This window comes from Pandoraea sp. PE-S2R-1 (genome assembly GCF_002179865.1).
Classification (GTDB): domain Bacteria; phylum Pseudomonadota; class Gammaproteobacteria; order Burkholderiales; family Burkholderiaceae; genus Pandoraea.
The window spans coordinates 1-57,671 of sequence record NZ_NGUR01000007.1 but is presented as its reverse complement, the minus strand read 5'-3'; the positions used below and the strand labels follow the sequence as shown (position 1 = coordinate 57,671).

The window sequence follows — 57,671 nt, the reverse complement described above, 5'->3', positions numbered from 1 at the left end:
GGTCTTGAAAATCTTCTTGATGTCAGCGAGCACCTTGCGGCCCAGCGCGCCGAACTCCGGGCCGCGATGGTCGATGGTGGGATAGCTCATGGCGCGCAGAATGCGATCCGGCACCGGACTCGGTCCGGGAATTTGCAGGAAGTGGCGACCCGAGGGATGGAAATCGAGCTTCAACATGAACGACTCTCTCCTTTTGAATTTTGCATGCAAAATACTTTAGCAGAGCCGAAAATTCTCGCAAGGGGTGAGAAACACTTTTAATACAGGTGTTTACCCGGGCGGGACGGGACCGGGATTCAGTACGGTACAATCGCCGCCATGAAGGTTTGATGATTTTGAATGCAAAAGATGGAAGACTTGCCGACGATTACCGGAACCGAGATCCCACGCGTGGAACGCCTGCGTTTGCACGACACCGTGGTCGAACACCTGCGCAAGCTCATCATCGAAGGCGTGCTCGCGCCGGGGGTGAAGCTCAACGAGCGTGAGCTATGCGAGACGCTGGGTATTTCGCGCACCCCGTTGCGCGAGGCGTTCAAGGTGCTCGCCGCCGAGGGGCTGATCGACATCGCGCCGAATCGCGGGGCGAGCGTGGCACGCATGACGGAAAAGGAGATCTGGGAGACGTTCGAGCTGATGAGTGCGCTCGAAGGGTTTTCCGGTGAGTTGGCCGCCGAGCGGATGACTGCCGTCGAACTGGCCGAGATCAAGGCGCTGCATTACGCCATGCTGGCGTGTCGCGCGCAGCACGATCTGCCGGGGTATTACGCGCGTAATCAGGAGATTCACGACCGGATCAATGAAGCTGCGCGCAACGGGGCGTTGCGCCAGACGTACATTTCGATCAATCGCCGCTTGATGGCGCTGCGCTTTCGCTCGAACTTCCGCACCGACAAGTGGGACCGGGCCATCGACGAGCACGAACAGACGATTGCTGCGCTCGAAGCGAAAGACGGCAAGCGGCTATCGGAGATTTTGCGCAAGCACCTGCTCGCCAAGCGCGATGCGGTGTTGCAGATTCATGCGGAGCCGGTCGGGGACGTGCGCAACGACTAAGTGGATTAACTCGATTCAGTCGATTCAGTCGATCAAGCGCACACCTTCCCCGGCCGACGCCGGGCGCCTCACAGCCGGCGCTCGGCGGCCTCCCGCGCACGGCGTGCGAGCACCGCGGGCGATTCCAGCACTTCACCGGCCAGGCGCGCGACCAGCGCCGCCACACTACGGCCGTACTGCTTGCCTGCGATGACATCCGCCGGATCGAGCGCGTAAGCCGCATCGGCTTCCACCCCTTGGCCAGTCACGCTCACGAAGTCTTTGAGACGGCGGGCATGCAGCCCTTCGTCCGGCGTGTCCGGGTCTTCCGGGTCGGCCCACACCATGCCGTGCTTGGCGGCGAGTGCGGCGAAATAATCGAGCGTGTTGCGCTTGTCGTCGCCCGGACGGTAGCTGAACGAAAACCCGCCTGCCACCTTGTTTCGCCAGCTGCGCGCGCGCCACATATCCATCGTGGCATCGGCAAAAGCCTTGAGCGGCGCGGCGATCCCGCCTTGCAGCGCCGGAGCACCGAAGATAATGGCGTCGGCATTCGCCAGACGCGCCAGCATCATTTCGTCGTGCCACTGACCGTCGATCAATTGATGCGGTTCGATACTGAGTAACTGTGCGTGTGCACCGGCGTCGTTGACGCCTTGGGCAACCGAATGGGCAATCATGGCGGTTGCGCCGCCTTGCGAGTAGTAAACGATTGCGATATTGGACATGGCGTAGTGCTTCCTAACTCAGGATGTCCGCCCCATGGCACCGCCCGGATCGCGCTTCCCTTCGCTTCCGTTGGCTGTCTGGACATCAGTCAAGGCCAGATGATGCCAGCGATAACCCTTAGGGGATAGCCCGCATTCGTGAACATGACTGTTCCGTAAACGATAACAATCGGACGGCCACGCCACGCTGTCCGGGTCATTACATTGTTCTGACAGAAAAATGGCGCGAAGCTGACAGCGTTCGCGCCTGAGGTTTGCCGCACTCGCCCGATAACCGGGCCGCCGACATGGGTTTTGCGTCGGGCTTCAGCGCTCGACGTCAGCGTCGGGCCGGTGCGCCCAACCGCATCGACAACTGGTCGGCCAGCTCGCGCATTTGCCGGCCAATACGTTCGCCCGTGACCGCGTCGATTTCGTTGGTCAGAAAACTCACCGCCAGCCCCGCGACCGCGTGCTCGCCCGACGCGTCGAAGACCGGCGCGCCAAAGCAGATCATCCCCTCCCGCATCTGACCGTTGTCGATGGAATAACCATCGCGGCGCACCTGCGCCATTTCTTCGGACAACGCCGGATACGTCGCCACGCTCGCCTTGGTCAGCGGTGCCGGCCACGCACCGGCCAGCAGATCGGCGACTTCGTGCGAGGGCAGCGTTGAAAGCATGGCCTTGCCGGTGGCGGTATAGGGGGCGGGCAAGCGCATGCCGATACGGAACGTCACACCCAACGGACGGTTGCCGTTGTGACAGGCGAGATAGATCACCTCGGCGCCATCGAGCACCGACAGCGTGACGGTCTCCTGCGCAAACGCCCGCGAATCCTCCCACACCGCGCGGAACTCCTCGGTGATGTTCGTCTGCGACAGGAACGCGTTCGCCCATCCCATCACGTACGAGCCCATCGTCATGCCGCCATTGGCGTGGCGTTTGACCAGCCGCAGCTTGACCAGCGTGTCGCACAACCCGTGCAGCGTGCTCTTGGGTACACCCGTCTCGCGCGCCAGATCGGCCAGCCCCACGGGCTCGCTCGACGCGGCGATCACGTCGAGGATATTCACCGCGCGCACGACCGCCGGGGCCGTGGTCTTGAGCGGCTCTGCCTCGGGAGCCGCGTTGGCATGGGCGGCGAGATTCGTGTTGGCGGGGACGTCGAGTTTGCGCTTGGGCATGTATCGGAAATCGGCTTCAGGGAAGTAGGTAACTGAAAAACGGCGTGAAACAACGGCTCGCCCGGTGGCGTGCCGCCAGCATGGTACGGGGAAGTCATTCTCATTCCGCCCTAGGAAAACCACCTAGTTGCACCGATACCGTTCAATACGTAGAATTCAATTCAATACATAGAATACCGTTCAATAGATGGAACGGCAAGCTACGGAGCCGAGTGAGCGGAGACCTCGGTGCCAACGTGGCGCGTCATGCCATCAACGACTTCTGCCGGCGTCCCCGGCCCACCACCATGCAACTCAAAGACACCACCCTCTTCAAGCAACTCGCCTGGGTCGACGGTCAGTGGATCGCTGCCGACAGCGGCAAGACGTTCGACGTGCTCGACCCCGCCACGGGCGAAGTGCTGGCCCGCGTGCCGGAACTCGGCGCGGAAGAAACCACGCGTGCCGTGGCTGCCGCCGAAGCCGCCCAGAAGCCGTGGGCCGCCCGCACCGGCAAGGAGCGCGCCGCCGTGCTGCGCCGCTGGTTCGACCTGATGATCGCCAACACCGACGATCTGGCGTATCTGATGACCCGCGAACAGGGCAAGCCTCTGGCCGAATCGCGCGGCGAAATCGCCTACGCGGCCAGCTTCATCGAGTGGTTTGCCGAAGAAGCCAAGCGCATTGACGGCGACGTGCTGGCCACCCCGGCGGCTGACAAGCGTCTGGTCACGATCAAGCAACCGGTCGGCGTGTGCGCCGCCATCACGCCGTGGAATTTCCCGGCCGCGATGATCACGCGCAAGGTGGCGCCCGCCCTCGCCGCCGGCTGCGCCATCGTGGTGAAGCCGTCGGAACTCACCCCGCTGTCCGCATTCGCACTTGCCGAGCTGGCCCATCGTGCCGGCATCCCCGCAGGCGTATTCCAAGTGGTGACGGGCGACGCACGTGCCGTGGGTGGCGTGCTGACCGCGCACCCGACTGTGCGCAAGCTGTCGTTCACCGGCTCGACCGGCGTGGGCCGTCTGCTCATGGCGCAATGCGCACCGACGATCAAGCGTCTGTCGCTGGAACTGGGCGGCAATGCCCCGTTCATCGTGTTCGACGATGCCGATCTCGACGCTGCCGTCGAAGGCGCGATCGCCGCGAAGTATCGCAACGGCGGCCAGACGTGCGTGTGCGCGAACCGTTTCTATATTCAGGACGGCGTGTACGACGCCTTCGCCGAGAAGTTTGCGAAGCGCGTCGCCGAAATGAAGGTCGGCAACGGTCTGGAAGACGGCGTGGTCATCGGCCCGCTGATCGAAGGCAAGGCCGTGGAAAAGGTTGTGACGCTGGTGGAAGACGCCAAGGCACGAGGCGGCCGAGTACTTGTCGGCGGCGAAGCACATTCGCTGGGCGGCACGTACTACACGCCGACGATCATCGCCGACGCCACCTCGCAAATGCGTGTGGCGCGCGAAGAAATCTTCGGCCCGGTGGCCCCGCTGTTCCGCTTCACGCGCGACATCGACGCCGTGGCCCTCGCCAACGACACCGAATTCGGTCTGGCTGCCTATCTGTATACGCGCGACATCGCCCGCGCATGGCGCACGGCCGAAGCCCTCGAGTACGGCATGGTCGGCCTGAACACCGGGCTGATCTCCAACGAAGTCGCCCCGTTCGGCGGCATCAAGCAATCCGGGGTGGGCCGTGAAGGCTCGCACTACGGCATCGAGGAATACCTCGAACTGAAGTATCTGTGCCTGCAAGTGTGATGCCCGGTACGAACAGGCACCCACTAACGGCACTAGACCGATAACACGACACAAGTCGCAATACCACCAAAGGAAACCAGTATGAAGCGCGTGACCCAGCGCGGCATGAAGCCGCTCGCCCTCGCTATCGCGACCTTCGCGGCCGCCGCCGGCATTGCCTCGGTTGCCGCTACGGCACAAGCCCAGACGCCGGCCGTGAAGCCGATCAAGATCGGCATCGTCACGTTCATGTCGGGCGCCGCTGCCGGCCCGTTCGGCGTGCCCGCCAAGAACGCTGCCGAAGTGACGGCCGCAGAACTCAACGCCGGCAAGGTGCCCGCACCGTACGCCGCCAAGGGCTTCGGTGGTGCACCGATCGAGCTCGTCTACATCGACGAAGCCGGTAGCACCAGCAAGCAAGTAAGCGAGTACCGCAACCTGCTGAATCAAGGTGTGGACTATGTGGTCGGCTACACGTCCTCGGGCAACTGTCTGGCGATTGCGCCGGTGGCCGAAGAAATGAAGAAGGTCACGCTGTTCTTCGATTGCGGCACGCCGCGCGTGTTTGAAGACGCGAGCTTCAAGTACGTCTTCCGTCCGGTCGCGACCGCGACGATGGATAACGTGGGCGCCGCCCGCTATGTCGCCGAGCGCAAGCCCGATCTGCAAACGTACGCCGGCATCAACCAGAACTACGCCTGGGGTCAGGACGCGTGGGCCGACTTCGAAGGCACGCTGAAGTCGCTCAAGCCGAACGCCAAGTCGGTCAGCTCGCAAATGCCGCAACTGGGCGCGGGTCAATACAACGCCGGCATCTCGAGCCTGCTCGCCGCCCACCCGGACGTGCTGCACTCCAGCTTCTGGGGAGGCGATCTGGAAGGCCTCGTGGTGCAGGCCGGTCCGCGCGATCTGTTCAAGAAGTCGCTGACGGTGCTGACCGCCGGTGAGACGGCCACGCACGGCAAGACGCGTCTGCCCGACGGCGTGATCATCGGTGCACGTGGCATGTACGGCATGTTCGCACCGGACAACGCGCTGAACCGCTGGCTGCGCACGGCCTACAGCGCCAAGTTCAACGACACGCCGAGCTACCCGTCGTACAAGATGAACCAGAGCATTCTCGCGCTCAAGGCCGCTTACGAGAAGGCACAGGCCGCTAACGGCGGCAAGCAGCCGACGCCGGAGCAGGTCATCGCCTCGTTCGAACACCTCGCCTTCGAAGCCCCGGCCGGCAAGATCGGTCTGACGCTGGGCAAGGGTCACCAGGCCGCGCAAGGCACCGCGTTCGGCATCGTGAAGAACGTGAACGGCAAGGTCACCGTGACGGACGTGAAGCAGTACTCGATCGCAGAAGTCACGCCGCCGGAAGGTGTGAAGTCGGCCGACTGGATCAAGGGCGGTCTGAAGCACTAAGGCCATCGCGCCTTCGCCGCTTCAACGTAACAAAGCAAGCTTGAGTCGTACCCGCAGGGCGGGCGCCGTGTATCACGCGCTGCCCGCTCTGCGTTCCAAGGAGAATGCGAGATGTCGCAGATCTACGCCGTCCTGGTGGACGGGGTGATGTACGCCGCGTGGCTGTTCCTGGTTGCTCTGGGACTGACCCTCGTCTACGGCGTGCTGAAAATCTTGAATATGGCGCACGGCAGCCTCTACGCGCTCGGCGCGTACGCTGGCGTGACATTGATCGGCCCGTGGGTTGCCCAGGGCGGCAACCTCTACGTGAGCTACCTGTTGCTCGTGCTGGCGGCGATGGTCGCGGGCGGGGCCATCGGTTTCATCATGGAGCGCGGCGTGCTCAAGCGCTTCTACGGGCAAGACCCGGTGGTGCTGCTGCTCGTCACTTATGCGCTCTTCCTGATCATGGAAGACGCGATCAAGCTCGTGTGGGGCGTCGACCCGTACACCGTCTCCGAGCCGTACAGCTTCCTCGGCAACTTCGACGTGGGTGACCTCTCGTACCCGAACTACAACTTCCTGATCGTGGGCGTCGCGCTGATCGCAGGCGTGGGCCTCACGACGTTCCTGAAGTTCACCCGCAGCGGCCGCTTGCTGCGCGCGGTGATTCACGATCGCGAAGTGAGTCAGGCGATGGGCATTCGCGTGAGCCGCTACTTCGTGATCACGTTCATGGCAGGTGCCGTGCTCGCCGCCATCGGTGGCGCACTCACGGCACCGACGGTCTCGGTCGCGCCCGGCATGGGCGTTGAAATCGTGGTGCTGACGTTTGCCGTGGTGGTTATCGGCGGGCTCGGCTCGCTGCCCGGCGCCGCGTTCGGCGCGCTGCTCGTGGGGCTGGTGCGCGCGAGTGCCGTGCATTACTGGCCGCAAGGCGAGCTGTTCTCGATCTACATCGTCATGGCGCTGGTGCTCGCTGTGCGTCCCAAAGGCATCTTCGCTCCGATGGAGGCTCGCAAGATATGAGTTCCGCAATCTGTTCTCACCTGCGCGCGCCCGGCACGTGGCTCGCGGTGATCGGCTTCGTCGTCATCGGCGCGGCGGGTCTGGCGCTGCCGCAGTGGCAGTTTCTCGTCTCCGTCGCGTTGTCGAAAGGCATCGTGGCGCTGGGTCTCGCGCTGTTGCTGCGCACGGGTCTCGCCTCGTTCGGTCAGGCGTTGTTCTTCGCGGTCGGCGCTTACTGCGTCGGTCTCGGCATGAACTTCTACGGGCTGACGGAGTTGTTCGCGCTGCTCGCGCTGTCGATGATCGTGTCGGCAGTGCTCGCGTTCGTGCTCGGCTTCCTGCTCGCGCGTTATCGCGACATCTTCTTCGCCATGCTGACGCTGGCGCTGTCGATGATCTGTTACGGCCTGTTGCTCAACAACGTTGAGCTTGGCGGCAGCGACGGCTTCAACGTGAACGCCCCGACGCTGGGCAGCAGCGCAACGCCGTGGCAACTCACGGGCACCAACCTGTTCGCCGTGGGCTTTATCGCGGCAATCCTTTGCGTGATGGTGGTGGCGCTGTACATGCGCTCGACACCGGGGCGTCTCGGTCCGGCGATCAAGGATAACGAAATCCGTGTGGAGTATCTGGGCACCTCGGCACGCCGGAACATTCATCTGACGTACATCATCGCCGGCGCGCTCGCCGGGCTGGGCGGCGCGTTGCAGGCGTTCAACATCGGCCACATCGACCCGGACATGGCGTTCTGGACGACGTCGGGCGAGTTCGTCTTCATCGCCGTGCTCTCCGGCACGCGCTTCGCGTTCTCGCCGTTCATCGGTGCCCTGCTGCTCGAAGTGGCACGCGCGATGGCCTATCGCTATGCACCGAACACATGGCAAATCGTGATGGGCGCGATCATGCTGGCGATCATCGCGTTCCTGCCGGGCGGGCTCACGAGCCTTGGGCTGGGCCGTCGCAAGACAGCGGCCGCACACCCGGTCACGCAAACGAAGACGGCGCGCGCCTCGGGCGACGCGACGGCATGAGGGCTGGCGAGATGGCATCGAATCACATCATTGAGGCTACGGGCCTGTACAAGACCTTCGGCAGCGTGACACCTGCCCGGGACATCACGGTCAATATCGACGCGCAAAGCGTGGTCGGGCTGATTGGCACGAATGGGGCAGGCAAGACCACGTTCGTGAACATGCTCACGGGCTACATCAAACCGGATCGCGGCGAGATCGTGTTTCGCGGCAAGCGCATCACGGGGCTGGCGCCGCGCAAGATCACGCGTCTGGGCATTGCCCGCTCGTTCCAGATTCCGCAACTGTTCGGCTCGCAGACGGCACGCGAGAACATCGAGATTGCACTGGCAATTTCGGGGCTGTCTGCCGATCTGGCGAACGAAAGTCTGGCGCGCTTGGGCGTGCTGGAATTTGCGGACATGATTTCGGGCACGCTGCCCGAGGGCGTTCGCAAGCTGCTGGACATTGCGCTGGCGATGGTCTGCAAGCCGGAAGTGCTGCTGCTCGACGAACCGACGTCCGGCGTGGCCGCGGAAGAAAAGTTCGACGTGATGAACCGCGTGCTGGACGCCGCGCGCCTGCTCGGCATCACGGTGCTGTTCGTGGAGCACGATATGGAAATCGTGCGCCGCTACAGCGACCGCGTGCTGGCCTTTTGCGACGGCCGCATTCTGGCCGACGGCACCCCCGACGTGGTGCTGGCCGACGCGCAGGTGCGCGAGTTGATCATCGGCGAGACGGTGGCCGCAGTGCCTGCGACCGACGGCTCGGCCACTACCACGGGCGAGGTGGCCCATGCTTGAAGTCAAGAATTTGAATGTGCGCTTCGGCGCGACAGACATTCTGCGCGGGGTGCAGTTCTCGGTGCCCAAGGGCGCCATCGTGGGTCTGATCGGCCGTAACGGCGCGGGCAAGACGACGACGCTGCGTGCAATCATGGGGCTGGTGAAACCGGCCTCGGGCACGCTGACGTTCGACGATGTGGATCTGGTGCGCGCACCGTCGCATCAGCGCACGTCGCTCGGCATCGGCTACGCGCCGGAAGACCGCCGCCTGATTCCGGACATGACCGTGGAAGAGAATCTCTGCGTGCCCGCGTGGGCCCTGAAGGCGAAGGACGTGCAGACGCGTCTCGACGCGGTCTACCGCATCATTCCCGAAGCCCGTGAATGGGCGCCGCGCCGTGCCTTGCAATTGTCGGGAGGCCAGCAGAAACTGGTGGCCGTCGGACGCGCATTGATGACGAGTTCGCGCCTGCTGATGCTCGACGAGCCGTTCGAGGGCGTGGCCCCGGCGCTCTCGAAGCGCATTGCGGAAGTGATCGGTCAAATGCGCGGTGCAGGCCTCGCCGTGATTCTGTCGGGCGCCGACCTGCAACACGCGGGCGCGGTGCTGGATAACGTCTACCGTATCGATCGCGGCCAGATGGTCGCGGCGTCTGTCTAGTTTTGTCGCGTGCGGCACGCCGATGCGTTGATGCATTGATGTGTGCCGCGCGCAGTCACCAAGAGGAAAACGATGATGAATCCGTTTCGTTTCCAGACGGTCCCCACCGTCATTGTGGAATTTGGTGCAGCCCGCCGTCTCGGCGCGCTGCTGCGTGAACAGTTTCCGTCGGGCAAGCGCCTGTGCGTAGTGACCGACGGCTTTCTGCACAAGAGCGGTCTGCTGAACCCGGCACTGGCCGATCTGACGAAGCATGACTGGCAAGTGTCGGTGATCGACGACGTGATCGCCGATCCGCCCGAACATGTCGTGCTCGAAGCGGCCGAACGTGCGCGCGCAGGCGACGCGGAAATCGTGCTCGGGTTGGGCGGTGGTTCATCGATGGACGTGGCGAAGCTGCTCGCCGTGCTGCTGCCGGGCACGCAGTCGCTCAAGGACATGTATGGCGTGAAGAAGGTGACGGGTACGCGCCTGCCGCTGGTGCAGATGCCGACGACCGCCGGCACGGGCTCGGAAGTCACCGCCGTCTCGATCGTGACGACCGGCGAGACGACGAAGATGGGCGTGGTCGCACCGCAACTCTTCGCCGATCTGGCCATTCTCGACGCGGAACTCACGCTCGGCCTGCCGCGCGCGGCGACCGCCGCCACCGGCATCGACGCGATGGTGCACGCCATCGAAGCCTATACGTCAGCCCATCTGAAGAACCCCGTTTCGGACATGCTGGCCGTCAAGGCCCTCGAACTGCTCTCGCGTAACCTGCTGCCCGCCTGCGACGACGGCAACAACCGCGACGCACGCGAAGCCATGCTCGTGGGCGCCATGTTCGCCGGTCAGTCGTTTGCCAACTCGCCCGTTGCCGCCGTGCACGCGCTGGCTTACCCGATCGGTGGCATCTTCCACGTGGCGCACGGGCTCTCGAATGCACTGGTGCTCTCGCACGTCATGCGCTTCAACGCCTGCGCCGCCAGCAAGCTGTATGCGGAACTCGCCGACGTGATCCTGCGCGACAACGCCACCGGCAGCGATGAAGCCAAGACCGATGCGCTGATCCGCCACATCGAATCGATGATCGTGGCGACCGCCATTCCGCGCACGCTGCGTGAAGTCGGTGTGAAGCAGGACGACATCGCGCGGATGGCCAGCGACGCGATGCTTCAGACCCGCCTGTTGGTCAACAACCCGCGTGAAGTCAAAGAAGCGGACGCGTTTGCCATCTATAGCGCTGCGTTCTGATTCCGCTTCCCTTGCGCCCGTCCTCCGGGACGGGCCGCAGCGCATGCCCCGCGCCCTGATGCGCCCCTCCCCGTTTTTCTCCCCGATTTCCTCTCGTTTTACAATGTGCGCTCCCGAACGCCTGTCGCGTTCCCCCGGAGGCACTCGCCATGAAGAAGCCCCAGCCGGAGACTCCCCCCGCGCCCCTTGATGCTGCCGCACTCATCGACGCGCGCATCGCAGAACTCGGTGACTGGCGCGGCGACATGCTCGCCCACGTCCGCGCCATCATCACGAAGGCCAATCCCGGCATCACCGAGGAGTGGAAATGGCGCGTGCCTGTCTGGTCGCTCGACGGCATTCTCTGTACCGGCGAATCCTATAAGGCCGCAGTCAAGCTGACCTTCGCCAAAGGTGCCTCGCTGCCCGACCCTGCCAAACTCTTCAACGCCAGCCTCGACGGGAACACCCGCCGGGCCATTGATCTCCATGAAGGCGACACGGTGAACGAGAAAGCGCTCACCGCCCTCATCCGTGCCGCTATCGCTGCCAATCAACCCTGATACCGATTTTGCCCATGCTGCAAGCCCTCAACCCTCGCGATGAGATCGTCACGCTCGACGCTCGCCCCGTTCTGGTCTGGAACGCCCCCGCGAACACGCTATCCCGTGAAGCCGACGTCGGCGACCTGCTGAGCGCCGCATGGGAGAACGATGTGGACTGGGTCGCCCTGCACACCCACGTGCTGCACGACGACTTCTTCCGGCTCGAAACCGGCCTCGCGGGTGCCATTCTGCAAAAGCTCGTGAACTACCGGGTCAAGCTGACCATCATCGGCAATATCGACGCTTGGCTGGCGCGCAGCGAAGCATTTCGTGCTTTTGTCCGGGAAACGAATCGGGGCACGACTGCATCATTTGTTGCAACGCTTGATGAGTTTTTACCGAATCCCGAAGCATGAATTTCGGCAATTATTGAACAAACGGACCAGTGATTAACAAAAACTCGAAAAATAAATTTCCAATTAAAAATTAATTGGTTACGAACAAATACGCGTTAATTTTTAATTTTCCAGTTTCAAAAAATCGTAACCAGATTACTTCGCACCTCAAAAAAAGCGACGAAATGCCGCCCGCCAAGGGCTTCGGTGTCCGTCGCACTTCAACTGCCATGACTCAGCAAACGCTGACATTTTGTCGAAACAAGAACCATTCAATCAATGTGTAACGATTTTAGAAAGACCTCTTGAAGCGCAAGAGATTGTCTCGGAACCCGGACAAATAACGCATTGACTCTCCGGAACCCGGTGATATCCTTCATCACATCGACGTACGAAATAAACCGGACTACCAAAAATAATGGCGACCGGAATTTAAGTTGAAACATCCGGTGCAGACAATGCGCCCCGTCAGAAAATAGATTGTCCGGGATTGCGGGAACCCCACGGTTACGCCCTTCGTTACCAAGTCCGACGTGAATGCACACCTCAGGGCCGACGCGGCCAAGACCGCGCTGGAGGCGTGTACGCGATCGAATCAGGGCGCCGCACGCCAGACCGTCATCCGCAACATGATCGGAAGTCCCCGCCCCTGGAGGCGTCATGTCTGCCTTGATGCATCTGCTCGAAACGATTCACGACGATCGCGTCGACATCGACGACGCGCAAAAGCTGTTTCAACGGATCGTCAACTTCTCAAGCCGCATCGGCTTCGAATATTGCTGCTATGGCTTTCGCAGTCACCGCTCGGCCACGCAAGCGGAGGTTCGTGTGTTCGACACCTACCCGACCGGCTGGATGTCGCACTATTGCAACCGAGGCTTTCTCGATGTCGATCCGACGGTGCTGGTCGGTACGCAGAGTGACAAGTTGATGCTGTGGCGCGACCCGGCGATGCCGCGCGCGGACGCGTTCTGGCGGGAAGCCGCCGACTTCGGTCTGAATCACGGTGTGGGGCGTTCGAGCTGGGGACCACATGGTGAATTCGGTCTGCTGAGCTTCGGGCGAACGCATGACGCGCTATCCCCTTCCGAGTTGCAATCGCTCAACGTTGGCATGGGCGTGCTGGCGAATTACACGCACGAGTCGATGAGCCGGCTGCTCCGGCCGCAACATCCGCCCTTCGACATGGACTCGCTCTCGGCACGCGAGCGCGAAGTGTTGCTCTGGACCGCAGAAGGCAAGACCGCCGACGAAATCGGCGACATCCTCGGCATCTCGGCACGCACGGTCAACTTCCATATCCGCAACTGTCTGGACAAGACCGGCTGTCGCAACAAGGTTCAGAGCGCTATCCGTCTGGTGATGTGGCGCTGATTCTCGCCTGAAGGTACGGCCGGCAAGGTGTCGGCGCCGGCTGGAATTTCAGTGGATGCGTCGGTTAATGCATCGGCGCCGGTGGCGCGCATCAACCCAAGCGCCGCCAGTGCCACCGCATCGATGTCGATGCGATAAGCCGCTACCCAGCGCCCGTCGATGCGATACGCCACACCCAACTTGTGGGTCGGCACACCAAGGCGCACGAACAGTCGCGCCAGGCTCACGTACGTCACGCCAACGAGCCGGTGCGCACCCAGCGCACGCGCGGTAAAGATGGCAGCCCGCAGCAACTCCCGTGCCCCTTGCGCCGATTGCTCCAACGCGACTTTCGAGCGAGGCGTCCACACGTCGGCAGCTTCCAGCGCAAATCGCGACAACTCCCACACAGCGTCCGGAAACGTGGTTTCGGGGTCGAGGCTCAAGGCCTCATCGAGCTGGCGTATTTTCGGGTACTCGAAGACGACGGCAGCCGGCATGTCGTCGACGAGATGCCGGAAGTGATCGCCAAGCAGAAAGTGACGGGTGGCAGGCAGCAAGCGTGCGCAACCGACGATCGCGTCACCGTCGCCGCGCAGGGTCACGTACACCGTATCGTCGTGGTCGTACTCGTCAGATTCTTCACCGATTGTCGCGCGGGCAGCCACTGGCGATGCCGGAACACACCACCCCAGCTTCTGAACGAAGACCCGATGCCGGAAGCGGGCGATCTCCGCGCGCGTCGACGGCATCATCTGTGCGCCCCTCAAAACATCTACCCGCATCGCATACCTCCGTCGACAGGCTGGATGAAACAAGGGTATCGGCACCAAAAATGGGCGGAAACTGTCAACGTTGACAGGTGCCGCCTTCCATTTTTCAGACCCACGTGCTTTCAAGTATCGGTCAATATTCCGAATTCCACCAATGCAGATTCGTACTGCGTGCCCCGGGCGCAATGAAGATGGCACCGGGCAACAACGCACCGTCCTGTTGCCCGGGGTCGTATGTGAAGATGGCCCCCGGCGCCGCCGAGAGGGTGACCGACACAATCGGCATGAACCGGCCGGTGACGGCCATGTAATCCTGTTGAACGTACTCGGTCCCCGGCAAGTTCTCCGCGCCCGTGTAGAAAAGCGATTCCAGCGGGATCTGGGTAGGAATGTCCTGCGGCCACGCGGCGAGAATGACTTCGTTGTGCTTGTCGACGAACGATTTACGCAGGTCGACCAGTACGCCGAACTGTGCGACCGACGGCGCCAGACCGCACCCGTTGCCGTTCGCCCATGTCGCCAGATACTGGGCCGCCGTGGAAATCCCCAACGCATCGCACAGACGCGCATCGCCTTCGGTAGAGCAACTGTCGGGACGCTGCGCAGTCACGGCATTCACCGGGAACGAGCAGCGCCATATCACCGGATGCTGTGCGGGCGCCGACAGCTCTCGCATGATGATGCCGACCCCGCCCGTGGTCAGGGTCATGTTCATGTCCACGCGCGCATACGAGAACGAAACGCCATTCCGAGACACGGAGTTGGGGCTCGGATTCCACGCATGGAACGCGGTGCCGAAACCGGTATTCCGGATCAGTACCCCCGAGCATTCATAACCGGGCAAATTCCCCGGGCACGTGATCCGGGTATCGAGATAGCGCGCCTCGAGCTGCTTCGCGACGGCGTATCCCCAGTCGAGTTGATCGCGCTCGTCGAAGCCGAACGCGGTCGCAGCACCGTCGCCGATCGACGCCTTCAGAATGGGCACCCATTGCCCGGTGCCGTCGAAATACTGTTTCTGATAGCGCAGTGCCTCTGCCAATTGACCGCCCGCAGCGACGTCGTAATAAATGGCCTGCACTGCGAGGCTTGCGGGGGCGCTTGCGTTCCAGAGACTGACGCCCGCTGCACTGGCGTTCGCCGGACACGGGGTACAGGGCGGCAACGGGCTCTGAACCGGTGGACAGCCGCAAACCAGCGCGTAGGGTTTGCCATCCCCCGCAGCCGTCGGTCTGTCCGCCAGCACAAAACCCACAGAATCCGGCGGATTGACGCGCGGCAGGTCCTGCCTCGCATAGCTCAACTCGGCATAGCCCGCAGCGACATCATCGGCACTCAGGCGCCAGAAATTGCCCCCCGCGCCATCGCGTGGCGCGGTGCGCAACAACACTCCGGAGCACTCGTAGACGGGGCTGTTGACGAAGCATTTCGATGGGGTGTTCCGGTATCGCTGGTTGATCAGATGCGCCACGTCCGCACCATTGAGCGCAAGCGCCGGGAGTGCCAGCAGCGCAAGCCATGCGGTGACGAGCCCGCCAAGCGTCATCATCAATACGCGACGGCTGAACATGAACCACCTCTCGATTTCGCATCACGGCGCGATGCCGATCACCTGCAAAAAGTCCGCTTCGTTGCGCCCCGTCGCATTGCCCTGCTCCGAGCCGCCGTTCAGATCGTAGGCATAGGCCGTTCCCGCACCGATCTGTGTGCCGGTCCAGAACAGGTAGCTCAACCACCCCATGTAGCCGGCCACCGGCCCCGTACTCGGGTAATAGCCCCGCCAGAATGCTTTCATGTCGTCGAGCGACACCATGTCCAGCCCGGCCGTCGTGCACGCCACCTTCGCGCCCGCAAAGTTTGCCGATGCGCTCACGAAGAACACTTGCCGGATGCCCACGACAGTCAGCGAATGACTGCGTGTCTGGCCAAGACTGTCAGTCGCTGAAATCGTCGCACTGCCATTGCCCGTCGCGACGACAACCCCCGCGTTGTTGACTTGCGCCACGTCCGCGTCGCTCGTCTGATAGGTGTACGGGCCTGTGCCGAACTTGCCCTCGCGCGTGTAGGTCGCGAAGGCCGGCACGACCAATGGCGGCTTCTCTGCAACGAGGTAGCCCTTGCCGGTCGCATCGACGGAGACGGCTGCCTCGAAGGCCTCGCCGATGAAGAGCGTGAGCGCGTCCGATGCGACGGGCGCCCCGCCGCCGCGCTTGACGGTGTACGACAGCAACGCAGATTGGTCGCGGTTCTGGTCGACGTGCGCGCGTGGCACGTCGAAAACGTAGTCCTGTTGGGGGGTGCCGCCAACGGTCACCGTCTCGACAAACGCCGCCGGGACACCGCTCGCGTTGGTCCACGTGAGCGTGATCACGTCGCCCTCGGCGATGCCCTGATAGGGTTTGACAACCACCGCCACGCTCGGTCCGATCACCGCGTCGGGATCGATCGAGCCGCCTTCGGCCAACGGCACGTCGACCACCGGCAACTCGCCGACCGGTTCGAGAATACGCACCGTCGAATCGTTGGACTCGAACGGCTCACCCGACGCCGGGATGATCTGCGTGCGAATCGACACGGCCTGCCCTGAGAAACGCATCAATACGTCGCGGGCAATGGTGAACGTCACGGGCTGCCCCACCTCGGCGTCGGACGAAATCGACTTCGCGTCTTCCCACTCGCCGTCGTTGATGCTGATGAACACCACGTCGTAACGCGCCATGCCACCGTAGGGCGCGACGCTGGCCTTCGCCCCCCCTGCCGGTACGTCTTCCAGATTCAATACGCCGTTGACGACGCCCTCGATCTCCGGCGGCGCAACGAGCCCGGGCTCAGGGGACGCGTCGCCCACGGCAAGCGTGAGTGCGTCGGAGGACTCGGTGCCGCCCGCCACACTCACGACGGTATAGGACACCGCAACTGTCTTGCCGTCGTTGGCCGCGATGTACTGGGCCGACACGTAGAAGCGAATGACGCGCGGCAGGTTTGACCCCGTGACCTGAATGCTGTCGCTGGTCGACCCTGCCCCGGTCTCGCCTTCCCAGTGCATCGTGACGGTGTCGCCGACGGCCTTGCCTTGGTATAACGGCACGACGACGGTGGCCGACGGCGAATCGGGGTCGAGTGAGCCGCCGTCGGCCTCTTCGACCGAGGGTGCTTCGAGCGACGCGGCGCTGTTGCGCTTGCCGCTGGTGTCTTTGTCCAGATACATGGTCATGCTCCGGTAATGTCCGGCAATGCCCGGGCGCAGACGCCCCCGGGCCGTGATTCACCTCATCGCATCTGAAGTGCCAGCGCCGTCAGCGCGCGGCCGCGCACGGCAGACGTCGCCTCATACGTCAGGCCCGAATCCAGAATCGGCTTGACCGCCGTGCTGTCGCCACCCGCTGCGGCAACACCCCATGTCACGACACCACCGTCCTCCAGTACCGCGGCGAAGGCTTCTGTGTTGCTGTAAATGGCGCGCACGTTAACCAACTGCGGTGCCACGGTCGCGGTACTGCCCCCTATCGCCGGCATTCCCCACGCCACCACCGTGCCGTCGGAACACAAGGCTGCGAAAGCACCCCAATTGCTGGCGACATGCACGATGTTGTTGAGCACGGCCACCGCCTGCGGCACGGTGCCACCTTGAGCGGAATTGCCCCACGCGACCACGGCGCCATTGGCACGCCGGGCGCAAAAGGCACTCTGCGTCGCGACGACTTCCTCGACGTCGCTGAGCGCCGCAATGTCTGCGGGTACCGTGCCACCAAAGTCGGCGTGCCCCCACGCCAGCACCTCATGTTTATCGGTGCGAACCGCGAAGGCATGTATCGTGGCACTGGCGAGCTCCATGATGTCCGAGCGCGCAGCAATGACTGCCGGCACCCCATTGTCGTAAGGTCCGCCACCCCATGCGACGACGTGCTTGTTGGCGCGCAAGGCCATGAACCCGCCGAGGTTGCCGCGCACATCCACGATGTCGGCGAGTGCGCCAATCTCAGGCGGCAGGGTGCCACCGGATGCGGCGATGCCCCACGAGACGACCGCGCCGTTTGCCAGCATCGCCGCAAAAGCGAGACCGGCGGCGTGCAACGAGACGATGTTCGTCAAAGCCTCGATCTCCGCGGGAATCGTGACTCCCGTATCTCCTCTGCCCCACGCCATCACCTGCCGTACTCGATGTACTCGGGATCGAGATGATCGCCATCGGCCTCATCGACCGACGGCGCCGTCAGCCCGGCATCGTCACGCACGCCGATGTACAACGACAGGATGTCGGATTCGAGGTTGTCGCCCCCCGCAGCACGTTCGACCACGTAGTCGACATCGACCTCGGTATCGAGCGCGGGCAAGATCTTGTTCTTGGGAATCCGGATCGTGACGTCCTGCCCCACGAAGTTGGTCGTGACGTCGAAATCGACCGTCACCTCGTTCGGGCCGCCAACGTCGAAGCGCAGCAGGAGGTAGTCACCGACAGCCATGCCGGCATACGCCTTGACGATGAAACTCGCGCCCTGCACGGTCAGATCGTCGGGATTGAGTGCGCCATTTACCGCTTGCTCACACACGGGCGCATCGACGTCGGCGAGCAGGCCGGACGACGAAACTGCGGCGCTGCGGCCGGACATTTTGGGTCCCGAGCGTTGGATGGCCGTGGCCGGCCGCTCGAGGGTTGCATCTAGCTTGGACATAAGAATCTCCACACCGGTGACCCGATACTTTTACAGCGGCGTTTTCGACGTAACATGGGTCAACACCGCCTTCCCCCGGACCCTTCGACATGGCCAAGTACCTCATCGGCGATGCCGCCCGCTTCGACAGCGACACCCTTGCACTGGAGAGCCTGCAAGCCCCCGACGTGCCGCTCTCGTTGGGCGCCGCCGCGGCCAGATGCCTGCTGGTGCTGCTCGAAGCCGATGGCGACATCGTCACCAAGAAGACACTACTCACGCAGGCGTGGGAGCAATACGGGGCGGTCGTCTCCGCCAACAACCTCAGTCAGGCTATCGTCCAGATCCGGCGGGCGCTGGAACAAGCCAGCGTCGATCCGGCCGCGCTCGTCACTGTCCCCCGCATCGGCTATCGCCTGACGCAGGTTGTCAGGGTCAGTCCGTTCGTGGACGCCAACACCGCACCCAGCGTCGTTCCTGCCTCTCCGGTGCTGCCGATGCCGCACTTTGGCCGGGAAAATGCCCAAAGTGACGCAGATGAGAAAGAAATTTCATCAGCGGCAGAAGCACAGGAATCGAACGTAGCGGCCGGTATTCCGGCGACATCGCCGCCGGTGTCATTGTCAGTTCGCGCTGTTTCTCGGTTCACCGTCCGGCCCCTGATGGCCACCGGCATCTGGGCGGGCATCGCACTCATCAGCACGCTCGCGGCGTTTCAGGTGATCCCGCCGCTGCGCGGCGACCTGCGCACGAACGCGCAGCCCGCCGTCTGGGTCCCCGTCGCGGGCGACGATACGCACCGCTACTTCATCACGCCCGACCGGGCACGAGACACTGCCTTCATTGCCGATCGCATCGCCACACTCAAGCGCGAGCCACCGGTCTCAGTCAGCGATCTCCAAACCCGGCTCGTCTACATCAACGACACCGCACACGGCGACACGTCGAGCTACATCCTCTGCCGTTACGCCATCGAAGAACACGCGCCCGAATGCGTGTCCTATCTGATCGTCAACCAGCAAGCGAGCCGCGCCTCCCCATGAAGTCAATGATTCGTCCGCGTTATCTCGTTCTGGGCATCGCCCTTGCCGCCTTGCTGCCATGGGGTGCGGTCTGGCTATCGGCACGACCGGAGCGCATCGAATGGCAGTGTCTGGCCGATATCGAATTCGCCACCCACTCGGGCAAACGGCTGGTGCGGTCTTGGGGCCGGGCCGATGCCGAATACCGTGCTAACGGCACGGGCTTCACCCGCTTCTCGGGCTTTCTGCGCGCGAGCCCCGATACGGGCAAGCCCGACGACGCACCACTCACGCGCGTGCACCGGGCCATGGAGTTCGACTACCGGTCGGTCGGCAGCATCTTGCGCGTGAGCACCACGCACACCACGCGGTTGATCAACGACGCGTCCGACGACGAGATGGTGTATCGCTACCTGCTGCCGGGCTTTCGCCCGGGAAACACCGATTATTTTCAGGCGATGCGCGTGGGTGAAGGCATGGCGGTCGCCGTTGCCGATCAACCTCGCGTGTACTGCGCACGGCCATAAAAAAACCCCGCGTGACAGAAGTCACACGGGGCAAGGAAGCGGCACCGACCTTTCGGGGATCGGCCCCACCCCCGCTTCGTCACGAAAGAAGTCTTGGGGACTGCACTCCGCGTCAGAAGGTGTAGCGCACGCCGACGTTCACACCCCACGGCTTGTCCAGACGTGAGCCGATCGAGTACGACGTATCCAGATAGGCTTGCAGGTTGTGCTGCATCTGCGCCGCCAGACCAACGGCAACTTCACCGCGTGTGCCCGACAGATCGTTGTTGAACTCGATGTCGTTGATGCGGACCTTGTTGTTCTTCACGAACTCCTGCACCACGGCAGCGCGCACATACGGCTGGAAATTGCCCTTCGACGTCTCGAAGGTTTTGCCGAGCGTCACGCCCAACGTCCCTTGTACCGAGGCGTTGCGATCGGACTTGCCGGTCATGCCGTTATCGAGCGTGAATTCAGCGCTGCCCGCCGTCATTGCCGAAATCTGGGAATACGGCTCGACGAACCAGCCATTGGCGAGCGCAATCTTGCGGCCGAATTCTGCCGAGACGCCGAGACCATTGGTGTTGAAGTCGCCCTTACTCCGCCCGCCGTCGCGCATGCGCACGTCGAGCTCGGACTGATAGTGGTTGTACTTCAATACGGTGTCGAGGTAGTAGCCACGCGTGCCGAGCCACGTGGCATACACGCCCGCGGTGTAGCTCTCGATCGAACCGGTCGAGCCCCCGTTGAACTTCAGGTTGTTGCTGCTGGTACCGGCCATGGCCCCCACCAACAGCGTGCCGTTGTCGTCGCGTGAGATCACACGATCGGCACCGGCGATCACGCCCCACTGGTCTTGCGAATATCCCTGACCGACGCTCGGACTCGCATTATGGCGATTACCGAACGTACGCGCCCAAACACCGCCTTCCTTGGTTTCGGCCATGCGCACTTCGCCTAGACGGGTACGCAGCGTGGCGGCCTCTCCCGCCCACACCGTCGGTACGGCGCTGAAAATGCCGACGACCGAATCGGTCCCCGCCGACGGCCCGCCGTCGCGCACGAGATGCCAGTAAGTCTTTCCGTCGATCACTTCCTTTTGCAGACTGTACGAGTACGCGCCGAAATCGACCGTGTCGCCAACCACGGAAAATCCGGCGCTGCCGCCGTCGTCCTGCACGAGTTGATGACGTTCCACCTTCGCCTCGGTGCCGGTGTTCTTCACGGCGAGGCTGAAGTCGCCGGTCGAATCGCCGCCCGTCAGATGCAGTTGGTCGCTCACGGCATCGGTAAGATTGACCTGCATGCGGAACATGCCCATGCCGGAGAGCGAGCCGATTTCCAGCGTGTGGTACTGCCCTTCGGCCGCCGTGCCGTGAATATCGACGATACCGCCCTGCATGGCGATGTTTGCCGTCTGGCTGTTCTCGATCAGGCGCCATTCGCCGCCATCGTTGAGATGGAGGCGGTCAGCGCCTTCGATGCGTCCGGTAACGACGGCATGGTTCGACAACGTAAGGTCGGAGTCGACGTAGTCCTTGAACTTGATGTCGCCTTCGAGACGGCTGTTATCGACCGTAATGTCCACGCTAAGCGGATCATCGACCACTTGATCGAAACCCACTTCAATCAGCGTGCCGTTGCCCGCCTTGATGGTCGTGCCGTTCACGATGGCGAGCGAGACGTTGAATTCATCCGGTGTGGAACCTCGCTCGCGATAGATGCTGATGGCCGCGCCATCCTCCGACTCAAGCGTCGCCCCGGAGAGGATGACCTCCGAGCCAGCATTTGTCGGATTGACTTCCGTCGAGATAACTACCGCGTGATCGGCACCGACGAGGCGCGCGCCGTAGGCGCGAAACGCACTGTCGGTCACCTGTACGGCGTAATTGAACCGGCCCGTGCCACGCTCGGCAATCACCTCGCCGCCCCACATCTCGAGGAGAGCGTCGCCGGTCAGGAGCACCCCACGGCCGACCGCTTTCAGGCTCACGTTCTCCAGACTGGCGATCGCCGGTGACAGCGACGGATCTCGTGTCGAGCGCCCTACGGAAAGCGCGATGTCGCCAGTATTGATGACGGTCGAATCGGTCAGCGATAAACGGCTGCCGTCGACAACGCTGAGAAGACCACGGGAGATGTCGGCGTTGGCATGGCCGGAAATATTCAGATTCGAAGCTTCAACGGTGCCACCATCCAGCACCCGCAAATACGCCAGTGAGGTCGCGCGGTCCGTCGCGCCGATCAGCCGGGCTCGGCCGTCACCGGTCACGGTCATGCTGTTGCCGTCGAGCTCGTCGTGCTCGCGGGTGCAAAAGCCGCTGAGGTCAGCACCAATACACGAGGTGTCGATGATGAGGTCTTGCGCCCGTGCATCGGTTGAGAGTGCCGCCAGCGCGAGAAAGACGGATGCCGCCAGCAGGCGCATTGGCATCTGAGCGGGCGCGGACAGAGGAAAGTGCTGGGAACGTGTGGAAACCCGGGAACGCGGAGAGAACGTCGAATACGCCAAGAGGAGACCTCGTTGAAAGTTGACCAACGAGGCAGACGGTAGGGCGAAATGTGATGTAAACCACTGATTTAATGGTTAATTTCAGAGATATTCACGACTTTTCATCGCCCCGTCCTCCCACGGAATCGATGCAGGCGATGGGTGAATGCCGTCAGAAGGCGTAACGCAAGCCGATCTGGGCGCCCCAGGGCTGGCTGATCTTGTGCCCGGCGCTCGTTTCCACTTCGGCGTAGATCTGCATGTTGTGGCGCAGTTGTGCCGCTACACCGGCCCCGAACTCGACGCGCGTGCCGGACGTGTCGTTGTTGAAGTTGATGCCGTTGATCATGATCTGGTTGCTCGTGATGAACTCCTGAATCACGGCGAGCTTCAGGTACGGTTGCAGCAGTGCGCCGCCGGACAGTTCGATCGTCTTGCCGAACGCCGCGCCGATGCGGGCTTCGACCGACCCGGTGTGAGACGTCGACGACTGCATGCCGTTATCCAGCGAGAAGTTATCCCCGCCGATACGCACCATCGACGCCTGAATGTACGGCTCGACAAACCAGCGGTTGCCGAATTCCATGTGCCGCCCGAATTCGAGCGTCGCGCCGATACCGTTGTTATTGAAGCCGCCGTGCGAACCGGTGCCATCGCTCATGATGACGTCCGCGCTGTTGACGAAGTGGTTGAACTTCACCAAGCCGTCGAAGTACCAACCGGCCTTCGTGATCCATGTGGCGTACAGACCTGCGGTGTAGCTGTTCACGCCGCCGGTCGAACCGTTATCGAAGCTCAGCTTGCTGTGACTGGTGCCCAACATTGCACCGACGAGCCACGTGCCGCCCCACGCCTGACCGACGACACCGTCGACACCGCCGATCACGCCGTACTGCGTCTGGCGGTAGCTTGTACCATCCTCCGGCTTTGCGTTGTATTGCTTGCCGAAGGCGCGTGCCCAGACACCGCTATTGCTTTGGTCTCCGATACGAAGCTCACCCAACCGCGACCGCAGGATGGCGGCTTCCCCGTACCAGACCGTCGGCCCCGCGCCGGAGAGTCCGAGCACGGTCTTCGCGCCCGGCGTCAGATCGCCTTCACCGGGGTCTTCCGGCGAACCGGGGTTGGTGACCAGTGCCCAGTTGTTGCCCTGCTGCTCCAGTGTGTAGCTGTAGACGCCCGCATCGACTTTGCCACCGACCAGCGAGAACGCTGCCCCTCCGCCACCGGTCTGCACGACGGTGAGCGGTGAAAGGTTGGTCGGCTCGCCGCCCGAGTTACGCACGTGAAGCTGATAAGTCCCGGTGGCCGTCCCCGTCACATTGAGCAGATCGCCGGTGTGGGTGCCGAGATTGGTACTCATCAGGAACGTGCCCGTGCCGGAGAGCGTGGCAATCGTCAGCGTATGCGTGGTCGGTGTGCCGAGCGCGGTGCCCGAAATATCGATGTTCCCGCCATTCATCGTCACCGTCCCGACCGTGTTGTCGCTGATGAGCCGCCACGTCGCATTCGAATTGACCGCCAGCACGTTGATATTGGCGAGCGAGCCGGTCAGGTTGGCGTTGTTCTGCAACGTCAGATTGAGCGTGGCCGTACCGTCACCGCTGACGTTGCCGACGATGGTCGAGTTGTCGATCGTGGCATTGGCCGTGATCAGGCCCGTGGCTTGCAAGGCGTAACCGTTGCCGCCCGTGAGCGTCGAGCCGGCTTCGATCAGGATATTGGCCGTGTGGCCCTCGAAGGCGGCCACCGGACGGGCCGGTTGCACCACGATTGCGGCACCGGTCGCTGCGCTCACACTGACGCCGCTCAAGGTCGTGTTCGAGGTCGTCTCCGTGGTCAGGTTGGTCGTGGTCGCTGTCACACCGGAGATGTTGCCGCTGATCGTGCCGCCGGTGGCGACCACCGTCGAGTCGAAGTTCACGACGCCGCCGTTGATCCCGCCAGCGGCGCCAGTCCCGGCACTCACGTTCGAGTTATTCAACGTGAGAACGCCGTTCGACGATACCGAAATGCCGTATTGGAAGCCCGAAACCGTACTGTTCGTGACGGTCGCCGTGGGCGCAACGAGGCCTGCGGTGGTCTGCCCCACCAATTGAATGCCGGCGTTAGTCGCGCTCGATACGGTCGAATTCGAAATCGTCGCGCTGGAGTTTTCTATCGTGATCGCGGCGGGTGGTGCGCCGCCGCCGGCCCCCGGTGCGGTCGAGATGATCGTCGCGCCGTCGGTCGTCAGCGTCGAAGGCCCCGTCGACGGCGGGGCGCCCTGGATCAAGAGCCAGTTGGTCGCGGCACCGTTATTGACCGTGAGCGAGCCAGTGTTGCTGACCGTCCATGTTTCGGTCGCGTCGCCGGGGGCGTCAATGACCTGATTGGTCCCGATCACCGTGCCTGCTTGTGACGACATCGCGAGTGTCGCAAAGGCGAGTCCGATGGCCGAAGCCAGAACGCGCTGCCGGGGTGCCGCGGAAGTTGACGTAGGCATGACGCTGGCTCCTTTTCAGAAAGGAACGACGGACAGCACAACGCGACAACCCTCCACGTACGATCGATCCTGACATGGCCGTGTCGACGCCGCCGCCTGCGACCAACATAGGCCTGGCGGGGGTCAGCGTCACCTGTCAACGTTGACAGGTGCGCGATTGGGAGATTTGAGGGCGAAAGGAGGAAATCAGCGTGGCAATGCCGGTGGCGACGACGCCAGCGTTGCAACGATCGTATCGGCAAGTTCGACCGGATCGACCGCACTCACGTCGCTCTCGGTTTGCAGCGGGGTGGACTGGCAGCCCGGCGTGAGGCGCAGATACGGCGGCTCCGCCTTCGCGAACAGCGTGACGCTTGGCGTCGGCGTCGTGTGCGCGACGTGCATAAGACCACCGTCGGCACCGACAAACAGCGCGGCGTTGGCGATCACGCGCTTTGCATCGCGCAATGTGAGCTGGCCAACAAACGAGACCAGTTGCAGATGCGCGAACTCCGCCTCCATCAGTGCCTTGGCGGCGTCTGCGCCATTGCCCGATCCCAGCAGCACGATACCGGCCGGCAACCCGGGCATACCGGCCGTCGCGGCATCGTAAGCGGCCAGACACTCGCGCCAGTGCGCATAGGTACGGCGCGGCTCGACACCGCCCATCGCCAGCACGAGATACGGACGCTGTGGCAGTTGTTGTGCGATGGCATCAGGCAGATCGGTCTCGGCGCGCAGATACGGCTTCGCGCGCGAGAACAGCTCGTCGGGACCGAGACCGAGGGCAAAGACATCGTTGACCGCCGCCAGACTGAATTGCGTCTGATTACGGTCCGGGCCGTGGAAGAAGCGGAACAGACACGCAAACGGCAACGTCGGGAAGTGGCGTCGCTTGATGCGCAGCGTCGGGTAGTTGAATTCCTGCATCACGACGACGTCGTAGTCGGCCGGATTCACCGCCTTCGGGTCGTCGTAGACGTGCCGGAAGATGTCGTCGCCTTCGAAGACTGCCTTGAGACTGGGGGTGATCAGCAGATCGACAGGCGCCTCGCGCCCGCGCAACAGTGCACGCCCCGAGAGGTCCATCACGGCGTCGCCGACCGAGGCCTTGCCACCGTAGATCCACAACACGCGCGCATTAGGCGGCACGTGGCGCACCTCGCGGCTCGCCTGACCGCTCAGCGCCAGACGCAGGCGGCGATGCAGGTACTTTTTGGCGACGTTGAGATGCGACGTGCGTTGCAGGAAAACGTCGGGCTCGTGATACACCCACGCGTAGGGGATACGCGTGCTCGGCTCGGTGAGGGCGCCCAGTCGGCGGGCAATGAAGCGCTGCAATGGCATGGTCGAATCGGAGAGCAAGCGGGCCGCCGTACCGGCCCGCGCTCACGTCGATGAGCCCGCCGGCGACCTCGGAAAAACCGGAGTATGCCACGCCTGCGGCTCCGCTCACGCAGACTTCCCGGATTGCCGCGACTGTCGCGAATGCCCGGGACGTTGCGTCAGATCACCTGAAAGCGATGCGTGCCGTCGCGATGCAATTGATCGACCAGTCCGAACTCCCAGTCCAGATAGGCCTGCATCGCCTCGGCAGCGTTATCCGTGCCCTCGTAGGGACGGCGATAGCGGTCGTCGCGCGCGCTGGCCAGACGCGTTTCGCCGGTCTCCAGCGGCAGCCCGGCGTTGATCCACGCTTGCGTACCGCCTTCGAGCACGACGATCTCGGCATCCGTGAGACGTCGCAAATCTGCTGCGGCAAAGCGTGCAAGCAAACTTGATCCGCACGTCAGCACATACCGCTGCGCCGGACCGACGGCGCGTAACGCCTCGGCCAGCCGCGCCCGAATCGCGAACCACGCGCCCGGGATATGCCGTTTGACGTAGTTGGCGCTCGCCGTGAAGTCGAGCACTGCAATCTCCCCCGGGGCCGCGTCGTCGAGCCAGCGGGCGAGCAACGCGGGCGTGACCGAGGCGACATCCGGTGCGCTTGGCGTGTGCAACGGCCAGCCGCCCTGTGCACTGCGCGTGTGCGCACTGTGCGGCTCCACGACGTAGACAGTCCAGCCCATCTGGGCGAGCCACGAGCCGGTCATGTCGGCGCGCACGCCATCGTCGTCCGCCAGTACGATCCATGCGCCTCGCACGGGGGCCTGATGATCGGTTTCCTGCACGAGTTGTCCGCCCGGCGCACTCGCGAAATCCGGCAAGTGACCGGCTGCGTATTCCTCCGGCGTGCGCACGTCGAAGCGGTACACCGTACGGCCGGGCGCGTTCAGCGTCGCCACGGCATCGAGCGTAATGCGCTTCACGCCAGCGCGGTCGGCCACAGCACGCGCGCCTTCACGCGCGACGGCGAGCGTCGCTTCGCGCACCTGTGCAGGATGACGGCGCTGCGCCCCACGCTCCAGCGTTTGCCCGGCCAGCGTCCAGCCGATAGTGCCGTTGCGCAGCGCTGCGACCGGATTGGGCAGGCCTGCATTCACGAGCGACTGCGTGCCGATGATGCTGCGGGTACGGCCTGCGCAATTGACGATCACGCGCGTCGCCGGGTCAGGGGCCAGTTCCCGCACGCGCAGCACGAGCTCCGCACCGGGCACGCTGGTCGATCCGGGGATGTTCATCGTCTGGTATTCGTCGAAGCGCCGCGCATCGACCACTACCACGTCGGCTTCGTCGTCGAGCAACGCCTGCACTTCCTGCGCGGACAACGACGGCGTGTGGCGCAGCCCTTCGACCCACTCGCCGAACGACTTGCTCGGCACATTCACGTCGCGAAACACTTCACCGCCCGCCGCGGTCCAGCCATCGAGGCCGCCCGCGAGCAGGTTCACGTCGCCATAGCCCAGGTTGCGCAGCACGGCAGCGGCATGCGGTGCGAGGTCTTGCCCGCCGTGCTCGCCGTAGACGACGATGCGCGTATCGCGGCGCGGAATGCGCGCCCACGCTTCGATTTCCACGCGGGAGAGCGGCAGGTTGGCCGCCCACAGCGGATGCGCCTGCGCAAACGGGTCTTCCTCGCGCACATCCACCAGCGCGATTTCCTGCCCCGCGAGTAGCGCGGCGCGCACGTCGGCAAAGGTCAGTTTGGGGAAGGCGGTGGTATCAGCCGTCTGCGACGGCACGTCGGTCGAATGATCGGACACGGCAATTCCTTGAATTCGGAAGCAAGCAAAAGGGAGGGCATGGCCTGCGCAGCCAGACGGCCATTGTGGCAGAAGCCCCGGCCGCCCGTACCGCGCGATGTGGTGCGCTGCGGCATGGCGTGAGAAGCCCGGGATGCGCGGCATGGGGGTAAGCGCCATGCCGCGCCATAGCGTCAGACGCGCTGCGCCGCCCTGCCCCACGGGTTCGGCAATTGCGCGTTGGCGTAGCCGGAGACAAAGCCTTTGCGCTCGCCCGCTTCGGTGAACACGCTGCGGTGCACGGCGCCAATGTTCGCGCCATACACGTGAATGCTCACTGAAACGCGATCGTCGAAGGCATTGGTCACGCGGTGAATGTCGCCAAGGCGCGGCGACAGAATCTCCACGTCGCCGGGCACGAGCCGCAGCGCCTCGCCCGCTTCGACGGGAACGCCCTTCGCGTTGAGCACAAATGGCAGCGAATCCTCGGCACCCCGCAGCATGCCGATCAGCCCCCACACAGTGTGGTCGTGAATCGGCGTGCGCTGACCCGGCCCCCAGACAAAGCTGACGATGCTGAAGCGCTGCCCCGAATCGCAATGCAGCAGGTATTGCTGATAGTGCTCGGGGTGCGGCGTGGCAAACGCGTCAGGCAACCAGTCGTCGCGGGCGACCAGTTGCGCAAGCAGGCCCGCGCCTTCTTCGAGCAAAGTCGTCTCGTGCGGACGGCGTTCCAGCAGCCGTGAAAACGCCGCGACGAAGTTGCGCAGCGGATCGAGCGCGTCGTAGTCGTGCGCGGACAAATGGGCAACGTCAGAGACGTTGGACGGGGTGTTTTCAACGAAAGCAGCGGTCATGCGTGAACCCGAAAGGCAGCGAGCGCGCGCCGGCCGGCCGCGCTCAGGATGGTGTCGTTTTGCGGCGTGTGAATGCGGCTGCACAGCACGTCGCGATGATGGCGCTCCAGCGGATTGTTGCGCGAGAGCCCGTGATTGCCCGTGAGTTGCAAGGCCAGTTCCAGCACACGGATGGCATTGCCCGTCACGGTGAATTTGAGTGCGCCGCTGGCGATATCGTCATCGGGCTGGCCCGCATCGGCGGCCGCAGCCGCCGCATCGAGCAAACGCTGGTTGACGTGCAACAAGGTCGCGATCTCGCCGACGGCTTCCTGCACGCGTGGCACGGTGGCCAGCGGCGCGCCCAGATTGCCCGGGACCCGCGTATTCAGGAACGTGACGAGCCATTCGGTGCCCGCCCGCGCCACGGCGTCATAGAGCGTGCCCAGCAACACACTCATCCACGCCTGCTGTTCGATGTGCGCGTCGTTATCGCGCTGGCCGATGCCTGCCGGTGCCCACTCGTGCAGCGGACGGATATCGACGGCGTTGCCAAAAGGCAGATCGATGTCTTCGAGGATGACTTCGTGACTGCCCGATGCGCGCAGCCCCAGATGGTCCCAGTTCGGCACAACGCGAATGCCCGGACGATCCAGCGCATCCCCGGCATCCTGAAAATTGGCTGGCCTTGGCACGAGAAACACGCCGACGCGCGGCTCGGCCTCATCCGTGCGCGCCCAGACCGACAGCCAGCTAAGCGCCGGAATGCCGGTGCAATAGAGCTTTCGGCCCGAGAGCCGCCAGCCCGTTTCCGTACGGCGCGCGATGGTCGATGGCAAGCCGCCGCGCGCCGGTGTGCCCAGATCGGGCTCCACGCGCAGCGCATTGATCAACGCGCCCTCGGTCACGGCGCTGCGGAACACGTCGCTGCGTTGTGCGTCAGGCCATCGCGTGCTGGTACGCACCAGCGAGCGATGTTGCAGATACGTCATGGTCAGCACGAGGGCCGTGGCAGATTCGCCCGCCGCCACGGCGCCGATGATCCGGCGTGCCTCGGCCAACCCCGCACCCTGACCGCCATGGGCTTGCGGAATCACCGCAGCAATCAGCCCGTGACGCTGCAATTGCGCGAAGTTGTTGAACGGAAAGCGAGCATCGCGATCGAGCGCGGCAGCCCCCGCAGCGAAGTCGCGAGTGAGTTGCGGCAGCAGCGCATCCAGCGAGCGCGTGAACGTGTCGGCACGCAGGGCTCGAGGTTCTGCGCCCGCATGACGCCCTTCGCCCTGCGTGCTGGCCAGATGCAGCACGGCGCCGGAGACGCCGGTGCGGTCGTCGCCCGACGCGGCCAACTCGAGAGGTTGAGCAACGGTAGCCATGAGATTTGGAATAAGCAAATACGCGTCAGGTACAGGACGTACCGGGTCGCCGGGTTGTACGTAGTGCTCATAGCGTAAGGCGCTGGCGGGATAAGCCCAACCATCCATATTGAATAATCTTTGCGGAAATGATTATTTAACGGCCGAGATTTGTTTGCGTAGGCTCACTCCCGTTCACCGTCTGTTCCGATCGATGGGCGTGTAGCGCAAACCGGCCCACGTCGCCCTGTCAGCGCTGCCGCCTCTGTTGCCCCACAAGAGAAAGCAAGGAGAGCGCTCATGAGCGTCGAGATCATCGGCATGATCCAAAGCAGTAAGCAGTCCGAAATTCACCCGAAGAGCGGCCCGGTGGTCGACCGCGACTATGTGCGCACCTTCGCCCGTGCCCACGAGCAATCGGGCTTCGACCGCATTCTGGTCCCGCACCACTCCACCAGCCCGTCGGCCACGCTCACCATTGCCTATGCGTCGACGGTGACGGAGAACATTCACTTCATGCTCGCGCATCGTCCGGGCTTTACAGCGCCGACGCTCGCCGCACGCCAGATCGCCACGCTCGACCAGTTCAGCGGCGGCCGTCTGGGCGTGCACTTCATTTCGGGCGGGTCGGACGAGGAACAGGCGCGCGATGGCGACTTTCTCTCGCACGACGAGCGCTATGCGCGCACCGACGAGTATCTGAGCATCCTTCGCCGCATCTGGACGGAAGACAAACCGTTCGATCACGAGGGCCAGTACTACCGGTTCAAGCAGGGCTACTCGGAAGTCAAACCGGTGCAGCAGCCGCACGTGCCGATCTTCTTTGGTGGTGCCTCCGGCGCGGCCCTCGAAGTCGCCGGCAAACACGCTGACATCTATGCGCTGTGGGGCGAATCGCTCGATCAGGTGCGTGAGCTGACCACCCGCGTGCGCGCGGCAGCGGCCGTACATGGACGCACGCCACGCTTCTCGGTGTCGTTCCGCCCGATTTTGGCCGAGACCGAAGCCAAGGCGTGGGCCCGCGCCGATCAGATTCTGGCGCAAGCAAAAGCGATTCGCGCCGCTGCCGGGCTATCGCAGGGTTCGGCCCTGCAAAGCGAAGGCGCACGGCGTCTGCTGGCGGCTGCCGACAAGGGTGCGCGCCTCGACAAAGTGCTGTGGACGGAGATCGCCGGACTCATCGGCGGACGCTCCAACTCGACCGCCCTCGTCGGCACGCCCGAACAGGTTGCCGACGCGCTCCTCGACTACTACGACCTGGGCGTCAGCACGTTCCTGATTCGCGGTTTCGACCCGCTGGGCGACACCATCGACTACGGCCGCGAACTGATTCCGCGCCTGCGCACGCTCGTTGCCGAACGCGACCGCCAGAACGGCGAACGCGGCGAGAGCGGCGAGACCGGCGCTGCACGTCGCGCTGCCTGATCGCGTCCTGCCGACCCAAGGAAAACACCATGGCCGCCGTTCTTCCCGTCAATACCACTGCCTTTGCCCGCAACGATGACGTTGCCGGTCACGCCCCCCACCCCCCACACACCACGCCCACGGGGCTGGTGCTCAACGCCGCGCCGCAACAGCGTTTCTGGTTCGATGCCCCGCCCGTGCGCAGCGACGTGCTCGCCGAGCGCCGCCATCGCCAGACACGGCTGGCCGCCGCCTTCCGCATCTTCGCGCGTCACGGCTTCGATCTCGGCCTCGCCGGGCATATCACCGCGCGCGACCCCGAGTTGACCGACCACTTCTGGGTCAATCCGCTCGGCGTGCATTTCTCTCGCATCAAGGTCTCCGACCTGCTGCTGGTGAATTCGAAAGGCGAGACGGTCATCGGCGACCGCCCGCTGAACAAGGCGGCGTTTGCGATTCACGCGGCCATTCACGAAGCGCATCCGCACCTCGTCGCCGCCGCACACACGCACTCGACCTACGGCAAAGCGTGGTCGACGCTGGGCCGTGCGCTCGATCCGCTCACGCAAGACTCGTGCGGCTTCTTCGAGGACCACGCATTGTTCGACGACTTCACCGGCATGGTGGTCGACGACAGCGAAGGGCAACGTATCGCCCACGCACTGAACAAGCCCGACGGCAGCGGCACGGTGAAAGGCGTGATTCTCAAGAACCACGGCATTCTCACCGCCGGTCCGACCGTGGAAGCCACCGCCTGGTGGTACATCGCGCTGGAGAACGCCGCCCACACGCAGTTGCTCGCCGAAGCCGCCGGTACGCCGCAGCCCATCGATGAGGCCACCGCACGTCATACGCACAGTCAGGTCGGCGGCCCCGAGGGCGCGCTGTATTCCTTCGAGAGCCTGTTCGAAGGGCTCGTCGAAGCGGAGCCCGATCTGCTCGACTGATTGGCTCGACGGATCCGTCGCATCGAAACCAGTTCAGACCACCATCAAAAACAAACAGGGGAATCGTCGTCATGAAGTTTCTGGAAAAGGGGAATACCGCGCCATCGTCAGTGATCGATAACGTGCAGACGGGGCGCCGCAAGGTGTTGCGAGCCGGGGGGGCCGTGGCCCTTGCGGCGCCGGCGTTGCTGCTCGGGCGCAAGGCATGGTCGCAGAAACGCAAGCTCACGTTCGCGTGGAACCAGAACTCGTTCTGCCTGACGCCCATCGTGGCAGCGCAGGAGCGGGGTTTCTTCGAGAAGAACGGGCTTCAGGTCGATCTCATCAACTACAGCGGCTCGACCGACCAGTTGCTCGAATCGATTGCCACCGGCAAGGCCGACGCTGCCGTCGGCATGATTCACCGCTGGCTGAAGCCACTCGAAGCCGGATTCGACGTGAAGATCATCGGCAGCTCGCACGGCGGTTGCGTGCGGTTGCTGGGCTCGAAGGCCGCCGGCATCACGTCGCTTGAATCGCTCAAGGGCAAGACGGTCGGCGTGTCCGATCTCGCCGCCCCGGGCAAGCACTTCTTCCAGATCCTGCTCTCGAAACACGGCATCGATGCCGAGCGCGACATCACGTGGCGCCAGTACCCGGCCGACCTGCTGGGCGTGGCCGTCGACAAAGGCGAGATTCAAGCGATCGCCGACGGCGACCCGAACCTCTATCTGCTGGAAAAGCGCACCAACGGCGCGTATGTCGAACTCGCGACCAACCTCACCGGCGAATACGCACGCAAGGTCTGCTGCGTGATCGGCGCACGCGGTGAACTGGTGCGCAACGACCGCGCGGCGGCGAGTGCGCTCGCACGCTCGATCGTGCAGGCGACCGAATTCGTCAACGAGAACCCGAACGAGGCCGCCAAGATCTTCGCCAAGTACTCGCCGAAGATCAGCCCGGAAGACCTGCGCAAGCTCTACGCCACGCTCACTTACTCGCACCATCCGACCGGTGTCGATCTGCGCGACGAGATCGCGTTCTTCGCCGACGACTTCCGCCGTATCGGCGTACTCAAGAAATCGACCGATCCGCAGAAACTGGCGCAGCACGTCTACGCCAATGTCTTGGGGTAAAACACCATGAGTGCCATTCTCGACAATGCCGCATTGCGTGCCGCCAGCCCCGCCGGGGCACTTGAGCTGGCCGAACAGGCCGACGGCCCCGCGCTGCGCGAACGCACCGTGTATGCCACTGGGGCAGTCGGTTCGTCCAGTGCCATTGCCAACGCGTTTGACGACACGAGTCTCGATCAACTCTTTGCCGCACCCCGCACGCCGCCCTTGTGGGGTGTCGGCTTCGTTGCGGCACTCGCGTGGGCCGCGTTTGGCGCGATCACACTGCGTTGGCCCAACAAGGTCGTCGGCTTCTCCGACTGGGCCTTCACCGACGAGTTGGGGGTTGTTGCCTTGGTGGTCGCCGCCGCGCTGGCGGTGTTGTCGGTGGCAGGACGCACGACGTCCCCCCTGCTGCGTCTGCGCGAAGCGCTGACCGGCAGCGGCCCGTGGCTCGTGGCCATCGCCGTCGTCCTCGCGGGCTGGGAGATCCTCACGGCGAAGACAGCCTCGCTGCCCACGCCGTTCTTTGCCCCGCCGCAAGCGCTCATCGAGGTCTACACCGAAGACTGGCAACGGCTGGGCGACAGCGCGCTCAATACCCTCCGGCTGCTGGGCCTCGGTTTCGGCTTCGGTGCAGTAGCGGGCTTTCTGACCGGCGTGTCGATCGGCTGGTCGCGCGCCATCGGCTACTGGGTGCATCCGGTCCTGCGCGTGCTCGGCCCGGTACCGGCCACGGCACTGCTGCCTCTGACGTTCTACTTCTTCCCGTCGAGCTATTCCGCTGCGGCGTTCCTGATTGCGCTGTCGACGGCGTTTCCGGTTGCCGTGCTCACGTGGTCCGGCGTGGCCAGCGTGAACAAGAGCTACTACGACGTGGCGCGCACGCTCGGCGCGTCCGACGTGTTTCTCGTACTGCGTGTGGCCATTCCTGCGGCGCTCCCCAACGTTTTCGTCGGCCTGTTCATGGGGCTGGGCGCGTCGTTCTCGGTGCTGGTAACGGCCGAGATGATGGGTGTGAAGTCCGGCCTCGGCTGGTATCTCACGTGGGCGCAAGGCTGGGCCTCTTACGTGAACATGTACGCCGCACTGATCGTCATGGCGCTGCTGTTCTCGGGTGTCATCACCCTGCTCTTCACCGTTCGCGACCGCGCGCTGGCGTGGCAGAAAGGAACCGTCAAATGGTAAGCACGGCCATCTCCCCTACGTCGTCCGATACGGCTCGCCACGATTCGGCAGCGGCGCTGCTCGCGTCGACGGAAGCCGCGACGCCTGCCGGTCAGGCAACCGCCAACAACACTGGCGCGCAGATCGATATTCGCGGCGTGAGTCATTGGTTTGGCACACGACAGGCGCCACTGCAAGTGCTCGACGGCGTCGACCTGAGCGTGGCACCCGGCGAGTTCGTTGCATTGCTCGGCCCCAGTGGCTGCGGCAAATCCACCTTGCTGCGGCTGGTCGCCGGTCTGGAGACAGCGACGCGCGGCACGATCACGCAGGACGGCACGGCGATTACGCGCCCCGATCCGTCGCGCATCGTCGTGTTTCAGGACCCGACGCTCTACCCGTGGCGGCGTGTGCGCGATAACGTCGCGCTCGGTCTGCAAGCGCGCGGCGTGCTGTCGCGCGAACGCGACCGCGTCGACGCGGCACTCGCGCGCGTGGGGTTGTCGGAGTTCGCAGACGCGTTCCCCCATCAACTCTCCGGTGGCATGGCGCAGCGCGTGGCATTGGCCCGTGCGCTCGTGAACGATCCGCGTCTGCTCGTGCTCGACGAACCGCTCGGCAAGCTCGATTCGCTCACCCGGCTGGCGATGCAAAGCGAACTCGTGGAACTGTGGCAGCGCGCGGGGTTCTCGTCGCTGCTCGTCACGCACGATGTGGAAGAAGCCATCTTCCTCGCACAGCGCGTGGTCATCTTCAGTCCGCGCCCCGCGCGCATCGTTGCCGAACTGCGTGTCGATCTGCCCTACCCGCGCCATCGTGGCGATGCCCGCATCACCGAATTGCGTCATGAGGCGCTGCGACATCTGGGGCTCGATGCAAGCTGGTAATACTTTGACCGGTGCGCCGACAGGCGCGCCGACGAGCTCGCTGAAGGGCGCGCCACTGGAGCGCGCCCGATGACACTGCCTCCGACACACGTCTGGCTCAACGCGCTTCTGTTCGGCCTGCAATCCGTGCAGGACGCGTTGTTGTGGGCGCTGCATGCACTCGGCATCGCGGGTGAGACGCATGGGGCACCCGCGTGGCCGTGGGGCTCACGCATCGCGGGCGAAAACCTCATCATCGACGTTGCGCTGGCCCGCCAGTTTGCATGGACGCTGGCCGCGCTGGCCTTCGCCATCGCCTGCGTGCTGATCGCGATCTTTTGGCGGCGTGCGCGCCGTTGGCTGATCGCGGCAGCGATCGCCTCGCTGCTATTCGCCCCTTGGCCATCGTCTTCGCTGTGGCTTACGGCGGCGGTACCGACCAGCTTCCATACCAACCCGAGCGGGTTCACCGTCGAGAGCATTGCGCGGGGCGCGCATGTCTATGCGGCGCAATGCGCGGCATGTCATGGCGCGGACGGTCGCGGCGAGGGACCACAGGCGGCAGCACTGCGGCGCTGGCCGCCCACCATGGCCAGCGCCCTGCTCAGCCGTCGCGCCGACGGCGAGTTGTTCTGGCATGTGCTTTACGGCATGCGCGACGACGCTGGCGTAACGATGCCCGGCTTTACCGGCCGCCTGAGCGACAAGGAAATATGGGCAGCGCTCGATTACATGCGCGTGCTGTCGGCATCGGCGGGCATGGCGGCGGGCGGTAGCTGGCCGGTGCCGATCGCGTTGCCCGCGTTGACGGTGACGTGCGGCGATGCGCCCGCGCGAAGCCTCTCGCAATGGCGTGGCACGCAAAGGGTGCGCGTGGTGGCCGTCGATACGCGGCATCCGGCGCCGTTCGAAGATCCTCGCTTTCTGACACTGCTGATCCGTCGCGATGAGACGGCCTTGTTCGATACCCGGCTGCGCGCGCTGCCGGGCGCGGTGGCCGGAGTACGGCGTGTCTCGGCGCCGCTTGCCGATGGGCTTCGCGCAACGGCACGGCCCGCCATCGCGACGACCGTCGCGTCGACCACGACAACCCTTGGCGCGCGCGCCGATTGCTTTGCCGATTCTCCCGAGGCATGGCCCGTCTTTGCGCAGATCGCCGGGACAACGCCGGCCGAGCTCGCCGGCACCGAATGGCTGGCCGACCGCGACGGCTGGCTGCGCGCGCTCGCCCCCACGGGCAAGCGCGGCTGGGCCGACGGCGGCCTGCTGTGCACCACCTCATCCGTCGGCGCATTGCTCACATCGCCCGCCGCCCCCGACCCGCTGAGCGCCACGTTGCGCCAGATGGACAACGAGCCGGTGCGCTTCATCAAAGGCGGCTTCGTGCATTGATCACGAGACCGCCTTGTCTGACCGTCCAACCACCGATCTCCCTCCAACAAGACAGGTTTTCCTCATGACGATTTCCCGCCGCAGGTTTCTTCAATACGTCACGACGTCGAGCGCCGCCGGCGCGCTCACCACGCTTGCGCTGCCGGGCTCGGCAATGGCCCAATCGGGCCGCCCGCTGCTGAAGGCTGGCGATCAGAAAGGCGGGCTGCGCGCACTGCTCGAAGCGGCGGACGAACTCAAGCAGTTGCCCTACGACATTCAATGGTCGGAATTCCCTGCCGCCGCACCGCTTGCCGAAGCGCTCAACGCGGGGGCGGTCGACTGTGGCCCGATCGGCGACGCACCGGTCATCTTTGCGCTGGCCGCCGGTGCTGCGATCAAGATCATCGGCGCCAATCGTTCCGATGCCTACGGTACGGCCCTCATCGTGCAGCCCGATTCGCCGCTGCGCACTGCCGCCGACCTCAAGGGCAAGAACATCGGCACGACACGCGGGTCCATCGGTCACTTCGTGTCGCTCAAGGCAATCACGGCAGCCGGGCTCAAACCAACCGACGTGAATTTCCGTTTTCTGCCGCCCGCCGACACCATCACCGCGCTGGCCAGCGGCTCGGTCGATGCTTGGGCGACGTGGGAGCCTTACACCGCCGTCGCGGAAACGACGGGGCGCGGGCGCGTGCTCGTCAATGGACGGGGGTTGTGGTCGGGACTGAGCTATCTCGCGGCCACCGACTCGGCGCTCGCCGCGAAGCGCGAGGTGTTGCGCGACTTCCTTTCGCGCGTGGTGCGCGCACAGGTCTGGTCGTACCAGCACGTGGATGCGTTCTCGGCAGCCATGGCGCGCATCATCGGCATTCCCCCCGAAGCCGCGCGCTTGCAGTTTTCCCGCCGTGCGACCAAGTGGCGCAACATCGACGACGCGCTCGTCGCCGAGCAGCAGCGCACCGCCGACTTCTACGCGCAGGTCGGGTTGCTGCGACAGCCGCTCGACGTGAAACCGACCTACGACCGAAGCTTTCCGATTTCGGCGTAAGCGATAGGACTCGCCCGGCCCCGGCACGTCCGCTGTCCGGGGCGGGCGGGCGTCGCCTCAGCTTGGCACCCCGGGCAGCACGGCACCACGGCACCGCCGCGTCGATACACGTCTCGATTGCGTAGAAGAATTCCATTGACCGACGGTCAGTCGATTTATTAAGATGAGAACCATTCTCAATTTATCGACCACCGGGATGTCACCATGCAACCCTCTCGCCGCCGCGCATTAGTCTGTGCGGCCTACCTCGGCACGTTCCTCGCGTCGCTCGACATCAGCATCGTCAACGTGGCGCTGCCCACGCTCCAACTCCGTCTGCACACCGACATGGCGGGCCTGCAATGGGTCGTCAATGCCTACGCCATTGCCATCTCGGCGTTCATGCTGAGTGCCGGGCCGCTCGGCGATCGCTACGGCCACAAGCCCGTGTGGAGCGCGAGCGTCGCGCTCTTTACACTCGGCTCGGCGGTCTGCGCCTGTGCCGACACCCTCGCCCCGCTGCTGGTTGGCCGCACGATTCAGGGCGTGGCCGGTGCCTTGCTGATCCCCAGCGCGATGCCGATTCTCACGCATGCGTTTCCGGACCCGCGCGAGCGAGCACGCGTCATCGGCGGCTGGTCAGCATTCAGTGCGCTCGCGCTGATTCTCGGGCCATTGCTGGGCGGCCTGCTCGTCGAACACTTTGGCTGGCAGAGCATCTTTCTCGTGAACGAGCCGCTGGGCCTCATTGCGCTGGCGCTCGGTATCTGGGGCATTCCGTCGCGCGAGCGCAACCCTCACGGCGTGTTCGACCCGGCTGGGCAATTGCTAAGCGTGATCTGTCTGGGCGCGTTGACGTACGGGTTGATTCAGCTTGGCGAACCCGACACCCCGCGCGAATCGCTGGCCGTCGTCTTCGCCATCGCCGTCGTCACCTTCATCGCATTCGTGTGGGTCGAGCGGCGCGTGGCGCGTCCGCTGCTGCCGATGGCGTTGTTGCGTGACCCACGTATGCGGGTGGCCAATACCGCCTCGTTCGCACTGGGCTTCGCGGGGTATAGCAGTCTGTTCTTCCTCTCGCTGTTTTTGCAGCAGGCACAAGGCCACACGCCTGCGGCAACCGGCTGGCAGTTGATGCCTCAGTTTCTGATGATGGGGGTGACGTCGCTGCTCTTCGGCCGTATCGCCCATCGTGTCGCCCTGCCCCTGCTGATGGTCGCAGGCTATGGCGCGATCGGGCTAACGATGTGTGCCATGACCGCCTTTACCCCCGACACGCCGTTCTGGATCATCGGCACGTCGTTTGCCGTGCTCGGCCTCGGCATGGGACTTGCGGTGCCCGCCACCGGCATGACGGTCATGGGGCTCGCGCCTGCCGAGTGCACCGGCATGGCCTCCGCGACGATGAACGCGTTGCGCCAGACCGGCATGACGATGGGCATTGCGCTGCTCGGCAGCGTGATGAGCCTGCGCGCCATGCACGGCCTCGCCGGGGCGGCACAGGCCCACGGCGCCGCCGATGCCCCGGGACTGGCGCGGTTGGCCGTCACAGCTCACCTGATGGACATTCAGCTCGACTGGTTGCCGCAGGCTTACCGTGTCGCCATGACACAAGGGTTCGCGCTGGCCATGATCGGCGGCGGCCTGACGTGCGTGGTTATGGCGGGCGTGTTGTTTCGCTATCGTCACCATGCCCCCGATGCATCGTCCGGCGACGGCAACCACGGGCGTCTCGCAACTGGCTCGGTGGGAGATTGACGAACTGTCTATGGCATCGCAAAGCGCGGGCGTCGACACTGCGAAGACTCCCCCGATCAACGACGCACGAGGCGCGCGATGGCCGACGTCACTTTGCTTTCCGCCAATCTGTTGGTGGCTTACACGGCTTATTTCGTCGGCACGGCGAGCCCCGGGCCCAGCAATCTGGCGATCATGTCCATCGCTGCGAATCATGGCCGCAAGCCGGCGCTTACGTTTGCGCTCGGCGTCATCTCGGGATCGATGTTCTGGGCGACGGTCGCCATGCTCGGCGTGTCGGCAGCCTTGATCGCCTACTCGCAGTTTCTCGTCGCGCTCAAGATTTTCGGCGGCGTGTATCTGCTGTGGCTCGCGTTCAAGTCGGGCCGTACTGCCCTCAATCCCTCATCCCGCAAGGCCGCCGTATCGGCTGACGGCGAGCCGCTGCGGAAGGTCTACCTGCGCGGCGCGCTGTTGCATTTGACGAACCCGAAGGCCGTGTTGAGCTGGGTGTCGATCGTGGCGTTGTCGTCATCGCATGACGGCGTGGTGCAGCCGGCCATCTTGCCGGGATGCATCAGTATCAGCGTGACAGTGTTCTGCGGCTACGCGCTGCTGTTTTCGACGCAGACGGCGCGGGGCCTGTATCTGCGGCTGCGCCGCTGGCTCGATGGCGGACTCGCGGTGGTCTTTGGCGTGGCCGGGTGGCGATTGCTGCTGACAGCGCGTGCGTGACATCGGTGTCGCGTGTGACTGTGTTTGACGGTGTGTGATAGCGTGACGCTTTCTGCGACCTCCGGGCGCTCACGCGATTTGCTCACATGATCGATTTCGACACCGACGCGCTGCTGCGGCTCGTCACCACGCCGATGCCTTACGGCAAGCACAAGGGCACGATGATTGCCGACCTGCCCGCCAACTATCTGAGCTGGTTTGCCCGCGAAGGCTTTCCCACGGGCGAGATCGGCCGCCTGCTCGCGCTGATGTACGAGATCGATCACAACGCGCTCGGCGATTTGCTGAAACCGCTTAAAGCGTCACGCGGCGCGGCCTGACGTCAGCATTGCCGGAGGGAACCGCTGCACCCACTGCGTGCGCTGCTCGTGCGCGTGAGCCAGTTGCAGTACGGCAAGATCCGCCTGCGCCGGGCCGATGATCTGCAAGCCCATCGGCAACCCGCGTGCATCGAAACCGACCGGCACGCTGATCGCCGGCAAGCCGGCCAGCGTCGGGCCGATCACCACTTCCATCCAGCGGTGATAGGTGTCCATCGGCTTGCCCGCCACCGATGCCGGCCAATGCGTTTGCGCTTCAAACGGGAAGACCTGTGCCGAGGGCAGCAGCAGAAAGTCGTAGCGCTCGAACAGCCGGGCGAGCGACCGGTACCACTCGCTGCGGTCAATCGAGGCGCGGAACACATCTGCGGCACGCAGGTGTTCGCCACCGGCCACTTCCCATTGCGCTTCGGGTTTGAGTTTGCCGCGGCGCGCCGGGTCGGCATACATCTCACCGAGCGAACCGTTGACGAGCCAGTGACGCAGCGTGAGCCACGTCTGCCACAGACGATCCATCGAAAAGCCGGGCGCGCACGCTTCGACCTCACAGCCCATCGCCGTAAAGTCGCGCAGTGACGCTTCGCACAGCGCCATCACGCCGTCTTCCATCGGCAGATAGCCACCGTAGTCACCCAGCCACCCCAGACGCAAGCCCTTCACGTCGCGATGCAGCGCACCCGCGAACTGTGCCGGGTCATGGGCATGCGCCAGCGAAAGCGGGCTGCGCGCGTCATAACCGGCCTGCGTAGCGAGGAGCCGCGCAACGTCGGCGACGGTACGCCCCATCGGTCCCTCAGTGCTCAGTTGCTGGACGAAAATCTCCGGCACCGGGCCATACGGCACGCGCCCCTGCGACGGACGAAAGCCATACACGTTGCCGAACGCCGCCGGGTTACGCAACGACCCCATCATGTCGCTGCCATCGGCCACCGGCAGCATGCGCATAGCGAGTGCGCTGGCCGCACCACCGCTGCTGCCCCCTGCGATTCGGCTTGTGTCGTAAGCGTTGAGCGTGGTGCCGAACACCGGGTTGTAACTGTGTGAGCCGAGCCCGAACTCCGAGACATTGGTCTTGCCGATGAAGATCGCGCCTGCCGCGCGCAGGCGCGACACGCTGATGCTGTCTTGTGTGTCGGGGCCGGTCGACGTGAGCGGCGAGCCTTTGCGTGTGGGCAAGCCTGCGCACGATGCGAGATCCTTCACCGCCTGCGGCATGCCGTGCATCCAGCCGAGATACTCACCTTGCGCCAGTTGCCGGTCGCGCTCATCGGCTTCGCGCAGCAATGTGTCAGCGTCGCGCAACGAGACGATGGCGTTGACGGCTGCGTTATGTTGGGCGATGTGCGCGAGGTACGCCTGCATGACTTCGCGACACGACACGCGGCGCGTGCGGATCGCGTCGGACAACGCCAGTGCGTCGAGCGCGACGATATCGTCGAGGCGTTCTGCGGCGTGGGTAGCGTGCGGGGAATTTACGGCGGCAGCGGCGGAGGCGGCCGCTTGTGAATCGACGGCTGCCGGGGTCGGCACGTTCGGCACAGAGGCCATTTGTCTCTCTCCTTGGCGGGGCGTCGCTCTGTCGGCGACGCCGTTGTCTGACACGTCATTGTCGGTCAAACCCGCCACGGATGCCGAGAGGAAAAATTTCGCTCACTGCATCGAGACTTCGCGCTTGCGTCAGTGGGTGAGCGGATCCAGCCCGGTCGACTCGACATCATGCGCCGCCGCAGGGGCGGCCATAAACAGCAGCATCTTCTTCGCGTCGTCCGGATGCGGTGCATTCACCGGCACACCGCCTGCGAAGCGCGTCACCGATTGCAGCGACTCGGGAATCTTGCCCGCAAACGCAATGCCCTTGACCGGCAGCAACTCGCTCACTTGCTGCAAGCCCACGGCAAAGTCGCCCGCGGCCACTTTCTCGGCGACGGGTGTCTTCTGCACCATCACCGACTTGCTGCGCATCTGATCGGCAATGCCCAGCTTGCTGAACAGTTCGCGCTCGACATACACACCACTCGCGCTATCGGAATACGCGACCGACTTGGCCGCCAGCAGCACGGCTTTCAGTTTTTCCGGCGTGCTGACATCGGGCACCACCTCGCCTGCTTTCACGACAACACCGATGCGCGAATCGGCCAGTTCGACGCGCGAATCGGCGCGTACCTTGCCTGCCTTGATCAGATCGTCGAGCGCGTAGCCGACCATGATGACGGCATCAGCCGATTCCCCGCGCGCCAGACGGTTGGGAATGGCCTCGGGTGCCTTGCCCATCGACGGACCCCACGCCGTGTCGACGTGATCGCCCGTGGCCGCTTCGAACTTCGGCAGCAACGCCTTGTAGGCCGCGGTGAAGCCACCGGAATTCATCACGCGCAGGTCTTCTGCGCTGGCAGACGTGGCACCGAGTGCAGTGGCCAGCAACAGACCGGCGCCAATGGCGCTCAGCAAACGTCGGGGCGTGCGCGTACGCGCCTTGGGGGTCAGGGCATTCATGAGTTGTCTCGCTCGATGGTGTTTTTCTGGGGGGGTGCCTGCGTCAAGACCGACGAGGCAGAGAAAGCAGAGAAGGCGGGAAGCAGGCAGATGCGCATGTTTCCCGCCTCGCGATCAGTTGGCCGTGCGCAGATCGGTGCGCGTCTGACCTTGACCGCCCGTGCGGCCGCGATACAGCGCGAGCGTCGCGCAGATCGCACACAGCGCCGCAAAACTCATCCAGTAGCCGGGCGCAGCCTTGTCGCCGGTGGCGTGAATCAAGTACGTCGACAGGGCCGGCGTGAAGCCGCCGAACAGTGCCGTTGCGATGCTGTACGCCAGCGAGAAGCCGGCCACGCGCACGTCGGGCGGCATGACTTCGGTCAGCGCCGGAATCATTGCGCCGTTGTACATGCCGTACAGGAACGACAGCCACAGCAGGGCGATCAGCATGCGCGAGAAGCTCGGCGCCTGCACCAGGAACGACAGCACCGGGTAAGCGGTGACAAGCGTGAGGCCCGCGAACAGCAGCAACACCGGGCGGCGGCCGATACGGTCGGACAACGTACCGCCGATCGGCAGCCAGATGAAGTTCGACACGCCCACGCAAAGCGTCACCAGCAGCGCATCGGTGCTCGACAGGTGCAGCACGCTCTTGCCGAAGGTCGGCGCGTAGACGGTGATCAGGTAGAACGCGGTGGTCGTGAGCGCCACGAGCATCGCGCCGCCAATCACCACACCGGCGTTGGCGGCCATCGAGCGGAAGACTTCGCCGACCGACGGATGACGCTTGCGTTGCTTGAACTCGTCGCTTTCCTGAAGCGAGCGGCGCAGCGCAAAGATGACCGGCACGATCATGCAACCGACGAAGAACGGCAGACGCCAGCCCCACTCGCCAATCTGCTGCGCCGTGAGCGTCAGCGACAGGATGAACCCGAGCGCCGCCGAGACGACGATGGCCACCTGCTGGCTGGCCGACTGCCAGCTCGTGTAGAAGCCCTTGCGGCCCGGCGTGGCGATTTCTGCCAGATAGACGGACACGCCGCCGAGCTCAGCGCCGGCCGAGAAGCCCTGCAACAGACGGCCGATCAGCACCAGCACCGGCGCAGCCATGCCGATGGTGGCGTAACCCGGCACGAAGGCGATGAGGATCGTGCCGCTCGCCATGATGCCGAGCGTGGTGACGAGTCCCTTGCGGCGGCCGACGTTGTCGATATACGCGCCGAGAATGATGGCGCCGAGCGGTCGCATCAGGAAGCCCGCGCCGAACACGGCGAAGGTCAGCATGAGCGAAGCGAATTCACTGTCTGTCGGGAAGAAGACGCGCGAAATCTGGGTGGCGTAGAAACCGAACAGGAAGAAGTCGAATTGTTCGAGGAAATTGCCGGCGGTGACGCGCAGTACCGCGCCGGCTTTCGAGGGTCGACGCGAAATCGCGTCTTGGGGGCGCTGTGGCATGCGCTGTCTCCGTGTTGCCTGCGGCCCGGGGGGTCGGTCCGCAAAAATCGTCGCATTGCTGCGCCTCTGCCAGGGGACGTGTCGAGACCGTCATGGGCGCTTTTTTGAAGCCGCCAATGTTGCGCCGTAAGTTCCTCCCTTGTGAATTGCAAGTTTTGGAAAGATTGATGCGCATACGCTATCAATCGTAGGATGCTGATGCACCGACCGAGCGGTAACAAGGTAGACTCGCGGCGCCTCGTGCGGCGCGCGTTTTCGGCGCGTTTTACTGGATGCAACAACATAACCGAACACCCCGTCAGCGACACGTTTTCCCTCCCCCCGAACGTCATGGCGATCAACTTCGATCTGAACGATCTGCAAGCCTTTCGCGCCGTCGCGCAGCTATCCAGCTTCCGGCGCGCGGCCGAGTCCATCCATCTCTCCCAGCCGGCACTATCGCGCCGTATCGACAAGCTCGAAGACGCGCTGGGTGTGAAGCTCTTCGAGCGCAGCACGCGGCGTGTCGCCCTCACGAATGTGGGACGCGCGTTTGCCCGCGATGCGGAGCGGATTCTGGCCGATCTCGATAACGCGCTGCTGGGCATTCGCGATGTGGCGTCGACAAGCCTTGGGCACGTAACGATTGCCTGCGTGCCGTCGGCGGCCTATTACTTCATGCCGCAGGTGATTTCGCGATATCACAAGGCGTTTCCGCGCATTCGTATTTCGGTGCTGGATGCGAGCGCCAATGAAGTGCTGGCGGCGGTGGTCAATGGCGACGCCGACTTCGGGCTCAATTTCATCGGGTCGCAAGAGCCGAACATCGAGTTCAAGCTGCTGTTGCAGGAGCGCTATGTGGCTGCGTGCCGGCGCGATCATCCGCTGGCGGGAAAGAAGCGTGTGACGTGGCGCGAGCTTTACGAGTACGACTACATCACGGTCGGCAAGATGTCGGGCAACCGGCTGTTGCTCGATCAGGCGCTGACGGGGTTGCCGCAACGCCCGCCCAGCATCTGCGAGACGCAGCATGTGACGACCATGCTCGGACTGGTGGAAGCGGGACTCGGGGTGGCGGCGGTGCCCACGATGGCCATGCCGGGCAGCGAGCATCCGCTGCTAACCAGCGTGCCGCTGATCGACCCGGTGGTCACGCGCCGCATGGGCATGATTCGCAGCAAGGGGCGGCCACTCTCGCCGGCGGCGGAACAGCTGTACCGGTATGTCGCGGAGATGAAGGTAACGTCGCGCCGGAAGGCGGAGCCGGCCCTATAACCAAATGGCGCGAAGATCACGCGCCGATACACTTTGTTACCCGTCTTACGAAAGATGAAACATTGAGGTGCGGGCAGTGCGGCGACGGCTCCTTATACTTGGCTGCGCGATTAACCCGAATCTATACGAGCCTCATGTTCAAGCGAATTCTTCCGATGGTGGTGCTGGCCGCACTGGCCGCAACCACCTCCCTGACGGCCACGGCCGGTGATATGAACAATGCCCTCGGCGGTGCGCTGGGCGGTGTGGCCGGTGCGGCGGTGGGCGGTGCGCTCGGCGGCAGCACGGGCGCCGTCGTGGGTGGCGCGGTCGGCGGCGGTGCCGGTGGCGCGATCACGTCGAACCGTCGCGAACGCACGGGCGCCATTCTTGGTGGCGCACTGGGCGGCGGCGCAGGCACGGCAGCCGGCAATGCCATGGGCGGCCAGTCAGGCGGCCTGATCGGCGCAGCGCTGGGCGGCGGTGCCGGTGCGGCACTCGGCGGCAACATGTCGCGCTCGAACTCCTACGACGACGACTATCGCCACGGCAAGCGCCGCGGCCATCGCAAACACCATCATCATTGATCGATGCGGATGCCGGTGGTATCGGCCGGTAGATGACAAAAAGCCCTGCGAGTGGATCGCAGGGCTTTTTTGTTGGTGGGTCAGGTCACGACAACTAACGTGACGGTTGCTTGCCCAGCGTTCGGGCAGGACGGCTCTGGAAGCGGTCGTTTCGCGTAAAGCACCAATGCAGCCTCAAGCGCTTCGCGTGCCTGCACATGCGCGTCAGCCTCGTCATCAGCAACGGTAATTGCTTCGGGCACGTCCGGAAACCTCACCAGTAAGGTGCCATTTGTGTCTCGTTCAAGCGTAAAGGGATAGGTCGACATAGTCCGCCACAGGATACGAAGTGTTGAGGGATGAACGCCGCATCATCGCCCCGCGTGGAGCCAGATTGAAGGTCAACGGTCCGTTATCGGAAAGACCCTAGCTTTTCAATGAAAAAAGCCGCAGCGGATTCGCTGCGGCTTTCCATGTCGGTACCCAACGTCGTACCAGCAATCTCCCCTTACGCCCTGCTCGGCTCCGGGAGATACGGGCCGAGGCCCGTCGGGTAGCTGCCCGGCAGGAGCATCGAGGGGTCGAGACGGTCGACGGTCGTGCGGCCTGTCAGTGCCATCGTCACGTCCATTTCCTTCGCCATCACTTCCAGTGCACGGCGCACGCCGGCTTCGCCCATCGCCCCTAGTCCATACAGGAACGGACGGCCGATCAGGGTGCCCTTCGCGCCCAACGCCACCGCCTTGATGACGTCCTGCCCCGAGCGGATGCCGCCGTCGAGCCAGACCTCCGTATCGCGCCCTACCGCCGCCACGATGTCAGGCAACGCACGAATCGTCGACATCGTGCCGTCCAACTGACGCCCGCCATGATTGCTCACGACGATGGCGTCCGCACCAGTGTCGCGTGCCGCACGCGCATCTTCGGGATCGAGCACGCCCTTCAAGATCAACTTGCCGCCCCAGCGCTTCTTGATCCACTCGACGTCGTCCCACGACAAACACGGATCGAACTGCGCCGCCGACCATGCCGCCAGCGAGCCGATGTCGTCAACACCCTTCGCATGGCCGACGATGTTGCCGAACGTCCGGCGCTTCGTCCCCAGCATGCCCATGCACCAGCGCGGCTTGGTCATCATGTTGACGATGTTCGGCAACGTGAGCTTGGGCGGCGCCGACAGACCGTTCTTGATATCGCGATGGCGCTGCCCGCTGATCTGCAAATCCATCGTCACCATCAGCGCCGAACACCCCGCCGCCTTCGCGCGGTCGATCAGGCGCTCGATGAAGTCGCGATCGCGCATCACGTACAACTGGAACCAGAACGGCGCCCTGGTATGTGCCGCAACATCCTCGATCGAACAGATCGACACCGTCGAGAGCGTGAACGGCACGCCGAATGCCTCGGCAGCACGCGCCGCCAAAATTTCGCCGTCGGCATGCTGCATGCCTGTCATGCCGGTCGGCGCCAGAGCCACCGGCATCGCCACGTCAGTGCCCAACATCGTCGTGCGCGTGCTGCGGTGCTCGATGTTGACCGCCACCCGCTGGCGAAAGCCAATTGCGCCGAAGTCTTCCGCATTGGCGCGGTATGTCGACTCAGTCCACGAACCCGAATCGACATACTCGTAAAACATGCGCGGTACGCGCCGCTGCGCGAGAACCCGCAAGTCCTCGATGGTGGTGATCACTGCCATGCTGCGTCTCTTTGGTTTTGATAGTGCCGATTCAAAGACCGGCATCGGTTGACGGCAATTCGACTCAATTCAAATCAACTTGCGATGATATCCAACGAGCATATCCTGCCTGGAACGCCTTTATCACCAATTGAGAATCTGTTGATAATTCGTTGAGAAGCGATTATTGCGATATTTACAGGTAGTTAATATCTTCTATTGTTTTATTTCTGCTTGACGAGATCGACGAGCGACTGCGTGTTCTTGATTGTCTTGAGCACGATGTTCGATTGAATCGACATCACAGCCGGCGCCCGGTATAGCTCATTGACGATGAAGTCCGAATAATGCGCGAGGTTACGGGCTCTTACCGTCAAGATGTAATTGGCTGATCCGGTGACAATTCGTGCGGTCACGACTTCAGGCCAGTTCTGCACGCACGCCAGAAACTTTTCATGCCACTGATCGACGTCCGGACGCAATGTGATTTGCACTAGCGCTTCGAACTCCAGACCGATATGCTGTGCGTCCACGATACAGCGGTATCCGGAAATCACGCCCCGATCTTCAAGTAATTTGACCCGGCGCAGGCAGGCTGAAGGCGATAAACCGACAGCATCGGCCAGCTCCTGGTTCGAGATACGGCCATTGAGTTCCAGATGGCGCAGGATGCGCAGATCGGCAAGGTCAAGGTTCATTGGCAGAATCCATCAAGTTTTCCGGGATTTTGGCAGATCCTTCGACGTCCCGCCAGTTGCTCGGCATAAATAGCAAGCAAATTCAAATTTTGCATTGATATGATAGCCCTCGGCTTTCAGCCGGGAGGCTGCATTGTTTGCGCCGGACATCGGGGGATTGCTCGCGTTGCGCAACCACCCAAGGCACCAAAAGTGCAGTTCCGGTTGTCGCCGTTGTCGTGCCAAAAAGAGTCCGCCGTCTCCTATATCGGAAGGAGAAGCGGGCCAGTTTCGACAATTAGCTGATGTCTACAAGACTAAAAAGGAGACCCATGAAGTCTGCAATTCCGGCCAGCCTGGCCATTGTGACGGCCGCTTGCGGCCTGGCTTTCAGCACTACCGCCGCCGCCCAAAGCTCGGTCACCCTCTACGGGATCGTCGACCAGAGCGTTCGCTACCAGACCAACGCCAATGCCAATAACGATGCCCTGTGGCAAGTGACCAACGGCGCCGTGACCAACAGCCGTTTCGGCTTCAAGGGCACGGAAGACCTCGGTGGCGGCCTCAAGGCGATCTTCCAGTTGGAGTCGGGCATCAACCCGCAGAACGGTACGCTGGCCAACGGCCCGCGCCTGTTCGATCGTTATGCCTTCGTCGGCCTGCAAAACCAGTACGGCACCATCAAGATCGGCCGTCAGGCGACCGAGGCGTTCAACGTCTACGGTGACTTCGACCCGCTCACGATCGGCAACTACGCAAACAACTCGTGGATGTACAACATCACGCGCGGTCGCGTCGACAATGCCGTCAGCTACGCCGGTACGTTCGGTGGCCTCTCGGTCGGTGCGACCTACGGCTTCGGCAACACGGCCGGCACGATGGCCGCCAGCAATTACTGGGGTGCACGTGCCGCCTATGCGATGGGCCCGTTCCAGCTCGCCGGCGTGTATCAGCAAGCTCGCGATGCAAGCAAGCGCGTGCAGCAGATGTGGGGCTTGGGCGGTATCTACAGCGTCTCGATCGCCAAGGTGTTCGTCGGCTACATGGGCGGTCGCGACCGCAGCGGCTGGCTCGACGGCACGCTTAACGATCCGTCGCAAACCGTCGCTACGGGCAACCTGAACGACAACCCGCGCAAGGACATGACGTTCTATCTCGGCACGACCATTCAGGCCATGCCGAACCTCGCGATTACGGGCGCTGCCTACTTCGACGACATCAAGAACATCAACGCCCAGGCGGGAGATGCCGGTTCGGGCCGTCGTTACACGTACGTGCTGCTCGCCGAGTACGCGCTGTCCAAGCGCACACAGGTCTACGGCACGGTCGATTACAACAAGGTCAGCGGCGCCGCACGCGTCGAACTGCCGGGTAACTCGACGCAAGTGGGCGTGGGCACGGGTATCCGCCACATCTTCTGATGTCGCGTCACCCTCACCAGCCGCACCAGCCGCGCTGGTCTTAGTTCCATCTTTTGCAGTGGTTTGACCTGCCCCGGCTTCGGCCGGGGCGGTGGGGTCCGGTCGCGCCGTTTTTGAGTTGCGTTCGTCAATCAGGCGCGAGCGGGCAATAACAAGCAATGCGGTTTTCATACGGGTGCCGCCCTGATGCCGACGGCGCCCCAAGAGGTGTGCCATGTCGCGTTCTCCCCAGCCCCCGTCTCCCCGTAACTTCTCTCACATCACACGCCGCGAACAAGGTTTGCGACGCTCGCTCACCGCCAGCCAGATGGCCATGATCGCCATCGGTGGCGCCATCGGCACCGGGCTCTTCCTCGGCAGCGGCTTCGCCATCGGCTTTGCGGGCCCAAGCGTACTGCTCTCGTACGGTATCGGTGCGCTCATCGCGCTGATGCTCATGGGCTGCCTGGCCGAGATGACCGTCGCGCATCCGACGTCCGGCTCGTTCGGCGCGTACGCCGAGCACTACATCGGGCCGTGGGCCGGTTTTCTCGTGCGCTACGCCTACTGGTCGTGCATCGTGCTCGCGGTGGGCACGGAAGTCAGTGCCATCGCCGTCTACATGAAGTACTGGTTCCCGCAGGTGCCGGGCTGGTACTGGGTGGCGGGGTTTTCCGCCGCGCTGGTGCTCGTGAACGCCATGTCGGTGAACCTGTTCGGCGCGATCGAATACGGCTTCTCGCTCATCAAGATTGCGGCCATCGTCGCGTTCATCATGATCGGCGCTTATGTGGTGTTCATCGCACCGGGCTCGGTGGTGAACGCCGATCACTCGCCCGCTGGCTTCGCGAACTACACGGCGCACGGCGGCTTCTTCCCGAAAGGGCTGTGGGGCATGTGGGTCGCGGTGATCATCTCGATCTTCAGCTATCTGTCCATCGAGATGATTGCGGTCGCCGCCGGTGAAGCCGAAAACCCGGAGCGTGCCGTCACGCGCGCGTTCCGCTCGACGGTCGTGCGCCTCGTGCTGTTTTATCTGCTCACGCTGGCCCTCATGCTCGCCATCGTGCCGTGGACGGCCGCCGGTCACGACGAAAGCCCGTTCGTGAAAGTGATGCAGGCGATCAACATTCCGGGCGCGGCGGGTGTCATCAACTTTGTCGTGCTGATTGCCGCGCTCTCTTCTATGAACAGCCAGCTCTACATCACCACGCGCATGATGTTCTCGCTCTCGCGCGCCGGCTACGCGCCCGCACGCTTCGGCGAGGTGAACAAACGCGGTGTGCCGCTCGCCGCACTGATGCTCTCGACGGTGGGTATTGCGCTGGCCACGCTGGTGAACTTCCTGTACCCCGAGTCGTCGTTCACGTTCATGATGGCGATCTCGATGTTCGGTGCCATGCTCACGTGGATGATGATCTTCGTCACGCATTTCTTCTTCCGCCGGGCGTGGCAGCGCGGCGATCATCCGCGTCTCGCGTTTCGGATGTGGGGGTTTCCGTGGCTCACGCTGCTGGGCGCAGCGCTCATGGCCGCCGTCATGGTGACCACGCTCTTTACCGGCGTGTTCCGCATGACGCTGCTCTTCGGCGTGCCGTTCGTGGCCGTGGTGCTGCTGGTGTATTTCCTCTGGTATCGCAAGCGCGATGGCGAGGGAGACGTTCACGCCGTCACGCAGCAATGAACACTTGAATGAAACAAGGGGTGCCGTCCGGCACCCCTGGCGATGGCATTACTTCGATGCCTTGCGCCGTTTGACGAGCAACTCCAGCATGTCGCGGGTTTGCTCCACCACGACCGCGCGAATCCGGCGATTGCGTTCGGGGTCTTCATCGGACCACCCCATCGAGCAATTGACGGAGCGGCCCATCACCCGGAACGCCATCCCCGTGGTGCTGATACACACGGCGCGCATCAGCGTGAGTTCGTCGTCCGTCGACGTGCCGCAAAGGCGCGCCACGATCCCGCCGGTCACCGCCGCGATGCGTTGCGACAAGCGCTCGTGAAACATCTTGAAGCCGACGTCCGGGCCGAGTCCCGCCTGTTCGCGGGCCATGAACATGTGCCAGCCGTCGATCTGCGGCACGTCTTCGAGAAAGCCGGCCTTGCGGTCCTGCAACGCACAGAACGCGTCGATGAGGCGCACATCGCCCGCCGTCAGGTCGGCCAGCACGGCCTCGGCCGCCATCACGGCTTCGCCCACCTGCTTCCATACCACCTCGACGATGTACTCGACGCACGCCGTGTACACGCCTTCCTTGTTATCGAAGTAGTACTGCAACGCCGGGGCGTTCACGCCGGCCTCGTTGGCAATGTCGCGCGTCGATGCGCCCGCAAAACCGTGCTCGCCGAAACATTTGATCGCCGCCAGGATGATGCGCGCGCGCGTTTCCTCGCCACGCTGGTATCCCGTGTCGACCGCGTGTCGCGGGCGGGCTGCCGCGCGTGGTGCGCGTTGTGTCTGCGGTGATGTCCGTGCCATGAATCTCCTTGCTTCCCAAAACTTTCGTCAAAAATATAACACTTGACATAATTCGATCAACTGGAATAATTCTGCCAATTGGAATAATTTAGGAGTTTTCCGATGTCTACCGTAGCGCAGGCCCGACTCGAAACGTCGGCACAGTCGATCGATACGGCCACGCGTCAGCCCGAAGAGGCCAAGACAGCGCCCGGCACCGCGGCCCCGTCCGCCACGCCGGATGGCGCGAATCGCCCCGCCCAGAAAGCCCCCGGCAACCCCCGTCGCAAAAAGCTCGCCATCGGCGCGGGCGTGCTGGCGTTGATCGCCGCCGTCGGCTGGGGCACGCAGTGGTGGTTCGTCGGCCGCTTTATCGAATCGACCGACGACGCCTATCTGCAAGCCGACAGCATGACCGTCGCCCCGAAAGTCGGCGGTTACGTGACCGAAGTGCTGGTTCGCGACAACGAGACCGTCACGCTCGGCCAGCCGCTGGTCAAACTCGACGGCCGTCAGTATCAGGCCGCTTACGACGAAGCGCAGGCGACGGTCGCGGCCCGCGAAGCGGATGTCGCCCGTGCACAGGCCGAACTGGGCCAGCATGCCGCCAACATTGCGCAGACGCGCGCCGAGCTGGAAAGCGCCCGGGCCAATGCCGCGTACTCGGCCGGACAGGTCAAGCGCTACGCGCCGCTCGTCGCCACGGGAGCAGAAACGGATGAACGGCTCGCCGAGCTGCGCAACGCCAGCACGCGCGCCGACGCCACGCTCAAGAGCAACGAAGCCAGCGTAGACGCGAGCGTGCGCCAGACCGATACGCTCAACGCCGCGCTCGCGCAGGCCAAAGCGCAGTTGTCGGTGGCGCAGGCCAGTGCACGCAAAGCCGAACTCGATCTCGCCGATACGGTGGTCAAGAGCACGCTGGCCGGTCGCGTGGGAGATCGCGCGGTGCGCGTCGGGCAGTTCGCCCAGCCGGGGACTCGCCTGCTCACCGTGGTGCCGGTGCAGAACGTCTATCTGACGGCGAACTTCAAGGAAACGCAGGTCGGCCACATGCGCCCGGGCCAGCCGGTGACGGTGCACGTCGATGCGCTGCCCGGCGAGCCGATTCACGGGGTGGTCGATTCACTCTCGCCGGGCACCGGTGCGCAGTTCGCGCTGCTACCGGCGCAGAACGCGACCGGCAACTTCACGAAGATCGTGCAGCGCGTGCCGGTGCGCATTCGACTGGACGTGCCCGAGTCGCTGCGCACCGTCCTGCTGCCCGGCTTGTCGGTGACGGCGGACGTGGACACGCACGCGCGTAAGGAAGCGGCACCTGCGAAGCCCGCACAGGCGGCATTGCCGGGTCAGTCGATCGCACCGTTGGCGCTGAGCGCACCGCTGAACAGCACCGTCGGCCCCGCGACCAACGCCAACGCCAATGCTCGCGCTACGCCGGGGAGCAACAGCACCGGAGTGCAACGTGGCTGAAGCACACACGCTCCCCGCCCCGGCCGGCTCGCCGGGCGCGTCGGGCACGCTTTCGCGTGATGAAGCGCGCAGCGTCGTCGCCGCAGGCACCGGCGGTGGCAGCGGTGGCGGTGGCGGCCGTAGCAGCGCAAGTGCAGCGGCCGCTGCGCCCCGCAACGCCTCGGCGTCTGACTGGATCGCCGTCGCGGCCGGTGCGATGGGCGCCTTGCTCGCCACGCTCGACATCTCGATTACCAACTCGGCGCTGCCGCAGATTCAAGGCCAGATCGGCGCCTCGGGCACCGAAGGCACTTGGATCTCGACCGGCTACCTGATGTCGGAAATCGTCATGATTCCGCTCGCGGCGTGGCTCACGCGCGTGCTGGGTCTGCGCCGCTTCCTGACGCTCAATGCGGTGTTCTTCACCATCTTCTCGATGATGTGCGGCATCTCCAGCAGCCTTCCGGAGATGGTGATCGGGCGCATCGGTCAGGGCTTCGCCGGTGGCGCGATGATTCCGACCGCGCAGATGATCATTCGCACTCGCCTGCCACGTCATCAGATGGCGGTCGGGATGGCGATGTTCGGGCTGATCGTGCTGCTCGGGCCGTTGCTCGGTCCGGTAGTCGGCGGCTGGCTCACCGAAAACGCGAACTGGCGCTGGTGTTTCTTCCTGAATCTGCCGATCTCGGTGGCCATCGTCTCGCTGCTCATGCTCGGCCTCAAACGCGAGCCGACCAATCTGCATGCGTTCGTCAAAGCCGACTGGCTCGGCATTGTCGGCCTGACCATCGGCCTGAGTTCGCTCACGGTGGTGCTCGAAGAAGGGCAGCGCGAGCGGTGGTTCGACTCGCACATGATTATCTGGCTGTCGATTCTGTCGGCCGTGGGTATCGGCATGATGCTCGTGGCACAGTTCACGGCAGAGAAACCCATCGTGAAGCTCTCGCTGCTGCGTAACAAGAACTACGCGAGCGTGATCTACATCGTGTTCACGGTGGGCGCGGGGCTTTACGGAGTGTCGTATCTGCTGCCGCAGTTTCTCGCGACGATTGCGGGTTACAACGCGCAGCAGTCCGGCAACATCATGCTGCTCTCGGGGCTGCCCGCGTTTCTGATGATGCCGTTCCTGCCACGGCTCATCAGCCGCGTGGATATCCGGTTCCTCGTGATTGTCGGGCCGCTGTGTTTCTTCGCCAGCTGCATGCTCGACATCGACCTGACGGCGCAGAGCGTGGGACATGACTTCACGGTGTCGCAGTTGCTGCGCGGCGTGGGGCAGATGCTCGCGATGATGCCGCTCAATCAGGCGTCGATGGCCGCCGTGGAGGCGCAGGACGCGGGCGACGCGGCCGGGCTCTACAACATGGCGCGCAATCTTGGCGGCTCGGTGGGCCTGGCCCTGCTCGGCACGCTGATCGACCGTCGCACCGACTATCACGACGCCATGCTGCGCGAGACGATTACCGCCAACAGTTCGCTCGGACAGGAGCATCTGGCAGCGAACGCGGCCGGCTTCTTTGCGCAGACGGGCGATATGGCCCACGCGCAGTTACAGGCCACGGCGCAACTCGCCGCCCAGATTGCGCAGCAAGCCAGTGTGATGACGTTTTCCGAGACCTTCTATGCGCTGGGCATTGCGCTGCTGTTATGCGTGCCGCTTGCCCTGCTTCTCAAGCAACCCGCGGGTTTCAGCTCCGGCGGGCACTGATCATGACTCTTTATTTGCGAACCTTGGCCGTTGCTTCGGCGCTTCTCGTTGCGGGCTGCACCGTCGGCCCCGATTACCATGGCGCGCCCGACGTGGCCGGCGATGCCATGCGCACGGGCACCTATCCGCATGCGGGCAGCGGTGTCGAAGCGCATACGCCCGGCGTGGCACGCTGGTGGACGGCGCTCGACGATGCGCAACTCACCGCCCTCATCGACGACGCCATCGCGCACAGTCCTGACATTCGCGCAGCACAGGCCAAAGTGCGCCAGTCGCGCGCCAGCCTGCGCAGTCACGAGGCCGATCTGCTGCCGAAGGGCACGGTGGATGTGACGATGCTGCGCACACGCTCCCCCGATCTGAGCCTGCTCGGCGGGAATAGCGGCAGCGGCTCAAGCGGGCGCGGTCCGCTCGATCTGTATATCGCAGGCTTCGATGCCAGTTGGGAAGTCGATTTGTTTGGCGGCACACGCCGGGCCGTGGAAGCGGCGAGTGCCGATGCCGATGCGGCGTCGGAGGATCTCGCCGATGCGCACGTGCAGTTGGCGGCCGAAGTCGCGCAGACCTATGTCGCGTTGCGCGATCAGCAGGCACGTCTGGCATTGGTGCGCGACTCCGCGCAGCTTGAAGGCGAGATGCTGGACCTCACGCGCCAGCGGCGTGCCGGTGGCGTGGCGTCGGAACTTGATGTGGAACGTCTGGTGACGCAGGTGGAGCAGACGCAGTCGCGTGTGTTGCCGCTGGAGGCGGACGTCATCGAATCGCTCGATCAGTTGGCGCTGCTGACAGGCCGTGCGCCGGGCGCGCTCGACGCGGAGTTCAAGGCGCCCAAGGCGTTGCCGACGGTGCCCGCGAAGGTGGCGATCGGCGACCCGACAGCGCTGTTGCAGGCGCGTCCGGATATTCGTGCGGCAGAGCGGCGTCTCGCATCGCAGAACGCACAGATCGGCGTGCAGACCGCCAACTGGTTCCCGAAGCTTTCGATCATGGGTGAACTGGGCTATTCGGCCCTCGACCCGGGTCATCTCGTGCGCAAGGAGAACTTCAGTTGGATGGCGCTGCCGCGTCTGCAATGGAATGTGCTCGACTTCGGCCGCTTGCAGGCCGGGGTCGACGGCGCGAAGGCCGGGCGCGATCAGGCGCAGGCGAAGTACGAAAGTGCCGTGCTGACGGCGCTACGCGACGCCGATGTGGCGCTCACGCGTTACGGACACCAGCGCGAGAACGTCTACCGGCTGCGCAGTGTGGAGGCTTCGGCCGCGCGCGCCGCAACGCTCACGCGTCAACGCTATCGCGCCGGCACGGCAAGCACACTCGACTGGCTCGACGCCGAGCGCACGCGCTTCTCCGCTGAACAAGACCGCATCGCCGGCGACGCACAACTGCTCAAGTCGTTCGTTACGCTGCAAAAGGCGCTGGGGCTGGGGTGGCAGGTGGGGTAAAACACGGCAAATTGGCGCACGCATCGAGCCGTAGGGGATGTTCAATTTTCTTGTTCTAGAAATTTGAACATCCCGAAAAATTGAACATGCGCAAACGCCCTACCGGAGGGCAAAGACACTTTCGCAGCTTAGCAACGTTCCTTCGTCATTTGCGGCGCACCAATGAAAAACGCTCCAGAAGCTTTCGCCTCTGGAGCGTTTTTTCTACTACGTGGT

General features: G+C 63.9%; 51 protein-coding genes (1 of these 51 running past the window's edge). 30 read left to right on the top strand and 21 right to left on the bottom strand.

Annotated elements, in window-relative coordinates; genetic code table 11:
• Positions 1-177 carry the 5' end (the start) of an alanine--glyoxylate aminotransferase family protein gene (locus CDV44_RS02905; protein ID WP_087686605.1) on the bottom strand. Its footprint begins 1,044 nt before the window's first position, so only the first 177 of its 1,221 coding nucleotides appear in the window; the start codon lies at positions 175-177; the stop codon falls past the left edge of the window.
• A gap of 162 nt (positions 178-339) precedes the next feature.
• Between CDV44_RS02905 and CDV44_RS02900 the strand changes: the two genes are divergently transcribed.
• Positions 340-1,056 carry a GntR family transcriptional regulator gene (locus CDV44_RS02900; protein ID WP_087686604.1) on the top strand — a complete coding sequence of 239 codons (717 nt, stop codon included), beginning with the start codon at positions 340-342 and terminating at the stop codon, positions 1,054-1,056.
• 68 nt (positions 1,057-1,124) lie between these two features.
• On the opposite strand, the gene CDV44_RS02895 is transcribed toward CDV44_RS02900, so the two are convergent.
• Together CDV44_RS02895 and CDV44_RS02890 are read right to left on the bottom strand one after the other, a co-directional pair.
• Positions 1,125-1,763 (bottom strand): flavodoxin family protein, encoded by a 639-nt coding sequence (locus CDV44_RS02895; RefSeq protein WP_087686603.1) that lies wholly within the window; start codon positions 1,761-1,763, stop codon positions 1,125-1,127.
• A gap of 319 nt (positions 1,764-2,082) precedes the next feature.
• Positions 2,083-2,928 (bottom strand): IclR family transcriptional regulator, encoded by an 846-nt coding sequence (locus CDV44_RS02890; protein WP_087686602.1) that lies wholly within the window; start codon positions 2,926-2,928, stop codon positions 2,083-2,085.
• 287 nt (positions 2,929-3,215) lie between these two features.
• On the opposite strand from CDV44_RS02890, the gene CDV44_RS02885 reads away from it, so the two are divergent.
• The 10 genes from CDV44_RS02885 (at position 3,216) to CDV44_RS02840 (ending at position 13,031) form a co-directional block, all read left to right on the top strand.
• Complete coding sequence (locus CDV44_RS02885; RefSeq protein ID WP_087687177.1) at positions 3,216-4,664, top strand: NAD-dependent succinate-semialdehyde dehydrogenase; 1,449 nt, start codon at positions 3,216-3,218, stop codon at positions 4,662-4,664.
• A gap of 81 nt (positions 4,665-4,745) precedes the next feature.
• Complete coding sequence (locus tag CDV44_RS02880) at positions 4,746-6,056, top strand: ABC transporter substrate-binding protein (RefSeq protein ID WP_246185797.1); 1,311 nt, start codon at positions 4,746-4,748, stop codon at positions 6,054-6,056.
• A 111-nt stretch (positions 6,057-6,167) separates the two neighbouring features.
• On the top strand, positions 6,168-7,064 hold the full coding sequence (locus CDV44_RS02875; protein ID WP_058377720.1) for a branched-chain amino acid ABC transporter permease: 897 nt from the start codon (positions 6,168-6,170) through the stop codon (positions 7,062-7,064).
• Positions 7,061-8,074, top strand: coding sequence for a branched-chain amino acid ABC transporter permease (locus tag CDV44_RS02870; RefSeq protein WP_087686601.1), 1,014 nt, complete (start codon positions 7,061-7,063; stop codon positions 8,072-8,074). The genes CDV44_RS02875 and CDV44_RS02870 overlap by 4 nt, the downstream gene beginning before the upstream one ends.
• 11 nt (positions 8,075-8,085) lie before the next feature.
• Positions 8,086-8,859, top strand: coding sequence for an ABC transporter ATP-binding protein (locus CDV44_RS02865; RefSeq protein WP_087686600.1), 774 nt, complete (start codon positions 8,086-8,088; stop codon positions 8,857-8,859).
• A complete protein-coding gene (locus tag CDV44_RS02860) occupies positions 8,852-9,502 on the top strand; it encodes an ABC transporter ATP-binding protein (protein WP_087686599.1) in 651 nt (216 codons plus the stop codon). Before CDV44_RS02865 ends, CDV44_RS02860 begins: the two co-directional genes overlap by 8 nt.
• A 75-nt stretch (positions 9,503-9,577) precedes the next feature.
• Complete coding sequence (locus CDV44_RS02855) at positions 9,578-10,738, top strand: iron-containing alcohol dehydrogenase (protein WP_087686598.1); 1,161 nt, start codon at positions 9,578-9,580, stop codon at positions 10,736-10,738.
• A gap of 149 nt (positions 10,739-10,887) precedes the next feature.
• Entirely contained in the window at positions 10,888-11,280 is a 393-nt protein-coding gene (locus CDV44_RS02850) for a DUF1801 domain-containing protein (RefSeq protein WP_087686597.1), read from the top strand.
• Positions 11,281-11,294: 14 nt separating this feature from the next.
• Positions 11,295-11,678 carry a DUF4180 domain-containing protein gene (locus CDV44_RS02845; protein ID WP_087686596.1) on the top strand — a complete coding sequence of 128 codons (384 nt, stop codon included), beginning with the start codon at positions 11,295-11,297 and terminating at the stop codon, positions 11,676-11,678.
• Positions 11,679-12,317: 639 nt separating this feature from the next.
• Positions 12,318-13,031 carry an autoinducer binding domain-containing protein gene (locus CDV44_RS02840; protein WP_249277384.1) on the top strand — a complete coding sequence of 238 codons (714 nt, stop codon included), beginning with the start codon at positions 12,318-12,320 and terminating at the stop codon, positions 13,029-13,031.
• Here the strand turns inward: CDV44_RS02840 and CDV44_RS02835 are convergent.
• From CDV44_RS02835 to CDV44_RS02815, 5 genes are all read right to left on the bottom strand, one after another.
• Entirely contained in the window at positions 12,998-13,765 is a 768-nt protein-coding gene (locus tag CDV44_RS02835) for an acyl-homoserine-lactone synthase (protein ID WP_249277383.1), read from the bottom strand. The genes CDV44_RS02840 and CDV44_RS02835 overlap by 34 nt on opposite strands.
• Positions 13,766-13,916: 151 nt before the next feature.
• Positions 13,917-15,353 (bottom strand): hypothetical protein, encoded by a 1,437-nt coding sequence (locus CDV44_RS02830; RefSeq protein ID WP_087686595.1) that lies wholly within the window; start codon positions 15,351-15,353, stop codon positions 13,917-13,919.
• A gap of 21 nt (positions 15,354-15,374) precedes the next feature.
• Positions 15,375-16,991, bottom strand: coding sequence for a hypothetical protein (locus tag CDV44_RS02825; protein ID WP_087686594.1), 1,617 nt, complete (start codon positions 16,989-16,991; stop codon positions 15,375-15,377).
• A 62-nt stretch (positions 16,992-17,053) separates the two neighbouring features.
• Positions 17,054-17,875, bottom strand: coding sequence for a hypothetical protein (locus CDV44_RS02820; RefSeq protein ID WP_087686593.1), 822 nt, complete (start codon positions 17,873-17,875; stop codon positions 17,054-17,056).
• Between the two features lie 53 nt (positions 17,876-17,928).
• Positions 17,929-18,456, bottom strand: coding sequence for a hypothetical protein (locus CDV44_RS02815; RefSeq protein ID WP_087686592.1), 528 nt, complete (start codon positions 18,454-18,456; stop codon positions 17,929-17,931).
• An 89-nt stretch (positions 18,457-18,545) separates the two neighbouring features.
• Here CDV44_RS02815 and CDV44_RS02810 point away from each other — a divergent pair, with 89 nt between their 5' ends.
• Both CDV44_RS02810 and CDV44_RS02805 read left to right on the top strand, forming a co-directional pair.
• Entirely contained in the window at positions 18,546-19,478 is a 933-nt protein-coding gene (locus tag CDV44_RS02810) for a transcriptional regulator (protein WP_087686591.1), read from the top strand.
• On the top strand, positions 19,475-19,984 hold the full coding sequence (locus tag CDV44_RS02805) for a hypothetical protein (RefSeq protein WP_141118658.1): 510 nt from the start codon (positions 19,475-19,477) through the stop codon (positions 19,982-19,984). The genes CDV44_RS02810 and CDV44_RS02805 overlap by 4 nt, the downstream gene beginning before the upstream one ends.
• 112 nt (positions 19,985-20,096) lie before the next feature.
• Here CDV44_RS02805 and CDV44_RS02800 read toward each other — a convergent pair whose 3' ends face one another.
• The 6 genes from CDV44_RS02800 to CDV44_RS02775 form a co-directional block, all read right to left on the bottom strand.
• Entirely contained in the window at positions 20,097-22,397 is a 2,301-nt protein-coding gene (locus CDV44_RS02800) for an autotransporter outer membrane beta-barrel domain-containing protein (protein ID WP_087686589.1), read from the bottom strand.
• A 229-nt stretch (positions 22,398-22,626) separates the two neighbouring features.
• Entirely contained in the window at positions 22,627-24,939 is a 2,313-nt protein-coding gene (locus CDV44_RS02795; protein ID WP_087686588.1) for an autotransporter outer membrane beta-barrel domain-containing protein, read from the bottom strand.
• A 186-nt stretch (positions 24,940-25,125) separates the two neighbouring features.
• Complete coding sequence (locus CDV44_RS02790) at positions 25,126-26,265, bottom strand: glycosyltransferase family 9 protein (RefSeq protein ID WP_087686587.1); 1,140 nt, start codon at positions 26,263-26,265, stop codon at positions 25,126-25,128.
• Between the two features lie 158 nt (positions 26,266-26,423).
• Positions 26,424-28,043: a rhodanese-related sulfurtransferase gene (locus CDV44_RS02785; RefSeq protein ID WP_249277418.1), complete on the bottom strand. Its 1,620-nt coding sequence runs from the start codon at positions 28,041-28,043 to the stop codon at positions 26,424-26,426.
• Between the two features lie 194 nt (positions 28,044-28,237).
• On the bottom strand, positions 28,238-28,900 hold the full coding sequence (locus tag CDV44_RS02780; protein ID WP_087686586.1) for a cysteine dioxygenase: 663 nt from the start codon (positions 28,898-28,900) through the stop codon (positions 28,238-28,240).
• The gene (locus CDV44_RS02775) at positions 28,897-30,255 is read right to left on the bottom strand and encodes an acyl-CoA dehydrogenase family protein (RefSeq protein WP_087686585.1); all 1,359 of its coding nucleotides are present in this window, start codon (positions 30,253-30,255) and stop codon (positions 28,897-28,899) included. Before CDV44_RS02775 ends, CDV44_RS02780 begins: the two co-directional genes overlap by 4 nt.
• 279 nt (positions 30,256-30,534) lie before the next feature.
• Here CDV44_RS02775 and CDV44_RS02770 point away from each other — a divergent pair, with 279 nt between their 5' ends.
• The 10 genes from CDV44_RS02770 to CDV44_RS02725 all read left to right on the top strand — a co-directional run bounded on the left by CDV44_RS02770 (position 30,535) and on the right by CDV44_RS02725 (position 40,908).
• Positions 30,535-31,659 carry an LLM class flavin-dependent oxidoreductase gene (locus tag CDV44_RS02770; protein WP_087686584.1) on the top strand — a complete coding sequence of 375 codons (1,125 nt, stop codon included), beginning with the start codon at positions 30,535-30,537 and terminating at the stop codon, positions 31,657-31,659.
• A gap of 29 nt (positions 31,660-31,688) precedes the next feature.
• Positions 31,689-32,585: a class II aldolase/adducin family protein gene (locus tag CDV44_RS02765; protein ID WP_087686583.1), complete on the top strand. Its 897-nt coding sequence runs from the start codon at positions 31,689-31,691 to the stop codon at positions 32,583-32,585.
• 71 nt (positions 32,586-32,656) lie between these two features.
• Positions 32,657-33,700 (top strand): ABC transporter substrate-binding protein, encoded by a 1,044-nt coding sequence (locus tag CDV44_RS02760; RefSeq protein WP_087686582.1) that lies wholly within the window; start codon positions 32,657-32,659, stop codon positions 33,698-33,700.
• Positions 33,701-33,706: 6 nt separating this feature from the next.
• A complete protein-coding gene (locus tag CDV44_RS02755; protein ID WP_249277382.1) occupies positions 33,707-34,867 on the top strand; it encodes an ABC transporter permease in 1,161 nt (386 codons plus the stop codon).
• Positions 34,861-35,733, top strand: a complete 873-nt coding sequence (locus CDV44_RS02750; RefSeq protein WP_087686581.1) for an ABC transporter ATP-binding protein — start codon at positions 34,861-34,863, stop codon at positions 35,731-35,733. Before CDV44_RS02755 ends, CDV44_RS02750 begins: the two co-directional genes overlap by 7 nt.
• Positions 35,734-35,802: 69 nt before the next feature.
• Positions 35,803-37,104, top strand: a complete 1,302-nt coding sequence (locus tag CDV44_RS02745) for a cytochrome c (RefSeq protein ID WP_087686580.1) — start codon at positions 35,803-35,805, stop codon at positions 37,102-37,104.
• A 64-nt stretch (positions 37,105-37,168) separates the two neighbouring features.
• The gene (locus tag CDV44_RS02740; RefSeq protein ID WP_087686579.1) at positions 37,169-38,137 is read left to right on the top strand and encodes an ABC transporter substrate-binding protein; all 969 of its coding nucleotides are present in this window, start codon (positions 37,169-37,171) and stop codon (positions 38,135-38,137) included.
• Positions 38,138-38,341: 204 nt separating this feature from the next.
• Positions 38,342-39,874 (top strand): MFS transporter, encoded by a 1,533-nt coding sequence (locus CDV44_RS02735; protein WP_087686578.1) that lies wholly within the window; start codon positions 38,342-38,344, stop codon positions 39,872-39,874.
• Positions 39,875-39,952: 78 nt separating this feature from the next.
• Complete coding sequence (locus tag CDV44_RS02730; RefSeq protein WP_087686577.1) at positions 39,953-40,588, top strand: LysE family translocator; 636 nt, start codon at positions 39,953-39,955, stop codon at positions 40,586-40,588.
• Between the two features lie 86 nt (positions 40,589-40,674).
• Positions 40,675-40,908: a DUF3820 family protein gene (locus CDV44_RS02725; RefSeq protein ID WP_087686576.1), complete on the top strand. Its 234-nt coding sequence runs from the start codon at positions 40,675-40,677 to the stop codon at positions 40,906-40,908.
• On the opposite strand, the gene CDV44_RS02720 is transcribed toward CDV44_RS02725, so the two are convergent.
• From CDV44_RS02720 to CDV44_RS02710, 3 genes are all read right to left on the bottom strand, one after another.
• Entirely contained in the window at positions 40,891-42,456 is a 1,566-nt protein-coding gene (locus CDV44_RS02720) for an amidase (RefSeq protein ID WP_087686575.1), read from the bottom strand. The two genes, CDV44_RS02725 and CDV44_RS02720, sit on opposite strands and share 18 nt — an antisense overlap.
• A gap of 129 nt (positions 42,457-42,585) precedes the next feature.
• Positions 42,586-43,401 (bottom strand): substrate-binding domain-containing protein, encoded by an 816-nt coding sequence (locus CDV44_RS02715; protein WP_087686574.1) that lies wholly within the window; start codon positions 43,399-43,401, stop codon positions 42,586-42,588.
• 114 nt (positions 43,402-43,515) lie between these two features.
• Entirely contained in the window at positions 43,516-44,838 is a 1,323-nt protein-coding gene (locus CDV44_RS02710) for an MFS transporter (protein WP_058377698.1), read from the bottom strand.
• Positions 44,839-45,168: 330 nt separating this feature from the next.
• On the opposite strand from CDV44_RS02710, the gene CDV44_RS02705 reads away from it, so the two are divergent.
• Both CDV44_RS02705 and CDV44_RS02700 read left to right on the top strand, forming a co-directional pair.
• Positions 45,169-46,092: a LysR family transcriptional regulator gene (locus tag CDV44_RS02705; RefSeq protein ID WP_087687168.1), complete on the top strand. Its 924-nt coding sequence runs from the start codon at positions 45,169-45,171 to the stop codon at positions 46,090-46,092.
• A 134-nt stretch (positions 46,093-46,226) separates the two neighbouring features.
• Entirely contained in the window at positions 46,227-46,658 is a 432-nt protein-coding gene (locus CDV44_RS02700; protein WP_087686573.1) for a hypothetical protein, read from the top strand.
• An 80-nt stretch (positions 46,659-46,738) separates the two neighbouring features.
• Here CDV44_RS02700 and CDV44_RS27700 read toward each other — a convergent pair whose 3' ends face one another.
• The 3 genes from CDV44_RS27700 to CDV44_RS02690 all read right to left on the bottom strand — a co-directional run bounded on the left by CDV44_RS27700 (position 46,739) and on the right by CDV44_RS02690 (position 49,010).
• Positions 46,739-46,966 (bottom strand): type II toxin-antitoxin system HicB family antitoxin, encoded by a 228-nt coding sequence (locus tag CDV44_RS27700; protein ID WP_141118657.1) that lies wholly within the window; start codon positions 46,964-46,966, stop codon positions 46,739-46,741.
• A 179-nt stretch (positions 46,967-47,145) separates the two neighbouring features.
• Positions 47,146-48,333 (bottom strand): alpha-hydroxy acid oxidase, encoded by a 1,188-nt coding sequence (locus CDV44_RS02695; RefSeq protein ID WP_087686572.1) that lies wholly within the window; start codon positions 48,331-48,333, stop codon positions 47,146-47,148.
• 203 nt (positions 48,334-48,536) lie between these two features.
• Positions 48,537-49,010 carry an Lrp/AsnC family transcriptional regulator gene (locus CDV44_RS02690; protein ID WP_058377695.1) on the bottom strand — a complete coding sequence of 158 codons (474 nt, stop codon included), beginning with the start codon at positions 49,008-49,010 and terminating at the stop codon, positions 48,537-48,539.
• A 311-nt stretch (positions 49,011-49,321) separates the two neighbouring features.
• On the opposite strand from CDV44_RS02690, the gene CDV44_RS02685 reads away from it, so the two are divergent.
• Positions 49,322-50,410 (top strand): porin, encoded by a 1,089-nt coding sequence (locus tag CDV44_RS02685; RefSeq protein WP_084656045.1) that lies wholly within the window; start codon positions 49,322-49,324, stop codon positions 50,408-50,410.
• A gap of 214 nt (positions 50,411-50,624) precedes the next feature.
• The gene (locus CDV44_RS02680; protein WP_170935836.1) at positions 50,625-52,073 is read left to right on the top strand and encodes an amino acid permease; all 1,449 of its coding nucleotides are present in this window, start codon (positions 50,625-50,627) and stop codon (positions 52,071-52,073) included.
• A 48-nt stretch (positions 52,074-52,121) separates the two neighbouring features.
• On the opposite strand, the gene CDV44_RS02675 is transcribed toward CDV44_RS02680, so the two are convergent.
• Positions 52,122-52,871 (bottom strand): CerR family C-terminal domain-containing protein, encoded by a 750-nt coding sequence (locus CDV44_RS02675; RefSeq protein ID WP_087686571.1) that lies wholly within the window; start codon positions 52,869-52,871, stop codon positions 52,122-52,124.
• A gap of 102 nt (positions 52,872-52,973) precedes the next feature.
• Here CDV44_RS02675 and CDV44_RS02670 point away from each other — a divergent pair, with 102 nt between their 5' ends.
• The 3 genes from CDV44_RS02670 to CDV44_RS02660 all read left to right on the top strand — a co-directional run bounded on the left by CDV44_RS02670 (position 52,974) and on the right by CDV44_RS02660 (position 57,455).
• Entirely contained in the window at positions 52,974-54,323 is a 1,350-nt protein-coding gene (locus CDV44_RS02670; protein ID WP_087686570.1) for an HlyD family secretion protein, read from the top strand.
• 196 nt (positions 54,324-54,519) lie between these two features.
• Complete coding sequence (locus tag CDV44_RS02665) at positions 54,520-56,013, top strand: MDR family MFS transporter (RefSeq protein WP_212677077.1); 1,494 nt, start codon at positions 54,520-54,522, stop codon at positions 56,011-56,013.
• A gap of 2 nt (positions 56,014-56,015) precedes the next feature.
• Entirely contained in the window at positions 56,016-57,455 is a 1,440-nt protein-coding gene (locus tag CDV44_RS02660; protein WP_087686568.1) for an efflux transporter outer membrane subunit, read from the top strand.
• The last annotated feature ends 216 nt before the right edge of the window (positions 57,456-57,671 follow it).

Bases quoted from the DNA above. Each gene is read 5' to 3' on its own strand.
- CDV44_RS02740 (WP_087686579.1), top strand. From the start codon at position 37,169: ATGACGATTTCCCGCCGCAGGTTTCTTCAATACGTCACGACGTCGAGC.
- CDV44_RS02725 (WP_087686576.1), top strand. From the start codon at position 40,675: ATGATCGATTTCGACACCGACGCGCTGCTGCGGCTCGTCACCACGCCG.
- CDV44_RS02780 (WP_087686586.1), bottom strand. From the start codon at position 28,900: ATGACCGCTGCTTTCGTTGAAAACACCCCGTCCAACGTCTCTGACGTT.
- CDV44_RS02845 (WP_087686596.1), top strand. From the start codon at position 11,295: ATGCTGCAAGCCCTCAACCCTCGCGATGAGATCGTCACGCTCGACGCT.
- CDV44_RS02700 (WP_087686573.1), top strand. From the start codon at position 46,227: ATGTTCAAGCGAATTCTTCCGATGGTGGTGCTGGCCGCACTGGCCGCA.
- CDV44_RS02870 (WP_087686601.1), top strand. From the start codon at position 7,061: ATGAGTTCCGCAATCTGTTCTCACCTGCGCGCGCCCGGCACGTGGCTC.
- CDV44_RS02895 (WP_087686603.1), bottom strand. From the start codon at position 1,763: ATGTCCAATATCGCAATCGTTTACTACTCGCAAGGCGGCGCAACCGCC.
- CDV44_RS02670 (WP_087686570.1), top strand. From the start codon at position 52,974: ATGTCTACCGTAGCGCAGGCCCGACTCGAAACGTCGGCACAGTCGATC.
- CDV44_RS02900 (WP_087686604.1), top strand. From the start codon at position 340: ATGCAAAAGATGGAAGACTTGCCGACGATTACCGGAACCGAGATCCCA.
- CDV44_RS02715 (WP_087686574.1), bottom strand. From the start codon at position 43,401: ATGAATGCCCTGACCCCCAAGGCGCGTACGCGCACGCCCCGACGTTTG.
- CDV44_RS02665 (WP_212677077.1), top strand. From the start codon at position 54,520: ATGGGCGCCTTGCTCGCCACGCTCGACATCTCGATTACCAACTCGGCG.
- CDV44_RS02805 (WP_141118658.1), top strand. From the start codon at position 19,475: ATGAAGTCAATGATTCGTCCGCGTTATCTCGTTCTGGGCATCGCCCTT.
- CDV44_RS02775 (WP_087686585.1), bottom strand. From the start codon at position 30,255: ATGGCTACCGTTGCTCAACCTCTCGAGTTGGCCGCGTCGGGCGACGAC.
- CDV44_RS02765 (WP_087686583.1), top strand. From the start codon at position 31,689: ATGGCCGCCGTTCTTCCCGTCAATACCACTGCCTTTGCCCGCAACGAT.
- CDV44_RS02720 (WP_087686575.1), bottom strand. From the start codon at position 42,456: ATGGCCTCTGTGCCGAACGTGCCGACCCCGGCAGCCGTCGATTCACAA.
- CDV44_RS02680 (WP_170935836.1), top strand. From the start codon at position 50,625: ATGTCGCGTTCTCCCCAGCCCCCGTCTCCCCGTAACTTCTCTCACATC.
- CDV44_RS02690 (WP_058377695.1), bottom strand. From the start codon at position 49,010: ATGAACCTTGACCTTGCCGATCTGCGCATCCTGCGCCATCTGGAACTC.
- CDV44_RS02800 (WP_087686589.1), bottom strand. From the start codon at position 22,397: ATGCCAATGCGCCTGCTGGCGGCATCCGTCTTTCTCGCGCTGGCGGCA.
- CDV44_RS02860 (WP_087686599.1), top strand. From the start codon at position 8,852: ATGCTTGAAGTCAAGAATTTGAATGTGCGCTTCGGCGCGACAGACATT.
- CDV44_RS27700 (WP_141118657.1), bottom strand. From the start codon at position 46,966: ATGTCGACCTATCCCTTTACGCTTGAACGAGACACAAATGGCACCTTA.
- CDV44_RS02705 (WP_087687168.1), top strand. From the start codon at position 45,169: ATGGCGATCAACTTCGATCTGAACGATCTGCAAGCCTTTCGCGCCGTC.
- CDV44_RS02825 (WP_087686594.1), bottom strand. From the start codon at position 16,991: ATGTATCTGGACAAAGACACCAGCGGCAAGCGCAACAGCGCCGCGTCG.
- CDV44_RS02795 (WP_087686588.1), bottom strand. From the start codon at position 24,939: ATGCCTACGTCAACTTCCGCGGCACCCCGGCAGCGCGTTCTGGCTTCG.
- CDV44_RS02830 (WP_087686595.1), bottom strand. From the start codon at position 15,353: ATGTTCAGCCGTCGCGTATTGATGATGACGCTTGGCGGGCTCGTCACC.
- CDV44_RS02745 (WP_087686580.1), top strand. From the start codon at position 35,803: ATGACACTGCCTCCGACACACGTCTGGCTCAACGCGCTTCTGTTCGGC.
- CDV44_RS02815 (WP_087686592.1), bottom strand. From the start codon at position 18,456: ATGTCCAAGCTAGATGCAACCCTCGAGCGGCCGGCCACGGCCATCCAA.
- CDV44_RS02755 (WP_249277382.1), top strand. From the start codon at position 33,707: ATGAGTGCCATTCTCGACAATGCCGCATTGCGTGCCGCCAGCCCCGCC.
- CDV44_RS02840 (WP_249277384.1), top strand. From the start codon at position 12,318: ATGTCTGCCTTGATGCATCTGCTCGAAACGATTCACGACGATCGCGTC.
- CDV44_RS02750 (WP_087686581.1), top strand. From the start codon at position 34,861: ATGGTAAGCACGGCCATCTCCCCTACGTCGTCCGATACGGCTCGCCAC.
- CDV44_RS02875 (WP_058377720.1), top strand. From the start codon at position 6,168: ATGTCGCAGATCTACGCCGTCCTGGTGGACGGGGTGATGTACGCCGCG.
- CDV44_RS02760 (WP_087686582.1), top strand. From the start codon at position 32,657: ATGAAGTTTCTGGAAAAGGGGAATACCGCGCCATCGTCAGTGATCGAT.
- CDV44_RS02695 (WP_087686572.1), bottom strand. From the start codon at position 48,333: ATGGCAGTGATCACCACCATCGAGGACTTGCGGGTTCTCGCGCAGCGG.
- CDV44_RS02685 (WP_084656045.1), top strand. From the start codon at position 49,322: ATGAAGTCTGCAATTCCGGCCAGCCTGGCCATTGTGACGGCCGCTTGC.
- CDV44_RS02855 (WP_087686598.1), top strand. From the start codon at position 9,578: ATGAATCCGTTTCGTTTCCAGACGGTCCCCACCGTCATTGTGGAATTT.
- CDV44_RS02810 (WP_087686591.1), top strand. From the start codon at position 18,546: ATGGCCAAGTACCTCATCGGCGATGCCGCCCGCTTCGACAGCGACACC.
- CDV44_RS02850 (WP_087686597.1), top strand. From the start codon at position 10,888: ATGAAGAAGCCCCAGCCGGAGACTCCCCCCGCGCCCCTTGATGCTGCC.
- CDV44_RS02835 (WP_249277383.1), bottom strand. From the start codon at position 13,765: ATGATGCCGTCGACGCGCGCGGAGATCGCCCGCTTCCGGCATCGGGTC.
- CDV44_RS02675 (WP_087686571.1), bottom strand. From the start codon at position 52,871: ATGGCACGGACATCACCGCAGACACAACGCGCACCACGCGCGGCAGCC.
- CDV44_RS02770 (WP_087686584.1), top strand. From the start codon at position 30,535: ATGAGCGTCGAGATCATCGGCATGATCCAAAGCAGTAAGCAGTCCGAA.
- CDV44_RS02710 (WP_058377698.1), bottom strand. From the start codon at position 44,838: ATGCCACAGCGCCCCCAAGACGCGATTTCGCGTCGACCCTCGAAAGCC.
- CDV44_RS02885 (WP_087687177.1), top strand. From the start codon at position 3,216: ATGCAACTCAAAGACACCACCCTCTTCAAGCAACTCGCCTGGGTCGAC.
- CDV44_RS02735 (WP_087686578.1), top strand. From the start codon at position 38,342: ATGCAACCCTCTCGCCGCCGCGCATTAGTCTGTGCGGCCTACCTCGGC.
- CDV44_RS02730 (WP_087686577.1), top strand. From the start codon at position 39,953: ATGGCCGACGTCACTTTGCTTTCCGCCAATCTGTTGGTGGCTTACACG.
- CDV44_RS02865 (WP_087686600.1), top strand. From the start codon at position 8,086: ATGGCATCGAATCACATCATTGAGGCTACGGGCCTGTACAAGACCTTC.
- CDV44_RS02660 (WP_087686568.1), top strand. From the start codon at position 56,016: ATGACTCTTTATTTGCGAACCTTGGCCGTTGCTTCGGCGCTTCTCGTT.
- CDV44_RS02890 (WP_087686602.1), bottom strand. From the start codon at position 2,928: ATGCCCAAGCGCAAACTCGACGTCCCCGCCAACACGAATCTCGCCGCC.
- CDV44_RS02880 (WP_246185797.1), top strand. From the start codon at position 4,746: ATGAAGCGCGTGACCCAGCGCGGCATGAAGCCGCTCGCCCTCGCTATC.
- CDV44_RS02790 (WP_087686587.1), bottom strand. From the start codon at position 26,265: ATGCCATTGCAGCGCTTCATTGCCCGCCGACTGGGCGCCCTCACCGAG.